Genomic DNA, 55,360 nt, shown 5'->3' with positions numbered 1-55,360 from the left:
CTCATCCGCACGTTTCGACACGGCGTCGGCCGCGTCGTTAATCGCATTAAAACGGCCGGTGACGTTAATACGTTCGAATGGTTTCAGCTCGGCCGCTTTTTCCGGCGTCAGTTCCTGCGCGGCGAATGCGTTGCCCGCGAGCAGGGATAACAAGGTTGACGCCAGAATGGTGTTCTTCAGCTTCATAAAAATGATCCTTCGCCTTACGCAAAATGAGTACGAAAACGTGCTGGACTCTTGATGTATAACAGATTAGCCGATGATTATTGCATGTTATAAACAGGCTGTCGCAGCCAATTTATGCGACAAATCACGGGAAATTGATAGCGAAATTCATCATGGCGTCATGCAAGTTTGCTAAGGGCGTTTTTTGTACTGATTATCAGTAAAGGTGGTAACGCTTAGTACCCTGACAGTTAATGCATTGTTAAATAAAGGTTTTTATTAACCGGATATTCGTCATGACACGATTCTGCTCAGCAGAATATATTTCAAACTTTTCATTTTGCAGTCGCATAGCGCGGCTTTTCTCTTTTGACGCTGAATAATCGCATGAATGTTACCGACAGAGGTTCTGATGGTAGATCGCTGTTCATATTTTCAGTAGGTTATAAATACTTTGATACAAGTGCATTTCGTTCATAAGCGCCTGAAACCCTGTTTCAGGCGCTGCGTCGTTATGCGGTCGACAAGCCATCATCAATCGATGAAAGGGATGAATATGTTAATTGGAATACCCAAAGAGCGATTGCCCAACGAGGCGCGCGTGGCGGCGACGCCGAAAACCGTAGAGCAGCTTATCAAACTGGGTTTTAGCGTCGCCGTCGAGCATGAGGCAGGCAAACGCGCCAGTTTTGATGACGAGAGTTTCGCCGCCGCAGGCGCCACCCTCTGCGACAGCCAGCAGATCTGGCAGTCCGATATCGTGCTGAAGGTCAACGCGCCCGATGACGAGGAGATCGCGCTGACCCGTGCGGGAAGCACGCTGGTGAGCTTTGTCTGGCCGGCGCAAAACGCGGCGCTGCTGGAGAAGCTGGCGGCGCGTCAGGTGACCGTAATGGCGATGGATGCCGTGCCGCGCATCTCGCGCGCCCAGTCGCTGGATGCCCTCAGTTCAATGGCCAACATCGCCGGCTATCGCGCCATCGTCGAAGCCGCCCATGAGTTCGGCCGTTTCTTTACCGGACAGATCACCGCGGCGGGAAAAGTGCCGCCGGCGAAAGTGATGGTGATCGGCGCGGGCGTCGCTGGCCTGGCGGCTATTGGCGCGGCGGGCAGCCTCGGCGCCATCGTGCGCGCCTTCGATACCCGCCCGGAAGTGAAAGAGCAGGTGCAGAGCATGGGCGCCGAATTCCTTGAGCTCGATTTCGAAGAGGAAGCGGGCAGCGGTGACGGCTATGCGAAAGTGATGTCGGAAGCCTTTATCAAGGCGGAGATGGCGCTGTTCGCCGCGCAGGCGAAAGAGGTCGACATCATCGTCACCACGGCGCTGATTCCGGGCAAACCGGCGCCGAAACTGATTACCGCCGAGATGGTGGCCAGCATGAAGCCGGGCAGCGTCATCGTCGATTTGGCGGCGCAAACCGGCGGCAACTGCGAGCTGACCGTTGCCGATCGCGTTACCGTCAGCGACAACGGCGTGAAGATCATTGGCTATACCGATCTTCCCAGCCGCCTGCCGACCCAATCCTCTCAGCTCTACGGCACCAATCTGGTGAACCTGATGAAGCTGCTGTGCAAAGAGAAGAACGGCGAAATCGCCATCGATTTCGACGACGTCGTGGTGCGCGGCGTGACCGTGATCCGCGACGGCGAGGTCACCTGGCCCGCGCCGCCGATTCAGGTCTCCGCCGCGCCGAAAGCGGCGCCTGCGGCGCAGCCGGTGGTCAAGGAGGCGGCGAAGCCGGCGCCCACCTGGCGTAAGTATCTGCTGCTGGCGCTGGCGATCGTGCTGTTCGCCTGCCTCGCCAACGTCGCTCCCGCGGCGTTCCTGTCGCACTTCACCGTGTTCGCGCTCGCCTGCGTGGTCGGCTACTACGTGGTATGGAACGTCAGCCACGCGCTGCATACGCCGCTGATGTCGGTCACCAACGCCATCTCCGGCATTATCGTGGTTGGCGCGGTGCTGCAGATGGGGCATGGCGGCTGGGTCACCTTTATTTCGTTTATTGCGGTGCTGATTGCCAGCATCAATATTTTCGGCGGTTTCACCGTCACCCAGCGCATGCTGAAAATGTTTCGTAAGGGGTAACCGATGTCTGGCGGATTAGTAACTGCAGCATACATTGTTGCCGCGATTCTGTTTATTTTCAGCCTGGCGGGGCTCTCGAAGCATGAGACCTCGAAGCAGGGCAATCTCTTCGGCATCAGCGGAATGGCGCTGGCGCTGCTGGCGACCATTTTTGGTCCCGACAGCGGCCATGTCGCCTGGATTTTGCTGGCGATGGTAATTGGCGGCGCTATCGGCATGCGTCTGGCGCAGAAGGTCGAAATGACCGAAATGCCGGAGCTGGTGGCGATCCTGCACAGCTTCGTCGGCCTGGCCGCGGTGCTGGTGGGCTTCAACAGCTTTATCGATCACGGTCCGGGCCTGCCTGCGGTGATGGAGAATATTCACCTGACCGAAGTCTTCCTCGGCATCTTTATCGGCGCCGTGACTTTTACCGGCTCGCTGGTGGCGTTCGGCAAGCTGCGCGGCAAGATCTCATCGCGTCCGCTGATGCTGCCGCATCGCCATAAGCTCAACCTGCTGGCGCTGGTGGTCTCTTTCCTGCTGCTGCTGTGGTTTGTACGCACCGAGAGCACCGGCGCGCAGGTATTCGCGCTGCTGCTGATGACGCTGATCGCGCTCGCCTTCGGCTGGCATCTGGTGGCCTCTATCGGCGGCGCAGATATGCCGGTGGTGGTGTCGATGCTTAACTCCTACTCGGGCTGGGCGGCGGCGGCGGCGGGCTTTATGCTGAGCAATGACCTGCTGATCGTGACCGGCGCGCTGGTGGGGTCGTCGGGCGCCATCCTCTCTTACATTATGTGTAAGGCGATGAACCGCTCCTTTTTCAGCGTGATCGCCGGCGGCTTCGGCACCGACAGCAGCGCGGGCGGCGAGAGCGAAGAGGCGGGCGAGCATCGCGAAATCAGCGTGGAAGAGACGGCCGAACTGCTGAAGCACTCTTCATCGGTGATCATCACCCCGGGCTACGGCATGGCGGTGGCGCAGGCGCAGTATCCGGTGGCGGAGATCACAGAGAAGCTGCGCGCGCGCGGCGTCAAGGTGCGCTTCGGCATTCACCCGGTCGCGGGACGTCTGCCAGGCCATATGAACGTGCTGCTGGCGGAGGCGAAAGTGCCTTACGACGTGGTGCTGGAGATGGATGAGATTAACGACGACTTCGCCGACACCGATACCGTGCTGGTCATCGGCGCCAACGACACCGTCAACCCGGCGGCGCAGGACGATCCGCGCAGCCCTATTGCGGGCATGCCGGTGCTGGAAGTGTGGAAGGCGCAGAACGTAATCGTGTTTAAGCGTTCGATGAATACCGGCTATGCCGGGGTGCAGAATCCGCTGTTCTTCAAAGAGAACACGCAGATGCTGTTCGGCGACGCCAAAGCGAGCGTGGAAGGAATACTGAAAGCGCTGTAACAACAAGGGCGGCCAACTGGCCGCCCTTAGCTTTATAAATGTGCCGACGCGGGTGACAAGGCCCGATCGCAAAGACGCAAAAGCGCCATCCCTGGCGGCTCGACCCGCGCAGTCCCTTGCGCGGGACGCTTTGCTCTTCGGTCCATGTCTCCCGCGTTTAACGTTTATCTACACGTTAAGGGCGGCCAGCTGGCCGCCCTTGCTCTTATTCCTCGTCATCCTCTTCATCGTCGTCATCGAGCGTAATGGGCGAGGCAAAATCGTCAGGCTTGATCGCCAGCAAATCGCAGCGCAGATGGTCGATAACCTGTTCCGCCGTATTGCCGAGAAACGCCGCCGACAGGCCGGTGCGGCCGATGGTGCCGAGCACTACAATACCGGCGCTGAGCTGGCTGGCGATATCGGGGATCACCTCTTCAGGCAGCCCCTTGGCGACGTGGGTAAACTCCTCGCGGATAGCGAATTTCTGACGCAGCGCCTTCATCGCCACCAGATGCTGGCCGCGGATTGCGTCGTTATAAACGCTGGGATCGAAATCAGGCAGTTCAATCGCGATGTTGATCGGGGTAACAGGATAGGCGCCCACCAGATGCACCTCGGTGTGGTTCACCATCTCCGCCAGCCGCGTGGTTTCGCGGATCAGCTTCTGGTTCAGCTCATCGTGGTGCGGCTCTTCGCTGGCGAGATTGACCGCCACTACCGCTTTGCCGCCTTCCGGCCAGGGCTGATCTTTTACCATCCACACCGGGCAAGGGCACTTACGCAGCAGATGCCAGTCGGTAGGCGTAAAGATCACCGCTTCCAGCCGGTCGTGCTGATGCGCCATCTTCAGCACCAGATCGTGCCCGTGCGCCAGCACTTCCTGAATAATCGCTTCATAGGGACGATTATGCCAGACCACCTTAATTTCGATCTCCACGCCTGCCTCAAGATAGGCGCGCGCCTGCTCGCGGATCCACTCGGTGCGCTGGCTGATCACGCCTTGCCGCATCGATGCGCGCTCGTCAGGGGAGAGCAGCGTGGTCATCTCATACGAGAAATCGTAAATCGGCAGATAGGCTTTGATTTTGCCGCCGATACGCTGATTAAGGTAAACCGCGCGGCGCAGCGCCGGCTGATCGTCTTGCTGGGGATCGATAGCGACCAGCATATTTTGGTAGCGGGACATAGGGAATAACTCCTTAAACCAAGGCGAACTGGTTTAAAGATAGCCTAAGTTAAGGACGGGAAGAAGCGGAAAAGTTGCTGTGGGATCAATAAACTAACAAATTTGCGGTGCCAATCAGAGTTGCAGAGGCATTGCGCGCATACCTGCAACTCTAATCATTAGGCGACCAATTAATTAAGCAGCCTGAACGCTCTGACCGGCCAGTTCGGACAGCAGGTCATGGTTTTCAATGGTGATATATTTGCCTTTCACCGCCAGCATGCCCGATTTCTGAAAACGGCCCAGCAGGCGGCTGATAGTCTCGACGGTCAGGCCGAGGTAGTTGCCGATGTCGCCGCGCGTCATCGTCAGGCGGAACTCGCGCTGCGAGAAGCCGCGCTGGCCGAAACGGCGGGAAAGATTCCAGATAAACGCGGCCAGTCGCTCTTCGGCGTTTTTCTTCGACAGCAGCAGGATCATATCCTGGTCGCCTTTGATTTCGCCGCTCATCAGACGCATCATCTGCTGGCGCAGAGCCGGCATTTTGCCTGACAAATCGTCCAGCGTTTCGAATGGGATCTCGCAGACCATCGCCGTTTCCAGCGCCTGCGCGAAGCTCGGGTGGCTGCCGCTCATAATGGCGTCGAAGCCGACCAGATCGCCCGCCAGATGGAAGCCGGTAATCTGCTCGTCGCCCTGTTCGGTGATGGTATAACTTTTAATGGTGCCGGAGCGGATAGCGTAGAGCGATTTCAAATCATCGCCCGCTTTAAACAGCGTCTGGCCTTTTTGAATCGGTTTTTTGCGCTCGATAATATTGTCGAGCTGATCCAGCTCATGTTCGTTCAGGGTGAACGGAATGCATAGCTGACTAATGCTGCAGTCCTGACAGTGGATGGCACAGCCACCTGACTGAATACGGCGAATGGTGCGTTTTTCAGTGATCATAATGTACGCTCGACGATTATTGACTGGTGTCAATTTTAACATTTTTTGTGCTGAAGGGAACTCGTCCGAGCAGTTTTAGGCTTATAAAGAGTAGGGATGTCAGGAGTGGCGCGGAACCGCGCTGTAGCAAGCCCTGCGCGTCACACTTTTGTTATCTGGCACGAAAACTTTCCACTTTTTTGATCCCGATGCGCATTTTCTAAACGTCAATCTGGCGCGATTCAGCGCTGGCACACCTTTTTTGGCGTTTGCTACTATTGCATCTGCAGAGACGGATATGATCTCTGTTCCCTAATTGATCTGGCGTGAGAGAAATTACTATGAACCTGGACGATGAAGACCTGTTTCGGGATGCCATGGGTGACGTCACTCCATTGAAAGACAGCGCCAGCACCCTGTGGCTAAAATCGCCCTCGACCAAAGCGCCGCGTCGGCCTGAGGCAGAGGCGGAAGAAGAGAACTTTCTGACGCGCGGCTACCTCGACATTATCCCCCTGGCTACGCCGCTGGAGTACAAGGCCGACGGCATTCAGCAGGGGGTGCTGGATAAGCTGCGCAAAGGGGAATACAAGATGGACGCCAGCCTTAACCTGCTGCGCCAGCCGGTAGAGACCTGCCGCCAGGCGGTATTCAGTTTTATGCAGCAGGCGCGTAAAGAGGGGTTGCGCAATTTACTGATCATTCATGGCAAAGGGCGCGACAACGAATCCCACGCCAATATCGTGCGCAGCTATCTGGCGCGCTGGCTGCGTCAGTTCGACGACGTCCAGACCTTCTGCGCTTCGCAGCCGCAGCACGGCGGCGCGGGCGCGCTTTACGTCGGCCTGCGTAAGACCGAAAAGGCGCGGCTGGACAACCGCGAGCGCCACGCGAAACGTAGCCGCTAGTCCGGCGCCTTGCGGATGGTCGCCATCAGGATCTCAGCGCTAAGGCTCAGAGAATGGCCGGTGCGGGTAATAATACCCACCGGTTCCCCGGGCCCCGATGAACTAATGGGAAGGGCGCACAGCGCGTTATGCGCCAGATCCTCCTTGATAGCGCCCGACGGCACAAACCAGACGTAGTCATAGCGAAGCGCCAGCTGACGCGCCAGCGAGGTTGATGAGGTTTCGACGCAGGTGCTCGGCAGGGTGCAGCCCTGTTCATCGAGCATCTGCTGCGCGATGCGGCGCGGCGCGGTGCCTTCAGGCGAAATCACCACAGGCCACTGCATCGCCCGGGAAAGAGTGACGTTGTCACTTAAAAGCGGGTGTTCAGGTCGCACCACCAGCTTGAGGGACTCAAGAAACAGCAGCTCGTAGGTGAGTCCGGCCATCATTTCGCTGTCCGCCATGCGGCCGATGCCAATCTCGAATTCGCCCGCGCGCAGCCCGGCGAGCAGCACGTTATTATGCAGAGTGGCGACCTGCACAGTCGCATGGGGCTGCTGCTGGTGGAAACGATCGAGGATCTGCGGCAGCATGCCCATGGCCGCGGTGGTCAGCGCGCCAAGGCGGATGACCACCGGGCGCGTCGAGACCGGCAGATTAACGCTCTGGCCCGCGTGGTTGAGCGCATCCAGCACCTTCACCGCGTGGATCAAAAACTGTTCGCCCATGGTAGTGAGCTGCGCGCCCAGTCGGCCGCGCTCAAACAGGCGAACGCCCGTCAGCTCCTCAAGCTCGTTAAGGGTTTTTGACAGCGCAGGCTGGCTCAGGCTCAGCGTTTCCGCCGCGCGTCCCAGGGTTCCCTGCTGCGCCACCGCAACAAAGGTATGAAGATGGCGCAATCGAATGCGCTGATTGAAAAGGATATTTTTTTCCATCTCTCAAACTTAATGAGTTTTACCGTCGGTCGGCAACCAATAAAGTAGGGTTTTGTTAACTTTGCTGCAAAATAAAATTAACAAAAAGCGGCCTTTTACGCGAGTTATTGATAAAGCGGCAAAATTAGCTGGGTGGTGAGCAAGGGCAGCTAATTACATCGATCCTGGTTATTCAAATTCAACAGGTTAGCGCTTTAATGTTGAATAATTCTCAATATCATATAAAAATCAGGCGTCTTATCGTTAACGATGGGCTATCATAACCGCCGTTTTTTTTACCAAAACTGATGCCTCAGGGTGAGCGCAGTGAGGAGTTCGCAGTGACCAGCGTCGAAGCCGTGGACGTTCGCCAGTTAATCAATCAGTCAGCGCTCAGCCGCTGGCAAAAGCGTCTGATCGCGCTCTGCTTTATCGTCGTTGCCCTTGACGGCATGGATATCGCGCTAATGGGCTTTATCGCGCCAACGCTGAAGGCGAGTTGGGGTGTGACCAACCATCAGCTTGGCGTGGTGATCAGCGCGGCGCTGGTCGGGCTGGCGCTCGGCGCGATGCTGGCGGGGCCGCTGGCCGATCGCTACGGTCGACGCATGATGATTATCCTCAGCGTCTTTTTCTTCGGGCTCTGGACGCTGGCCACTGCGCTGGCGAACAACATTGAGCAGATGATGCTGTTTCGCTTCCTTACCGGCCTGGGACTGGGGGCGGCGATGCCCAATGTCGGCACGCTGGTAGCGGAGTATGCGCCGGAGCGCCGCCGCGCCTTTCTTATCACCGTGGTGTTCTGCGGCTTTACCTTCGGCGCCGCCAGCGGCGGTTTCGCCGCCTCCTGGCTGCTGCCGCGCTATAGCTGGCATGCCGTGATGTTGCTGGGCGGCATTCTGCCGCTGGCAGTTCTGCCGTTTCTGGTGCGCGGCCTGCCGGAGTCGGTACGCTTTCTGATAAGCCGCCGCGCGCCGGCGACGCGCATTCACGCTATTCTTGAGCGGATGCTGCCAGGGGCCACGCGGCCCGACAGCGCGTTTCACTCTCAGGAGCCGACGCTGCCGACGCAGGGCGCAATCGCTACCGTGGTATCGCGTCGCTATCTGTTCGGCAGCCTGATGCTGTGGGGCGGCTATTTTATGGGGCTGTTCCTGGTCTATCTGATCGGCAGCTGGCTGCCGTCGCTGATAAATACGCTGGGCATGTCGGTCACCGAAGCGGCCATTATCACCGCGATGTATCAGGCGGGCGGCACCCTTGGCTCGCTGTTCGCCGGCTGGCTGATGGATCGCTTCAACGCCACGCTGGCACTGGCGGCAATCTACTTCTGCGGCGGACTGGCGATCGTTGCGCTGGGCTTTTCCCCGGCGGAAGTCGGGATAATGAGCGGCATCGCTTTTCTTAGCGGCTTCTGCTTCAACGGGGCCAACACCGGCATGAACGCGCTGTCGGCCAGCTATTATCCCACCCATGCGCGCGCCACGGGCTCCAGCTGGATGCACGGGGTCGGACGCGTTGGCGCCATCCTCAGCGCCTTTGTCGGCGCGGAGATGCTTTCGCCTGGCTGGTCATTCAGCCTGATCTTTGTACTGCTGGCGATCCCTGCGCTGCTGACCACAGTGATGCTGGTGATGAAAAATCGCTTCGGCTTTAAGCCGATCACAAATCCGTAACTTTTTCGCCTGCCGACAGCGCGTTGCTCTACAGTAGCAGCAATCTCGATCACGTCAGGAGCAGGCACCATGAATCACTTCCTCAGCGCAGACGCTATTCGTACGCGCTTCTCGCAGGCGATGTCCGCTATGTATCAGCAAGAGGTGCCGCAGTACGGCACCCTGATGACGCTGGTGCAGCGCGTCAACGAGGGCTGTTTAACCGAACGTCCCGCGCTGAAAAGCCGGCTGGCCGCGGCGGACGAGCTGGACCGCCTTAACCTGGAGCGTCACGGCGCCATTCGCGTCGGCACGGCGCAGGAGCTGTCGACGCTGCGGCAGATGTTCGCGGTGATGGGCATGGAGCCGGTCGGCTATTACGATCTCTCGCAGGCGGGCGTGCCGGTACACTCTACCGCGTTTCGGCCAGTGAGCGACGCGGCGCTGCGCCGCAATCCCTTTCGCATTTTTACCTCGCTGCTGCGGCTGGAGCTGATCGACGATCTCCCGCTGCGGGAAAAGGCGGCGGCGATTCTGGCGCAGCGTGACATTTTCACGCCGCGCTGCCGGGCGCTGATTGCACAGCACCAGCAGCAGGGCGGCCTGGATGAAGCGGACGCCGACGCCTTCGTTAAAGAGGCGCTGGAGACGTTCCGCTGGCACGCGCTGAGCACCGTCGACAGCGCCACCTATCAGGCGTTAAGCCAGCAGCACCGCCTGGTCGCCGACGTGGTCTGCTTTCCGGGATGCCATATTAATCACCTGACGCCGCGCACCCTCGATATCGACCAGGTGCAGGCGCTGATGCCGGAATACGGCATCGATCCTAAGGCGCTGATCGAGGGGCCGCCGCGGCGCGAGGTGCCGATTCTGCTGCGCCAGACCAGCTTTAAGGCGCTGGAGGAGCCGGTGGTTTTCCAGCAGGGTGAAAGCGGCACCCATACCGCACGCTTTGGCGAAATCGAACAGCGCGGCGCGGCGCTAACGCCGAAAGGCCGCGCGCTCTACGATCGTCTGCTGGCGGCAGCCGGCACTGGGGTCGACAACCACCTGCATCAGCAGCACCTGGCCGAGGTGTTTCGCGCCTTTCCCGATGATGAGCATAGCCTGCGCGAACAGGAACTCGCCTGGTTCGACTACCGGCTGAGCGAACAGGGCGAGGCGCAGCCGCCGCAGCCGGGCGAATCGCTGGCGGCCCTGATCGAACAGGGCCGCATCATTGCCGATCCCATCGTGTATGAGGATTTTCTGCCGGTCAGCGCGGCAGGCATCTTCCAGTCGAATCTGGGCGATCGGGCGCAGGGCCGTTCCGCCGGTCACGCCAGCAGGGCCGATTTTGAAGCGGCGCTGGGCGCGCCGGTGCAGGATGAAATGCGGCTTTATCAGGCGCGTCAGCAGCAATCGCTGGCCCGATGCGGTTTCCATGAGGCCTGACGGCGACGATTCAGCATAATCTGCAAATGCACTAAGGACATAGACAACATCTTAACGCCCTGTAGATAATGCCTTAACGCTTTATCAGGGAACAGGTAATGAAAAACAGACGACCTCTGCGCCTTAGCACAGCTGAAGGCGAGTTAAGAGGAAGTATGGATGATGATCTCTTTGTCTTTAAGGGTATTCCATATGCCGCCGCGCCGGTAGGCGCGCTGCGCTGGCGCGCACCACAGCCGGTTACGCCGTGGCACGAGGTGCGCGACGCGACCGAGTTCGGCGCCGCCTGCTGGCAGAACCGCGCGCTCTGCGTTGCTGCAGGCGGCGGCGATCCCGGTCCGCTCAGCGAAGACTGCCTCTATCTTAACGTCTGGACCCCCGACGTAGAACCTGCGCGGCCGCTGCCGGTGATGGTGTGGCTGCACGGCGGCGGCTTCGTTATGGGATCGGGCGGGCTGCCGCCGTATAACGGCAAGCCGCTGGCGGCGCGCGGCGCCGTAGTGGTGACGATTAATTACCGCCTCGGCCACCTCGGATTTTTTGCTCATCCTGCGCTGGACGCAGAGTATCGCGACGGCGGCGTAGTCAACAATTTCGCCTTGCTCGATCAGATCGCCGCGCTGCAGTGGGTGCAGCGCAACATTCCTGCGTTTGGCGGTAATCGTGACAACGTCACGTTGTTCGGCGAATCCTCCGGCGCGCGCAGCGTGCTTTCGCTCTGCTGCTCGCCGCTGGCGGAGGGGCTGTTTCATAAAGCCATCGTGCAAAGCGCCTATAGCCTGCCGGACAAACCACGCAAAGCGGCGCTGCAGCAGGGCGAACAGGTCGCGGCGCATTTCGGTCTGCCCAACGCCACAGCGCAACAGCTGCGGGCGCTGCCTGCCGACGCCTTCTGGCCGCTGGAGTCGCCTTTATGGCAAGGGCCGGTGCCGATTGCCGGCGATGCCGTGCTGCCCCAGCCGATGCTGAATACCTTTATGGCGGCGCGCCAGCATCGCATTCCGCTTATGGCGGGCAGCAACAGCGACGAAGCGAGCGTGCTGGAGTACTTCAATGTCGACAGCGCCGAGGTGATGCGCCAGCTGCGCGTCAACAGGCCGTTCAGCTACCGGCTGCTGAAGTGGCTTTACGATATTCACGACGATCGCCTGCTGGGACGCGCGGCGGCGCGCGATATGGCCTTCAGCGTCATGCCGTGGATCCTGATGCGCGCGCAGCATAACGTCGGCATGCCAGGGTGGCGCTACTGGTTCGACTATATCTCCGAGCAGTCGCGCGATCTCTATCCGCACGGCGCCTGGCACGGCAATGACGTGCCCTATACGCTCAATACCCTCACGGCGATGCAGCCCGCCGACAGCGAACGGCCCTATACCGCCGCCGATCGCGCCTTTGCGCAGCGCATGGCGGATTACTGGTTCGCCTTTGCGCGCGACGCGAGCGCCTTCAGCCATCGGCTGGAGGGTGAGATAAGCTGGCCCGCCTGGCATCCTGGCGAGGATGTCACGCTGGCGTTCGGCGAGGGCGGAAAAGAGGCGCTGCTGCTAAAGCGCAATTTCTTACGCGCCCGACTGAGGCTGTTTCGCCTGATGATGAAAAGCATGGTGAAGCTTTGACGGCTAATTAATAAGGCGCCGGCAAGGTTTATCCCCTCTCCTTGCCGGCGAGAATTCTGTTAAATCATAAAGTTATCACTGCATCGCGCGGACTCATTGAGCAACTTTATTGCTAACTAAAAGGCTGTACCTTCCTGAATCCCTGCCGATAACGCCTTTATGCCCGAGATTATCGGGCCCCTCTCGGTTTTCACCGTCAAGGATTTGGCTATGGGTATACTAAAAAACTTCACGATTCGCGCCGTTATGCTGTGGATTCTCGGCTTGTTTTGCCTGTTGTGGTGCGCAGTAGGCTGGTTCAGCGTCCATTCGCTCGGCGAGCTCAGCAACGGCAATGATGTCGACCGCCATCTGGTCGCGCAGATGACCACCTTAAGCAAGGGCAACGACCAGTATTTCCGCGTGATTACGCGCCTGTCGCGCGTGATGGAGATGAAAGCCGGTGGCGCGCAGCCAGCCGACGCCGACTGGAAGCCGGTACAGCAGGCGCTGGACAATATGACCCAGCAGCTGGCGCAGTTTAAGCAGATGTCGCCGGGCCCGATGGAGCCGCAGATCGTAGACCAGACCATCGCCAGCTGGCAAAAGTTGCTCGATGAGGGCGTCACGCCGCAGCTGGAGAAGGCGCGCCAGGGGTCGCTCGAGGTCTATCGTCAGCACGCCAGTACGGTGACGCCCGCGCTAAGCCGCACCTTTGGCGCCAGCGCCGAAGCCTTTAACCAGGCGGCGGCGATTAAGCTCGATCAGACCCGCGTCAACGTCGATCGCCTGACCGTGCTGACCAAAATCACGCTGATGGCCGCCGTGTTCGCCGGCCTGCTAATCCTGCTATTTACCGATCGCTATCTGGTCACCATGCTGGTTAAGCCGCTGGACCGTATCCGCGAGCATTTCGCCGTGATCGCCACGGGCGATCTCAGCCAGCCGGTCACGCCGTTCGGCCGCAACTGCGTCGGCAAACTGGTGCCGCTGTTGAGCGCCATGCAGGATAGCCTGCGCGAAGCGGTAAGCGCCATTCGCAGCGGCACCGAAAATATTTCCCGCGGCGCGGCAGAGATTTCGGCAGGCAACAACGATCTCTCTTCCCGTACCGAAGAGCAGGCGGCGGCGCTGGAGCAGACCGCCGCCAGCATGGAGCAGCTGACCGCGACGGTGAAATTCAACGCCGACAATGCCCGTCAGGCCAGCAGGCTGGCGGAAACCGCTTCGTCGACCGCCCAGCAGGGCGGCCAGCTGGTGAGCGAAGTGGTCTCTACCATGAACGGCATCTCCGGCAGCTCGAAAAAGATCGCTGAGATCACCAGCGTCATTAACGGCATCGCCTTCCAGACCAATATTCTGGCGCTGAACGCGGCGGTGGAAGCGGCGCGCGCCGGCGAGCAGGGCCGCGGTTTCGCGGTGGTCGCCAGCGAAGTTCGTAATCTGGCGCAGCGTAGCGCCGCCGCGGCGAAAGAGATCGCCGCGCTGATTGAGGATTCGGTGCAGCGCGTTGACAAGGGCGCGGCGCTGGTGGGCAACACCGGCAACACCATGCATCACATTCTCAAGTCGGTGCAGGATGTGGACGCCATCATGAAGCAGATCGCCGCCGCGTCGGAAGAGCAGAGCAAAGGCATTTCGCAGGTAGGCGTCGCCGTTACTGAAATGGACAGCGTTACGCAGCAGAACGCCTCGCTGGTGGAGGAGGTCTCCGCCGCCGCCGCCGCGCTGGCGCGTCAAACCGAATCGCTTGAGGCCTCCGTCTCCCGTTTCCGCCTCTCGTCGCAGGAGCCGCTGGCCAGCGCGCCGTCACGCAACAACCGTCCCGTCCCGTCCGCCGGCGGCACGTCGCGTCCTAAAGAGGAGTCAGGCGCCGACTGGGTCACCTTTTAAGCGCGTGACAGCCAGGCCGCCAGATCCGCGAGGTAAGGCGGCGCTTCCCTTACCGGGCGCTGCAGCAAACTGTAGGCCGCCCCGGTTTTCACCCGGCTGGCGAAGGGCGCAATCAGGCGCCCGTTCGCCAGATCGCTCTCCACCAGATTAATATCCGCCACCGTTACGCCAAACCCCTGTATCGCCGCGCTGATCGCCAGATCCATGGTGCTGAAGTGCTGATTACGCGTCATCGTCAGCCTGGTATTCTGAGCGCTGAGCCACAGCTGCCAGTCCCGGGTATCGCCGGTGGGGTGCAGAAAGGTCATTGAGGCCAGCGCCTCGGGCGCGGCGGGCGGCGCGGCGTCGCCCGCCATCACCGGCGTGATCGCCTCGTCAAACAGGTGGATCGCCCCAGGCGGCGGCGTGCCGTACAGAATAGCGGCGTCGAACCCCTCTAGCTGCGCGTGATGTTCCAGCGTGGTGGTCAGCGCGACGTGCAGCTCCGGCCGCTGCTGCTCCAGGGCCACCAGCCGCGGCACCAGCCAGCGCATGGCGCAGGTCGGCGCCTTAAGCCGGATCAACCCATGCTGGCGCATCGCCTTGTCCGTCGCGCCCGCTATCAGCTCGAAACCCTGACGCAGCTCCGGCAGCAGCGCCGCGCCCTGCGAGGTCAGGCGCAGACCGCGCGCGTGGCGCTCGAACAGGGCGAACCCCAGATAGTGTTCAAGGGTGGCGATTTTGCGGCTCACTGCACCCTGGGTAATACAGAGTTCGCCTGCCGCATGCGTCAGGTTGAGATGGCGTGCGGTCACCAGGAAAGCGTGTATGGCGTTAAGCGGCAGAGGACGCGGCATTATCACTCCAGCTATGCAATTTAGTCATGGCTATTATGACAACAATTCGCTTGTCGGCTCAAGCGCCGGGTCGTTGAATAGAAATCAACGAAATCGACATTTTTATGCAGCAGCGCAGGAGTCCGCCCGATGAAAAGCAGCGTTAACGTCACCTCGAAACTGCCCGACGTAGGCACCACGATATTCAGCGTCATCGGCCAGCTCTCCGCGCAGCATCAGGCGATTAACATGTCGCAGGGCGCGCCCAACTTTCCGTGCGATCCGGCGCTGGTGGAAGCGGTCAGCCGCGCCATGCGCGAAGGGCATAATCAGTACGCGCCGATGACCGGCTGGCCCGCGCTGAAAGAGGCGCTGGCCGCGAAGGTCGCCGCGCTCTACGGCCGGCACTACGATCCCGCGACCGAAGTGCTAATCAGCGGCAGCGCCAGCCAGGGCATCTATATGGCGATTACGGCGCTGGTGAACCCGGGCGACGAGGTGATTTTCTTCGAGCCCGCCTTCGACAGCTACGCGCCGGTGGTGCGTCTGCAGGGCGGCACGCCGGTCGGCCTGAAGCTGCAATTCCCTGACTACGCCATCGACTGGGAGGCGCTGCGCGCCGCGCTGACGCCGCGCACCCGGATGATCATTATCAACACGCCGCACAACCCGAGCGCGCAGGTGCTGACGCCAGCCGATCTGGCGCAGCTGGCCGCGCTGACGCGCGGCACCGACATCCTGGTGCTCTCCGATGAAGTCTACGAGCATATCCTGTTTGACGGCCGCGCCCACTGCGGCATGGCGACCCATCCGGAGCTGGCGCAACGCAGCGTTATCGTCTCCTCTTTCGGCAAAACCTTTCACGTGACCGGCTGGCGCGTCGGCTACTGCCTTGCCCCGGCCGAGCTGATGGAAGAGCTGGTCAAGGTGCACCAGTTTATGATGTACGCCGCCGATACGCCGATGCAGATCGGGTTCGCGCACTATCTGCAGCGCGCCGAGAACTATCTGTCGCTGTCGGCGTTCTATCAGCAGAAGCGCGATCGCCTGGTGACGCTGCTGCAGGATTCGCCCTTTAAGCTGCTGCCGTGCGCCGGTTCGTTTTTTGTTTTGGCCAGCTACGGACATTTCAGTGACGAACCCGACAGCGAGATGGTAAAACGTCTTATCGTCGAACACGGCGTGGCAACCATCCCGCTTTCGGCGTTTTATATGGACGGCACCGATAACAACGTGATTCGTCTCTCTTTTGCAAAAGACGACGCCACTCTGCAGCGCGGCGCAGAAGCGCTCTGTCGGGTGAAGGGTTAATCTCAGGGGAAAACAAAATGAAAAAAATCAATGCGATCTTTCTGGCGCTGGGCATGATGAGTTCGGCGCACGCGCTGGCGGCGGAAACGCTGCGTTACGGCCTTGAATCGCAGTATGCGCCGTTTGAGAGCCGCAATGCGCAGGGCGAGCTGGAAGGGTTCGATATCGAACTGGGCAAGGCCATTTGCGCCACCGGGAATTTTAACTGTCAATGGGTGGAGAGCAGCTTCGACGCCCTGATCCCGGCGCTGCAGGCGAAGAAGTTCGACGCCATTAACTCGGCGATGAATATCACCGAGGCGCGGGCGAAAAGCATCGACTTCACGAAGCCGATCTACCGCATTCCAAGCATGCTGATCGTGAAAGAGGGCGAGAAGCTGCAGCCGACCGCTGAGGCGCTGAAGGGCAAGAATATCGGCGTGCTGCAAGGCTCGATTCAGGAGACCTACGCCAAGAAGCACTGGGAGACTCAGGGCGTGACCGTGACCTCCTACCAGGATCAGAATCAGGTCTATAACGATATGGTCGCAGGCCGTCTGGACGGCACGCTGGTGATGTCGGCCGCCGGCCAGTCGGGCTTCCTCGATAAACCCCAGGGCAAAGGCTTTGTTTTTGCCGGCAAGGCGGTCGAGGATGACGCGATTCTCGGCTCCGGCATCGGTTTCGGCCTGCGTAAAGGCGATACGAAGCTGAAGCAGGAACTGGATGCGGCGATTACCAAAATTCAGGATGACGGCACGGTGAAAAAGCTGGCGGCGAAATATTTTCCCGGCATTGACGTCAGCGCGACGAAATAACAAAAAAAGGCGGCCGAGTGGCCGCCTTTTTTCTCGCCTGCGCAGCCTTTAGCCCTGCGCCGCCAGCAAGCAAAGTCTCTCCGCCACCTGATAGGACTTCACAAAAGATGAAATCGGCAGAAACTCGAAGCGGGAGTGAAAGTTGTGCGCGCCGGTAAAGAAGTTGGGCGTCAGCAAGCCTTTCGCCGACAGCGCCGCGCCGTCGGTGCCGCCGCGCATCGGGATCACCTTTGGCTCGATATCAAGATCCGCCAGGGCGGCAAAGATCAGATCGATCGCGCGACGATCCTCGCCCGCGGCGTTGCTGATGTTGCTGTAGATGTCGCTGATGTTGATGGCGACGCTGCCGGTCGGGTAGCGCTGCGCAATCTCCGCCGCGGCCTGCTGCAGCTCTTCTTTGCGTGCGGCAAACTGCGCCAGATCGAAATCGCGTATCGAGGCCTTCAGCGTGGCCTGGCTGGCGCCCGCCTGCATCTCATTAAACCAGATATAACCTTCGCGGCCCTCGGTATGTTCCGGCGTTTCCTTGCGGTCGAACAGGCTGATAAAGTCGTGCGCCATCAGCAGCGGATTAACCAGTACCCCTTTGGCCGACATCGGATGCGCCGGCACCCCGGTAAAGATGATTTCCGCCGACGCGCCGTTGAAGTTCTCATAGACCACTTCGCCCAGCTCGCAGCAGTCGATGGTCCAGGCGAAATCGACGTTGAAGCGTTTTTCCAGATCGAGCGCCTTCGCGCCGCGCAGGCCAATCTCTTCGTCAGGCACGAAGGCCACCACGATATCGCCGTGATCGCCCTGCAAATTCTCCATCAGCGTCATGACGACCGTCACCGCCGCTTTATTGTCCGCGCCCAGCACGCTGGTGCCGTCGCTGAAAATAATCTCTTCGCCGAGATAGGGGGCGATCTCCGGATGCTCGTCGCGGCGCAGCCAGATATCTTCGCGCGCGTTGAGCAACAGATCCTCGCCCTGCCAGGTGAGGATCTGCGGATGAATATCAGGCGACAGCCCCACATCAACAGTATCGATATGGGTGATAAACCCGATGCGCGGCGCAGCGGGCCGGTTGCCGCGCTTCACCGCCGTCACCGTGGCGCAGTCGTCGATTTCCACCTCATCCAGCCCGAGGGCGGTCAGCTCCTGCGCCAGCAGCTGCGCCATGGCGTGCTGGCTGGGCGTGCTCGGCAAGGTGTCTGATTTAGCGTCGCTCTGGCTGCTGACCGCCAGATAGCGAAAAAAACGCTGGGTTAACTGATTTGCAAGGGCTGTCATCACCGATCCTTATTTGTCTGCCAACAGCGATATCGTTATGTTACGAAAACGTGGTATCCATAAAGCGTCTTGATCATTTAGGGAATCTGACCAACGGAAGTCAATAAAAAGTGAGGAAATGATGAAAGTGAAGATAGCGATGCTGGCGTTGCTGACCGCCTTCCTGGCGCAGAATGCCGGCGCGAAAACGCTGGTTTACTGCGCCGAAGGGTCGCCGGAAAACTTCAATCCGCAGCTCTATACCTCGGGAACCAGCGTGGACGCCAGCGCGGTGCCGGTTTTTAACCGGCTGGTGGATTTTAAATATGGCACCACCGAACTGGTGCCGAGCCTGGCGGAAAGCTGGGAGATTAGCCCGGACGGCAAGGTCTATACCTTCCACCTGCGCAAAGGCGTTAAGTTTCAGAGCAATAAAGCCTTCAGGCCCAGCCGCGATTTCAACGCCGACGACGTTATCTTCTCTTTTATGCGGCAGATGGATAGCAAAAATCCCTACCACAACGTCTCTGGCGGCACCTACGCTAACTTCGACAGCCTGGAGTTAACCACGCTGATCAAGAGCATCGATCGCGTCGACGACCACACCGTCCGCTTTACCCTGAATCACGCGGAGGCGCCTTTCCTCGCCGATCTCGCCTGGTATTTCGCCTCGATTCACTCCGCTGAATACGCCGACCAGATGCTGAAGGCGGGCACGCCGGAGAAGGTCGATATGGATCCCATCGGCACCGGCCCGTTCCAGCTGGTGCAGTATCAGAAAGACTCGCGCATTCTCTATAAGGCCTTTCCTGATTACTGGGCGGGCAAGGCGAAGCTGGACCGCATCGTGTTCAGCATTACGCCGGACGCCTCGGTGCGGCTCGCCAAACTGGAGAAAGGCGAGTGTCAGATCATGCCGTTCCCGAACCCCGCCGACCTGGAGAAAATGCGCAGCAACCCGGCGATTAACCTGATGCAAAAAGCGGGGCTGAACACCGGCTTCCTCGCGTTCAACACCACTAAAGCACCGCTGGATAAGGTGGAGGTGCGGCAGGCGCTGGCGATGGCGATCAACAAGCCCGCCATCATCGACGCGATATTCAAAGGCACCGGCACCGCGGCGAAGAACATTCTGCCGCCGGGGGTCTGGAGCGAAAACAGAGACCTCAAAGATTACAGCTACGATCCCGAGAAGGCCAAAGCGCTGCTACAGCAGGCGGGCATCAAGCCCGGCACGGAAATCGCGCTCTGGGCGATGCCGGTTTCCCGTCCCTATAACCCTAACGCGCGCCGTATGGCGGAGATGATTCAGGCGGACTGGGCGAAGGTCGGCATCAAGGCCACGATTGTCACCTACGAGTGGGGCGAGTATCTCAAGCGGGTGCGCAGCGGCGAGCATCAGGCGGCGCTGATGGGATGGACCACCGCCACCGGCGATCCCGATAACTTTTTCGGGCCGCTCTACAGCTGTAAATCGACCCAGGGCGGTTCGAACTCCTCGAAGTGGTGCTATCAGCCGTTTGAAAAGCTGATCGCCCAGGCGCGCGCCGAACCGGATCAGGGCAAGCGCACCGCGCTCTACCTGCAGGCGCAGCAGATCATGCATGATCAGATGCCCGCGGTGATGATTGCTCACTCGACCATCTTCGAGCCGGTACGTAAGGAGGTGAGCGGCTACGATATCGACCCGTTCGGCAAGCACATCTTCTATCCAGTCGATATCAAAAAGTAATCAGGCCAGTCCGGCGGCGATCGCACTGATACGCTGCTGGAGAAAGGCGAGAAAGGGCGACAGCGCCGCGTTGCGCTGTCGGCCCGACACGCGCTGCAGCTGCAGCGTGCGCTGGCTGAGCTGGTCGACGCCCATCTCGCGCAGCACCAGATGCTGGGCGTGCGCTGCGTTGATCAGGGTAAAAGCGCTGCTGATGGTGATCGCCTCAGGGGTATTGAGCAGAAACTGATAGAGCGTGGCGAAATAGTCGCAGGTCAGCACCGGCTCAATCACGCAGCCGCGCATCTGGCAGGCGAGATCGAACAGCTGCCGCACCGTGGTGTTCTGCTCCGGCAGCGCCATGGGATAGTGGCTGAGCGCCTCCAGCGTTACCGGCTGCTGCGCCAGCGGATGATCCTTCTGCATCGCCAGCAGCACCGGCGCGGGCCAGGAGCCTGTGACTTCCACGCCGCGCTCTGGGTGAAGGCTAAACTGCAGCGCCACGTCGCACTCCCCGGCGCGCACGCGCTCCGCTACGCTCTGCGCGCTCTCGACCTTAAGCGCAAAATAGACGCCGGGATTCAGCGCGCGAAACTCCGCCAGCAGGCCAGGCAGCAGGCTGAACGCCATGCCGTCAGTGCAGGCGACGCGAATGAGGGTGCGGCGTATCGCCTTCAGCCCCTTAATCTCCGCCAGCGCATACTCCATATCCAGCTGGTTTTGCCGTACCTGACGGGCAAAAATTTCTCCCGCCTCATTGAGCACCATGCCGCGCGCGTGTCGATCGAACAGCGGCGCGCCCACATGCGCCTCCAGCCGCTGGATCTGCCGGCTGATGGCGGAGACCGCCACAAAGAGCTGCTCGCTGGCGGCGCTCAGCGAACCGCTGTTGGCCACGGCGAGGAAATAACGGATTTCACTGCTCAGCATCGCTCCACCTCTGCACCCCAGCGGTGCATGCTTCTTTATCGGGCATTGTAGCTTTGCTTTTAAAGCAAGGCTATGTCGATAAATTGATAATTGTGGCAACGCCAGCCTTTTGGCAAAGATAGAGCGACAACACAATAAAAAAGGCGGGGCAAACATGACGGAACAACAGGCGATTCAACAGGCGATGCGCTACTTCGACAGCGGAGAATTCCAGCGGCTTCTGGCGCGTCGCGTGGCGTGCGCCACCGAAAGTCAGCGGGCGGATCGCGACGGCGAGCTCAATCACTATTTGCAGCAGGAGATTGCGCCGCAGCTGGCGGCGCTTGGCTTCACGCTGCACTTTATCGACAATCCTGCAGCGGGGAATCCTCCCTTCCTGGTGGCGACGCGTATTGAAGAGGCGACGCTGCCGACGCTGCTGCTTTATGGCCACGGCGACGTGGTGTTCGGCGACGATGAAAACTGGCGCGACGGCCTGACGCCCTGGCAGCTGACCGAAGAGGGCGATCGCTGGTATGGCCGCGGCAGCGCCGACAATAAAGGCCAGCACTGCGTCAATCTGGCGGCGCTGGAGCAGGTTCACCAGGCGCGCGGCGGCCGTCTCGGCTTTAACTGCAAGATTCTGTTCGAGATGGGTGAAGAGATCAGCTCGCCGGGTCTGGCCGAGCTATGCCGCCAGCAGCAGGCGCTGCTGCGCGCCGACCTCTTTATCGCCTCCGACGGCCCGCGCGTCAGCGCGCCGCGACCGACGCTGTTTCTCGGCTCGCGCGGCGCGGCCAATTTTCGCCTCACCATCCGCGCGCGCGACAACGCCTATCACTCCGGCAACTGGGGCGGGCTGCTAAGCAATCCCGGCATCCAGCTGGCGAACGCCATCGCCTCGCTGGTCAACGCGCGCGGCGTGCTGCAGGTCGAGGCGCTGAAGCCGGACTCGCTGAGCGCGGCCGTACGCGCCATTCTCAGCGATATTGAGGTAGGCGGCATGCCGGGCGATCCGGCGCTGGACGCCGGCTGGGGCGAACCGGGCCTGACGGCGGCGGAACGTTTGTACGGCTGGAACACGCTGGAGGTGCTGGCCTTCGAGACCGGCAACCCGGCGCGCCCCATGAACGCGATCCCCGGTGAGGCGACCGCGGTGTGCCAGCTGCGCTTTGTGGTGGGCACCGACTGGGAAAACCTGGTGGCGCACGTCGACGCGCATCTGCGTGCACACGGATTCGACGCTGTGCAGGTCGAGTTTTTGCGCGGCTCGCCCGCCACGCGTCTCGATCCGCAAAGCCCGCTGGTCGCCTGGGCGCTGGAGAACCTGGCCGTCAGCAGCTGCAAAAAACCGGCGCTCCTGCCTAACCTGGGCGGTTCGCTGCCGAACGAGGTCTTTTCGGAGATCCTCGGCCTGCCGACCCTGTGGGTGCCGCACTCCTATCCCGCCTGCGGCCAGCACGGCGTCAACGAGCATATGCTGAAGTCCGTCGCGCGCGAAGGCCTGCAGATCATGACGCGGCTGTTCTGGCAGCTGGGCGAAGAGGGCGAGGCGCTGCTGGCGCGGCAGCAGGCTTACCAGGAGGCGAGCGTATGAGCACGCTGACGCAAGCAGAAATGCAGGATCAGACGAAGCCGAGCCTGCACAAAACCCTGTTCGCCACCTGTATCGGCAACGCGCTGGAGTGGTTCGATATTGCGGTCTACGGCTTCTTCGCCAGCTATATCGCCCACGCCTTTTTCCCCACCAGCGACGCTTCCGTGTCGCTGCTGCTGACCTTCGGCAGCTTTGGCGTCTCTTTCCTCATCCGTCCGCTCGGCGCGGTGGTGCTGGGCAACTACGCCGACCGTCACGGCCGCAAAAAGGCGCTGCTGCTCTCTATCAATCTGATGATGCTGGGCGGGGCGATAATCACCTTTATGCCGGAGTACGGCACCATCGGGCTGGCGGCGCCGCTGCTGATCATGCTGGCGCGCCTGATTCAGGGCTTTTCGGCGGGCGGCGAGTTCGGCAGCTCGACGGCGTTTCTGGTGGAGCATTTTCCCGAGCGCAAAGCCTTTATCGCCAGCTGGCAGTTCGCGACGCAGGGCGCCAGCACGCTGATGGCCTCCGCCTTCGGCCTCGGGCTGACGCAGATCCTCAGCGAGGCGCAAATTCAGTCCTGGGGCTGGCGCATTCCTTTCGCCTTCGGTCTGCTGATCGGGCCGCTAGGGATCTATATCCGCCGCCACGTTCATGAACCGGCCAGCTTTACGCAGCAGGAGAAAAGCGCGGCGCCGTTGAAGCAGCTGTTTGGTGGTCAGAAAGAGCTGATGCTGCTGGCGGTCGGGCTGATGGTGATCTCAACGGCGGTCAACTACATGCTGAACTATGTGCCGACCTATGCCACCAAAACGCTGCATCTGCCGGGCAGCGTCGCCTTTAGCGCCACGCTGCTGGCGGGGGCGATCCTCACTCTGGTGACGCCGCTGATGGGGCTGTGGGCCGAGCGCGTAGGGCGCGTGCCGCTGATGTGGGGGTCGCTGCTGCTGCTGCTGGTGACCATCTATCCCGCCTTCCGCTATATGGTGAATCACACTTCGGCGCTGTCGCTGATGCTGCTGGTGGGCTGGATGGCGCTGCTGAAATCGATCTACTTTTCCACCGTGCCGTCGGTGATGGCGGATCTCTTTCCCGCAGGCACGCGCGCCAGCGGCATGGCGATCAGCTATAACGTCGCGGTGACGATATTCGGCGGCTTCGCGCCGCTGATCTGCACGCTGCTGATAAACGCCACCGGCAGCAGTCTCGCGCCGGGCTACTACCTGATGGCGGTATCGCTGCTGAGCGCTGCTGCGCTGCTGCGCAGCCGGTCGCGCGTAGTGTGAAAACAGGCGGCAACAACCTGACGGACGTACTCGGTCTCGCGTCAAGGATGGCGGTCAGGCTGCCCGACGAGGGCAGCCTGGCGAACCGCTGCGGTTTTAGGTTAGCCGATGAAGCTGGGTCAGGATATAAGTATGGAATTCTGCGTGGGTCAGGAAGGTTTTACCCAGGCGCGCCTTGAGTTCTGCGCCCATCGTGCCCAGGGTTGTGCGATTACCAGAGGTTTGCTGCTTATTCACCTTGCGTAGATGATAATCAAGCTCATAGTCTTCAGAAAAATTGACGTATTCATGATCGCTTAAAGCCATTTTGATCTCCTTTTCAAAATAAACGCTGGGGTAATACCCCTCGTGAATATGGGGGTTTATTTTGATGGCGACAATCTTTTTTATCTGTTCTGCTTCACAAAATGGCGTCTTACCCGAACGAGCAAGCCGCCCGGTGGGCGGCTTATCGTCACAGCGAAAACTGCAGATAGGCGACGTGCGTCTGCAAATACTCTTCCAGCCCGTGTCGACCGTCGGCGCCGCCGATGCCCGATTTGCGCCAGCCTGCATGGAACCCCTGCATCGCCTCAAAATTCTCGCGGTTAACGTAGGTTTCGCCGAACTTCAGCTTACGCAGCGCCACCATGGTGGTATTCAGATCCCGCGTATAGAGAGAGGAGGTGAGGCCGTACTCGCAGTCGTTTGCCAGCGCAATGGCCTCGTCCAGCGTTTTGAAGGTCATCACCGGCAGCACCGGCCCAAAGATCTCCTCGCGCATAATCTCCATATCCTGACGGACGTCGGCGATGATCGTCGGCTGAAAAAAGAAGCCCTTTTCACCGGCGCGCTTGCCGCCCAGCACCACCTTGCCGCCCGCCGCCACGGCGTCCGCGACTTTCTTCTCGACGCGCGCCAGCGCGGCGGCGTTAATCAGCGGCCCCATATCCAGATCGCGCTGCTCCGCCGGATTGCCGAAGGTTACCCCTTTGAACGCCTCGGTTAACGCAGTCATAAAGCGATCGTAAACGCCCTCCTGCACATAGACGCGCTCCGCGCAGTTGCAGACCTGGCCGCTGTTGATCACCCGGGAGCTGACGATCGCCTTAACCGCCAGCTCGACGTCGGCATCGTCCATCACGATCGCGGGCGCTTTGCCGCCCAGCTCCAGCGACACTTTAGTCACGTTCTTCGCCGCCGCCGTCATGGTGGCGACGCCTGCGCCGACGCTGCCGGTCAGGCTGACCAGGCCAACCTTCGCGTTTGCGGCCAGCTCCTGTCCAATCTCCGGGCCGTAGCCATAGACAACGTTAATCACGCCCGGCGGCAGGCCAATGTGATGCACGATCTCGGCAAAAATGCCGGCATTAAGCGGCGTCAGCTCGCTGGGCTTAATCACGATGGTATTGCCGGTGATCAGCGCGGGCGCGGCTTTGCGGGCGATTAAGAAGAAAGGGAAGTTCCACGGCAAAATGCCGGTGGTGACGCCGATCGCCTTCTTAAAGACGAAAATATTTTCATTGGGCCGATCGCTGTTGACGATCTCGCCTTCATAGCGGCGCGCCCATTCGGCCATATATTCCAGATAATCTGCGGTGAACAGCACTTCGGTCTGCGCCAGCCCCTGGGTTTTGCCGCCTTCGGCGACGATGGTGGCGGTGAGTTCCGGCTCGCGATCGCGAATAGCGGCCGCCAGCTTGCGCAGCCAGCCGCCGCGCTCCACGGCCGGCAGCGCTTCCCATGACGGCTGCGCCGCTTCGGCGGCGTCAATCGCGCGGCTGGCGTCCTGCGCGCAGCCTTCAGGTATGCGAGCCAGCAGCGCTTCGGTGGCGGGATTGATCACCTCGATCCAGTTGTCTCCGCTGTGCGCGACAAACTCGCCGTTAATATAATGTTTGAGTTCTGTTGTCATCTGCCGAATCTCCGATGTCTGGTACGTTAATAAGATGTTCTATAAATGCAGCGTGAAACAAAACGGAAGGGGACACCTTAGTCTGATTGCCACAGGCGGCGCGGCGCTGGCAAACAGACGCAGATTGGAACGATGAGGGCGGCAAAAGGTTGTATTCAGCGGCGATGGCCCGCACATCTTCTCTACGTTGCGCAAAACGGAATTTGGGCCAACACTTTAAGGAGGCATAAGGAGGACGTTATGGCTAGCGGATGGGCGTCAGACGGCGCCGTTCAGGAACAGATCGAAAGTACGGTTAACGATGAGATTGCGCGCGTGCGCGGCACCATGAGCAAGGGCGAAAGCGCGAAGTTTTGCGACGAGTGCGGCGAGCCGATCCCGCAGGCGCGCCGCGAGGCAGTGCCGGGCGTTCGCTTCTGCCTGGCGTGTCAGCAGGAGCATGATAAAGAGCTGAAGGGCAGCGCGCTCTTCAACCGCCGCGGCAGTAAAGACAGTCAGCTGCGATAGCTCAGGAACCTGGCATGGCGAGTCCGCTGCCGATAAACCATGCCAGAAAGCCGACGCCAGCGACGATAATCGCGATCGGAAACAGAATACCCACTCTCATAGAAACCTCGTTATCTCCACGTCAGGCGACCTGCATCACCGCGCGGTGCGTTTTCAGCATGCTAAATAGTTGAAACTGGGTGGCGTCGCTGACGTCGCGCAGCACTTCGCCTTTTTTATAGGTAATGCTGTGCACCTGGCCCAGCTGACGCCACACCACCAGCGCAGAAGCGATCAGCGCGCAGTTCTCTTCCGCCTGCTGGCACTCCAGCGTGGCGTACTGCGCCTCTTCCAGTCCATTAATAAAAATCTTAAGCGCGCTGGCGGGCAGGATGGCGCGTAGATCGTCCAGCATCACGCGACTCACCGTCCGCGTTAAGAACAGCGTTAACCATTTACCCGTCATCTCAATTCCGGCTGTCGAAGATTTTCTACGTTTTATACGGCGTTAAGCGTCATTAGTGAAGCGATCTTTCTGTTGCTGCCAGGGACGAGACAAAAGCGGCAGCCAGCTGATAAATGTGCTGCGCGGCACAGCAATTTGCAAAAAAATCCTGAATAATAAGAGACTTAAAGGATTGGCTCGCTGTCAGCCCGACAAAGTCGAAACTGTGATCCGCGTAGGGAATAACTGGCGGATATTGCCATTTCGGCTTTGCAATCGGCAGCCATCCAAAGGCTGAGGCGTTCAGGCGCGCCGTAGACTGCCTGCTAATCAGGAACCGGGTTTCCTGTAGGCCTCAACCTTATGCAAGGAATAACAATGAACAGTGCCATTATTGCAGGTATCTTCTGGCATCTCGTCGGAGCTGCCAGCGCCGCGTGTTTCTACGCGCCGTTCAAACAGGTGAAAAAGTGGTCATGGGAAACGATGTGGTCGATCGGCGGCTTTATGTCCTGGCTGATCCTGCCGTGGGCGGTAAGCGCCGTGCTGCTGCCGAACTTCTGGGCTTATTACGGCAGCTTTAGCGCCTCACAGCTGCTGCCGGTGTTTCTGTTCGGCGCAATGTGGGGCATCGGCAATATCAACTACGGCCTGACGATGCGCTATCTCGGCATGTCGATGGGGATCGGCATCGCTATCGGCATTACGCTGGTGGTCGGCACCCTGATGACGCCGCTGATCCAGGGACGCTTCGGCGAGCTGTTCGCCTCAACCGGCGGCCGTCTAACGCTGCTCGGCGTCGCCATAGCGCTGGTGGGCGTCGCCATCGTTTCGCGCGCCGGCCTGCTGAAGGAGCGCGCGCTGGGGATCAATGCCGAGGAGTTCAACCTCAAGAAAGGGCTGGTGCTGGCGGTGATGTGCGGCATCTTTTCAGCGGGCATGTCGTTCGCGATGGATGCGGCTAAACCGATGCATGAAGCGGCGGCGCAGCTGGGCATCGATCCGCTCTACGTCGCGCTGCCAAGCTATGTGGTGATCATGGGCGGCGGGGCGCTGGTCAATCTGGCGTTCTGCTTTATCCGCCTGGCGATAAAGCCGGAACTGTCGCTACGGCGGGATCTCTCCGTGGCGAAGCCGCTGCTGATCGCCAATATCGCCTTTGCGGTGCTGGGCGGCACCATGTGGTATCTGCAGTTTTTCTTCTACGCCTGGGGCCACGCCAGCATTCCGCCGCAGTATGACTACGTCAGCTGGATGCTCCATATGAGCCTCTACGTGCTGTGCGGCGGGCTGGTGGGGCTGCTGATGAAAGAGTGGAAATCGGCCGGGCGCCGTCCGGTCGGCGTGCTCTCCATCGGCTGCGTGGTGATTATTATCGCCGCCAATATCGTTGGGCTTGGAATGGCCGCGTAAGACTGCAGGAAGAAAAACAAGCAGGTCCTGGTTTGAAAATAACCTACCCCGCGGGTAAGAAGGCCCGAGGAGCAAAGCGTCCCACGACAGGGGGGCGCAGACGAGCCGGCAAGGATGCCGCTTTTTGCGCTTTTGCGACTGGGCCACATCACCCGCGCCAGCAGGCTTTTGGCGCGGCCCGAGAGATGAACGGCTGCTGCTTTTTCAGAACGGCGCTCTGTCCTGCGCCGAACTTCCCGTCCGCTGCGGCACGAACCGCTGGCGCCAGGCGCTGGGGGTCAAGCCGGTGTCGCGCGTAAACACCACTGAAAAATAGTTGCTGTCGTCGAAACCGCAGCGCGCCGCCACTTCGCCGATCAGGCAGTCCTGAGTGCGCAGCAGATGCTTCGCCTGACAGAGCTGTAGCTGACGCAGGTAATGGCCGACCGTCATGCCGGTCTGCTGACGAAACAGCTGCTTCAGCGCGCGTTCGTTCAGCGAATTCTGCTGACAAAACGCCGCCAGGTCGAAGGGGCGTGCTACCGCGCCCTGCAGCGCCGACATCAGCAGATCGAGCTGTTCGCCTTCCGGCAGCGCCCAGGGGCGATCCGCCGCATAGCCGTGACGACGCAAGATCAACGCCAGCTGCAAAAAGAGCGCTTCCGTCAGCTGAATAGAGAGGGGATCGCTCTTGCGGCTCTCGCGCTCCAGCTGGCTGATTACCCCGCGCGCCAGCGCCATGCCGCGCGTGGTCAGCCGCCAGCAGCCCGGCGCGTCGATGCCCTGCGGCGGCAAAAGTTGTGTCCAGTCGAGGGCCAGACCGAAGCGATCGCGACAGTAAAGAATATTATCAAGCACCAGATCGTTGACGCTGTCGTAGCTGTGGCAATCCTGGTCGCGGATATAGAAGACGTCGCCACAGGTAATCAGCCAGGGGCGATCGTTGAGGATATGCAGGCCGTTGCCGCGCCAGACGATGACAATTTCGCTGAACTCATGCCGGTGAGGAGGAAAAGAGGGTTGCGGCATACGTTCAGCCACCGTAACCGGCAGGCCTGGGGCGGCAAAATAGTCGTCCCGACTCAGTATCAGCGTCATTGCTCGCTCCTTTTACATCATCTGCTGGCGCTCCGCTCGCGGGGCACAGCCAAATTCACGCCGAAACAGGGTGGAGAAATGGTTGCTGTCGCCGAAGCCGCACTGAAAGGCGATATCGGTAATGCGCAGATCGCTGTGGCGCAGCAGATGGCGCGCCTGCAGCAGACGCAGACGGTTCAGATAGCGCTGCGGCGTGCTGCCGGTCTGTTGCTTCATCTGACGGTGCAGCGTGCGCAGCGACAGCGCAAAGCGGTCGGCCAGCGGCTCCCACAAAATTTCTTCACTGTAGTGATCGTTAAGCCAGTCGAGCAGGCGGTGAAGGCGCGCTTCCTGATCCTGCGCCTGTTCGTTGCGGCACGCTTCGCGCAGTAAAACCAGCAGCTGTAAAAAGAGCTGCTCCTGCCGCGCCTGCTTCTCCAGCGACCAGCCATCATCCTGCCGCATCTTCGCCACTACATCCAGCGCCTGCGTCATGACTTTATTATTTATCCGCCAGTGCGAAGCGTAGCTGCCGTCTTGATCGTTGGGCAGCAGCGCCTGCAGTCCCGAGAGAAAGCGAAACGCGCCCGGGCTGCGGTAAAGCACGTTGGTCAGGCAGAGATTCTCGGTCTGTTCGTACAGATGGCGATCGTGATCGCGCACGAAGCAGACGCAGCCGGCGCACAGCGTTTGCGGTTGTCCGTTGAACACATGAATCCCCGAGCCCTGTTCCACCAGCACGATTTCATGAAAATCGTGGTGATGTTCAGGAAACGCCTGCTGCGGCACCCGTGGTTCGATAGCGATGGCGTAGTCGCCCTGAGGAAAGAAGTCGGCGCTGTGTAAAATCGTCATTGGAGCCTCGGTCGTTTAACAAAAGCGTAACCGAGTCTACTCAGCGCTCGCGCGGTTGACCTTGAATTTTCTACCGCGAAGCGCAGGAAATTTGCCTTTTTTTCAAGATATTCCCACCAGCTAAAAGAATTGCGGCGAAGCTCACATCCGTCGCCCTTGCGCCTCTGTGATCTCTCTCACGAACTTCTTTGCAAACCTGCCAGCGGCGTTGCGGCGCTGGCAGTACGGGGAAGGTGACGTGCGCGCAAGGTTCCTACTCTGTCAGCATCATATCTAAGGAAGAACGGGCCATGAGTAAGCGATATATCGTTGCGGTTGATTTGGGCGCATCCAGCGGACGCGTGATGCTCGCCCGGTGGGACGCCGCATCACAGCAAATCGATCTGCGCGAAGTGCGTCGTTTCGCCAGCCGTCGCGAACGTCGCGCCGGCTATGACTGCTGGGATCTCGATCATCTGGAGCGCGAAATCCGCGCCGGGCTGGCGCAGCTGGACGAGGAGAACATCGTGCCGGACAGCATCGGCATCGACACCTGGGGCGTCGATATGGTGCTGCTGGATAAAGCGGGCAACCGCGTCGGCGAAGCGGTGAGCTATCGCGACAAACGCACCCACGGCGTGATGGAGCAGGCGCTGCGCGAGCTGGGCAAAGAGGCGATCTACGCCCGCACCGGCATCCAGTTTCTGCCGTTCAATACCCTTTATCAGTTCCGCGCCCTGAGCCAGCAGCAGCCGGACTGGAAAGAGAAGGTCGCCCACGCGCTGATGATCCCCGACTATCTGCACTATCGCCTGACGGGCAAGCTTAACTGGGAGTACACCAACGCCACCACCACGCAGCTGCTGAATATCGCAAGCGGCGAATGGGACGCCGAACTGCTTGACTGGGCAGGCGCGTCGCCCGCCTGGTTCGGCAAACCCACGGCGCCGGGCAATGTTATCGGCTGCTGGCAGAACGCCCGCGGCGACGAGATTCCGGTCATCGCGGTCACTACGCACGACACCGCCAGCGCGGTGCTCGCCACGCCGCTGACCCAGGACAACGCGGCCTATCTCAGTTCCGGCACCTGGTCGCTGATGGGATTCGAAAGCCTGCTGCCTTACGCCTCCGCGGACGCGCTTAAGGCGAATATCACCAACGAGGGCGGCGCCGAAGGCTATCGCGTGCTGAAAAACATTATGGGGCTCTGGCTGCTGCAGCGGGTCTGCGACGAGCTGCAAATCGACGATCTCTGCGCGCTGATCGCGGAGACGGCGCAAGAGCCGGCCTGTCGCGCGCTGATCAATCCCAACGACGCGCGCTTCATTAATCCCGACAGCATGGTCAACGAAATTCAGAATGCCTGCGCCGAACAGCATATGGTGGTGCCGCAGTCCGCCGCTGCGCTGGCGCGCTGTATTTTCGACAGCCTCGCGCTGCTCTACCGTCAGGTCATCGACGAGCTGGCCACGCTGCGCGGCGGCGCGTTTCGCCAGCTGCACGTAGTGGGCGGCGGCAGCCAGAATCAGTTTCTCAACCAGCTCTGCGCCGACGCCTGCGAAATCCCGGTGCTGGCCGGGCCGGTGGAAGCCTCGACGCTGGGCAACGTCGGCTGCCAGCTTATCGCCTTAGGCGAACTGACCGACGTGGCGGATTTCCGCCGCTGCGTAGAAAACAACTTCCCTCTGAAGACATTTGAACCGCTGACCAACAGCGCCTTTCGCGCCTGTCAGGCACGCTTTTCGGCGCTGAGTCAGCCTGCTAAGGAACTCGCATATGACAAAGCTGATTGAGCAAGCATTTGAACTGGCTAGACAACGTTATGCCGATATCGGCGTGGATGTCGATCGGGCGATGGCGCGTCTGGATAGCGTCCCCGTCTCCATGCACTGCTGGCAGGGCGACGACGTGCGCGGCTTTGAGAATCCGCAGGGGGCGTTGACCGGCGGCATTCAGGCGACCGGCAATTATCCCGGCAAAGCGCGCAATGCCGCTGAGCTGCGCGCCGACCTGGAAAAAGCGATGTCGCTGATCCCGGGTCCCAAGCGCCTGAACCTGCACGCCATCTATCTGGAAAGCGAGTCGCCGGTGGATCGCGACGCCATTGAGCCGAAGCATTTCGCCAACTGGGTGGAGTGGGCCAGGCAGCAGAAGCTGGGGCTCGATTTCAACCCGAGCTGCTTTTCGCATCCGCTGAGCGCCGACGGATTCACCCTGTCGCACGCCGACAAGGCGATCCGTCAGTTCTGGATCGATCACTGCAAGGCGAGCCGCCGCGTGTCGGCTTACTTCGGCGAGCAGCTCGGCACGCCGTCGGTGATGAATATCTGGGTGCCGGACGGCATGAAAGATCTCACCGTGGATCGGCTGGCGCCGCGTCAGCGGCTGCTGAGCGCGCTGGATGAGGTGATCGCCGAGAAGCTCAGCCCGCAGCACCATATCGACGCGGTCGAGAGCAAGCTGTTCGGCATCGGCGCAGAAAGCTACACCGTCGGCTCCAACGAGTTCTTTATGGGCTACGCCACCAGCCGTCAGACCGCGCTGACGCTGGACGCAGGCCACTTCCATCCGACCGAGGTGATCTCCGACAAGATCTCCACCGCCTTGCTCTATGTGCCGCGCCTGCTGCTGCACGTCAGCCGTCCGGTGCGCTGGGACAGCGACCATGTGGTGCTGCTCGACGATGAAACCCAGGCGATCGCTAGCGAAATCGTGCGCCACCAGCTGTTCGACAAGGTGCATATCGGCCTCGACTTCTTCGACGCCTCTATTAACCGCATCGCCGCCTGGGTCATCGGCACGCGCAACACCAAAAAAGCGCTGCTGCGCGCGCTGCTGGAGCCGACCGAGCGCCTGCGCCAGAGCGAAACCGCCGGTGACTACACCGCGCGTCTGGCGCTGCTGGAAGAGCAAAAATCGCTGCCGTGGCAGGCGGTATGGGAAGCATGGTGCCTGCGCCACGACGTGCCCGCCGACGCCAGCTGGTTAAGCGATGTGCGTCACTACGAAAAACAAATTCTGAATCAACGTTAAGGGTTCACTATGCAAAGCATTCTTTCATCCTGGTTTGTACAGGGAATGGTTAAAGCCACCAGCGATATGTGGCTGAAGGGCTGGGACGAACGTAACGGCGGCAACGTGTCGCTGCGCCTGCTGGAAGAGGAAGTAAAGCCTTTCGCTGGCGACTTTTACGCCGAGCCGCGCTGCGTTGAGCTGACGAAACCAGCGCCTGCGCTGGCTGACTGCTGGTTCCTCGTCACCGGGTCGGGCAAGTTTTTCCGCAACGTACAGCTCGACCCCGCCGACAGCCTGGCGCTGCTGAAGGTCGACGAGCAAGGTCTCTCTTATAAAATTCACTGGGGGCTGAGCAACGGCGGGTTGCCTACCTCCGAGCTGGCGGCGCACTTCCAGTCTCACAGCGTGCGCAAAGCGGTCTCCGGCGGCGCGGATCGCGTGATCATGCACTGTCACGCGACCCATTTTATGTCGCTGAGCTATGTGGTGGATCTCGATTCGGCACGCTTTACCCGCCTGCTGTGGGAAGGCAGCACCGAGTGTCTGGTGGTGTTCCCGGACGGCGTCGGCATTCTGCCGTGGATGGTGCCGGGTACCGATGAAATCGGTCAGGCGACAGCCGATCAGATGGCGTCTCACAGCATCGTGATGTGGCCGTTCCACGGCATCTTCGGCGCCGGACCGACGCTGGATGAAACCTTCGGCCTGATCGACACCGCGGAGAAATCCTCAGAGGTGATCGTGAAGGTGCTGTCTATGGGCGGCATTCGCCAGAGCATCACGACCGAACAGCTGGTGGCGCTGGGCAAACGCTTCAACGTCAAGCCCTGGCAGGCAGCACTCGACGCGGGTCCGGCCAATGCTTCGTAAAGCCTTTGTCATGCAGGTGAATACCGATTGCCATCAGGAGTATGAGCGTCGCCATTCGCCCATCTGGCCGGAGCTGGCGGAAACGCTCAAGGCGCATGGCGCGCGCAACTACGCTATCTGGCTGGACGCCGAACGACACCTGCTGTTCGCCAGCGTGGAGATCGAGTCGGAAGAGCGCTGGAACGCGGTGGCGCAGACGGAAGTGTGTCAGCGCTGGTGGGCGTCGATGAAGGATCTTATGCCGAGCAATCCCGACAACAGTCCGGTGAGCCAGGCGCTGAAGCCGGTCTTCTTCCTCGAGTGACGTTACCAACGAGCAGGGCGGGAAAATTCCCGCCCTGATTACTTCATAGCGCAAAATATTCAGCGCTGCTTCATGCACTCACCGGTTAGCGCCGGCCACATCGCCATCAGGGTGTCGATGATATTATCGAGATCCGCTTTCGGCGCGCCTTCGCGCGCGCGCACTGACATGCCCTGCAGCATACAGGCGAGATAGCGCGCCAGAGAGAGAATATCGACCTGCGCCGGAATATCGCCGCGCTGCTGACGGGCGGTGAGAAAATCCAGCAGCGTCTGCTGCTGCGCGTCGTGCTGCTGGCGCAGCATATGGGCGATCTCGCTCGATGACGAAGAGAGCGCGGTAGAGGTACAGATAAAGAAGCAGCCCGCCGGCGTATCGCAGTTGGTAAAGCAGGCCGCCGTAGCGCGGAACCAGCCCTCAATCGCTTCAGCAACCGACTTGCTCTCATCCTGCAGCGCGGCGTTGCGTTCAGCGCTAAAGCGCTCGATATAGCGTTCCATCGCCGCGCGGAACAGGCCTTCTTTATTCTCGAACTCGGCGTAGAGCGTCGGCGCTTTTGCGCCGGTGGCGGCGACCAGGTCGGAGAGAGAAGTGCCCTCATAACCATGGGTCCAGAACAGCGTCAGGGCTTTGTCCAGCGCCGCGTCCCGGTCGAAGGTTTTGGGCCGGCCGCGACATTTTTTCACGGCCTCGTCATGTTGCTGGCTCATAAATCCTCACGTCTGAAAAACACTCCATTAAATTACCGATCATTAAGAAAATATGCAAGCCAGCCTGCGCGCCCGTAAAAGTGGGTTGGCATTTTGTGCGTTGCCGCCCGGTTTTCCCCCATATGGTTAAGTGAAAAAGGGCGCTGCAGCCCATACTCACGCCTCTTCCGCATTAAAATAACGATCGATAAAAAATGATTGACGCAGAGTCGCTATATGCTCTACCATTTATTTAACGATCGTTAATTAATTTAACGACACCTTATACAAACCCGAATATGAGAGCCGATATTATGAAAACCACCAAACTGACCCTGGCCGCACTGGCCCTTAGCGCCCTGACTTTTGGCGCATTCGCCGCAGACCAGGTCGCCAGCGATCCGCTGCACCAGACGCCGGTAGGCACCATCTCCGCGCAGGGCGGCCCTAACCTGGATTCCCTGGAAGCGCAGCTGAACGCGAAAGCGGATGCCGCAGGCGCGAAATCTTTCCGCATCACCTCGACTTCCGGTCAGAACAACCTGCACGGCACCGCAGTGATTTATCAGTAAGTCAGCGGCGTCGGAGAGAAGGAGAGAGAGGATGAAAAGCGTGAAGTATGTCGTTATGGCGGCGCTGCTCAGCACGGCATCAGTGGCCAGCGCGGCGGCGCAGCAGCTTGAGGCTGCGCCTTATTACCAGACAGAGGCCGCAGCGGTTAACGTCAGCGGCAGCGGCAGCCTGATTTCTCTGGAGCAGCAGCTGTCGGGAAAGCAGGACAGCGTGCGCGTAAAGCCTTTTCCCATCGCTTCGACCTCTGGCGCGAGCAGGCTGTCTGGCACAGCCGCCAGCCTTAATTAAGAAAAAGGGCGTCGGAACACGGTTCTGACGCCCTTTTTTTATCCGTTGCTGCGCAACTGCGGATATTTGCGGAAGATAGCGATACACCAGAACAGCGCGACGAGCCCCAGCAGCCCGCCAATATTACCCACGTCCCCCATGCTCAGATGCTCGCTGACCTGATTGCCCAGCAGCGCACCCGCGCCGATGCCGATATTATAGATACCGGACATCAGCGACATCGCGACGTCGGTGGCATCCGGCGCCAGCGACAGCACGCGCACCTGCATGGCCAGGCCGATCATCATCATCGCCATACCCCACAGAATACAGAGCGTCGTAATTGCGGCCGGACGAACGGCGGCGAAAATCAGCAGCCCCATGCAGAGGGTGATAATCGCTATCGCGGCGATCAGCAGCGCAGAGGGGAACTTATTGCCCAGCGAGCTAAAGAGCAGGCTGCCCAGGATTCCGGCGGAACCGAACAGCAGCAGCAGCAGCGTGGTAAAGTTCTCATCCGCATTCGCCACGAACTGCATAAACGGCTCGATATAGCTGTAGGCGGTGTAGTGTGCGGTCACCACCAGCGTCACCAGCAGATACATGCTCACCAGCGCCGGTCGGCGAAACAGCATCGGCACGCTGCTCAGCGAGCCGGTGTGTTCGCTCGGCAGACGCGGCAGAATACGCGCCAGCAGCACCATCAGCACCAGCGCCGAGGCGCCAATCATGCCGAAGGTGGTGCGCCAGCCCAGATATTGTCCCACCACGCGGCCAATCGGCACGCCCAGCACCATTGCCAGCGCGGTGCCGGTTGCCAGCATGCTTAACGCCTGGGTCTTTTTACCGGCGGGCGCGACGCGAATCGCCAGCGAGGCGGTGATCGACCAGAACACCGCATGCGCCAGCGCGATGCCGATGCGCGACAGCACCAGCGAGGCGAAGCTCCAGGCGAAGGTCGACAGCACATGGCTCACGATAAAGATCAGGAACAGCGCCGACAGCAGGATGCGCCGCTCGATATTGCGCGTCAGCAGCATCAGCGGCAGCGAAAGCAGCGCCACGACCCAGGCGTAAATCGTGAGCATAATGCCTACGTCGGCGCTTTTCATGCTGAAGCTGGCGCCGATATCGGAAAGCAGGCCGACAGGCACAAATTCGGTGGTGTTGAAAACAAAGGCGGCGATAGCCAGCAGCACCACGCGTAGCCAGGCCGTTTTACGGGATACAGTAGTTGATTGCATGAAAATAAAAATCAGTCAGAGCAGCAGCAAAAAGATGCGGTTTCACATCCACGAAAGTGACTTGCGTCACAATTATTGACCATTGTGAGGGAATTGCACGGGAAGAGGAACGGGGAAGCGCCTTTTTATTCCTGAAAGTTTTTTATCGCCCGGCCCGCGGGCGATAAACAAGGGGTATCAGCGCGGCGTTTTGCCCGGCATCATGCGTTTCAACGTATTGTCCTTGAGAAAATAGTGATGAAACAGCGCGCCCACGACATGCAGGCCTATCAGCCAGTATCCTAGCGGCGCCAGCGTTTCATGCCAGTCGATCAGGCTGTCGGCAAGATCGAAGCTGGGCTCGCTCGCCACCGGCATCGGTATGCCGAACAGCCACCAGTCGCGTCCGCGCAGATAGCGCGAGGTGAGGCCCAAAATCGGCAGGGTGATAAACAGCGCATAGATCAGCGTATGCACCAGATGCGCCAGGCCGGTTTGCCAGCGGGCGATGGGCGGCGTGATGGGCGGCGTGCGATGGCGCGTGCGCAAAAACAGACGCGCCAGCATCAGCAGCAGGACGGTAAAGCCTGCGCTGAAGTGGGTGATAATCATCGCGTAGCCCTGCCATGAGCCGCGCTGGGCAAAGCCGCGCAGCTCGATAGTGGCGTAAGCCAGCGCCACCAGCAGAAAGGTCAGCCAGTGAAGGGCAATTTGTGAAGCGGCATATTTTTCGCGCATAGGTTGCTCAGGCATCAGGAAGAAGAGCTCTACCTTACTGGAAAGAGAGAAGAAATCTTAACAAACTGGCGCAACGGCGCAACGCTTTGCTGGCCTACGCGGCGAGGCCAGCATAATCAGAGTCAGGCGATATGCTTTAGTGCCACGCTATTCTGAGTCTTCAGGTTTTTTTTTAGCGGCAGCGGACAGCACGCTTCGCAGCCCAGCGCGCCGGGATAATACTTGCGCGCCTGCTGAATGGCGGCATTAGCGGTATAAAAAGTGCCGAGAAACAGGCGGGATTCAAGCGGGGGAAGATAGTGGCAGCCTGCGGCGTGCACCACATGGTTATCGTTATAGCCAGAAATTTTAGAAACGTAGTAGTAATGGCCCATTGGGACATCCTCATTGCTGTAAAAAAAAGTACATTTATTGTTGGAGTGAGAGGGATTATAGCGAGGATTGGCGACTTTGTTTTTTATGGCCCTAATTAGTCGGCAGATTCAGGGGCAACAGGTGAAAAAGGACGCAGCTGCGTCCTTTTTATTGCGCGCCGTGCGGCGTCAGAGCTGTTTTTGCTGCAAACGCCAGCCTACCAGCAGGGCGAGCAGCAGCAGCGCGGAGATGAAGAGGGTAATGCCAGGCCAACCATAGCTGTGCCAGAACAGGCCGCCAAGCGTACCGGCTACGCTGGAGCCAACATAGTAGCTGAAGAGGTAGAGCGACGATGCCTGGCCTTTGGCGCGGCGCGCGCGCGGGCCTATCCAGCCGCTGGCGACCGCATGGGCGGCAAAGAAGCCGGCGGTAAACAGCATCATTCCGAGGAAAATCCACCATACCGCGCTCAGTGCGGTCAGCAACAGGCCCGCCAGCATCAGCGCCGTAGCACCGAGCAGCACCGGACCGCGTCCCAGTTTCATCGTCAGCGCGCCCGCCTTCGGCGAACTCCAGGAGCCGGTCAGATAGACCACAGAGAGCAGCCCGACGACCGCCTGGCTGAGATGGTAAGGCGCGCCCAGCAGACGGTAGCCGATATAGTTGAACAGCGTGACGAAGGCACCCATCAGCAGAAAGCCTTCGGCAAACAGCAGCGGCAGTCCGGCGTCGCGCCAGTGCAGGCGAAAGTTAATCATCAGGCTGCGCGGCTTCAGCGACGCCGGACGAAAATGGCGTGATGCAGGCAGGATGCGCCAGAACATCAGCGCGGAAGCGAGGGCGCAGCAGCCAATCGCCGCGATGGCGACGCGCCAGGAAAAGAAGTCGGTCAGCACGCCGCTCAGCAAGCGGCCGCTCATGCCGCCGATGGAGTTGCCGCTGATATAGAGCCCCATAGAAAATGCGACAACGCTGGGATGGATCTCTTCGCTGAGATAGGTCATGCCCACGGCGGCCACGCCGCTGAGCGAAAGGCCGGTGAGGGCGCGCATCAGCAAGATGCTCTGCCAGCTGTTCATGGCAGCGGAAATCAGCGTGCAAATTGCCGCCAGCATCAGCGCCGTCACCATCACGTTCTTGCGACCCACGGCGTCGGAAAGCGGGCCGGTCACCAGCAGCCCTAGCGCCATCAGCCCGGTGGCGATCGAGAGTGAGATACTGCTCTCGGCGGGCGATACGCCGAACTGCGCCGACAGCACCGGCAGAATAGGCTGCACGCAGTAGAGCAGCGCGAAGGTAGCCAGACCGGCGGAAAAGAGCGCCAGGGTGACGCGCATAAACTGCGGCGTGCCGCGTTTGATCCATACGGATGATGCCGCGGAAGAGACCGCCGTCGAATCGGCTGACTCGCCGTCGTCGAGCGTAACCGCCTGAGAAGAGCGACGCACATTAATTCCTTAGCTGAAAAGAGTAGATCTACTCTAGGAAAGCGCTAATAGGTTGTCTAATATATTAATAATCTCAATTGATATGTTTAAAATATGAATATTGAACTGCGCCACCTGCGCTATTTTCTCGCGGTCGCCGAGGAGCTCCATTTTGGCCGCGCCGCACAGCGCCTCAACATTTCTCAGCCGCCGCTCAGCCAGCAGATCATGCAGCTGGAGCAGGAGATCGACGCCAAACTCTTTACCCGCACCAACCGCAGCGTCCAGCTCACGCCGGCCGGGCAGCAGTTTCTCAGCGACGCGCGGGCGATTTTGCAGCAGGTCGAGCAGGCGGCCAGCCGCGCGGCGCGGCTGGAGCGGGGCGAAGAGGGCGAGCTGCGCATCGGCTTTACCTCTTCCGCGCCCTTTACCGGTCTGGTCTCAGACGCGCTCTATCAGTTTCGCCAGCGCTGGCCGCAGGTGCATATCCAGATGCAGGAGATCAACACCCGGCAGCAGCTTGCGCCGCTGCATGAGGGGCGACTCGATCTGGGGGTGATGCGCAACACCGCGCTGCCGTCTGACTTGCGTCATCAGCTGCTGCTGCGCGAACCGCTGCGCGCGGTGGTGCACTGGGCGCACCCGCTGGCGGACGCGGAAACCATCTCTGTCAGCGCCCTGGCGAACGAACCTTTCGTTTTTTTCGATCCGCAGGGCGGCACGGCGCTGCATGGAGAAATCCTCAGCCTGCTGCGCCGCTATCAGATTACGCCCTACATCATGCAGGAGGTGGGCGAGGCGATGACCATCCTCGGGCTGGTGGCCACCGGCCTTGGCGTATCGATTTTGCCCGCGTCCTTCGCCCGCGCGCGCCTGGCGGATGTGGTCTGGCTACCGCTTAAAGAAGAGGATGCGCTGTCGGAGGTGTGGCTGGTCTGGTCGGGCGAGCGCGAGCCGTCGATGCAGATGCGCAATATGATGCGGCTTCTTTCGCCCGCAGCGCAAAAATAAGGGCCAGACTTTAAGCAAAGCCCGGTTTTTATGTGCTGTAAATCACATTTCAAATCAAATGTTTGACGCTCAGGCGCAATCTGCCTCACCATAGTCACTGTTTATTTAGAAGCGCGAAAATAACCGGGAGCACAGGGCGTGAAGCTGGATAGTCAGCCTGGCCATATTGACCAGATCAAACAGACTAATGCAGGCGTTGTTTACCGCCTGATCGATCTCTACGGTCCGATTTCGCGTATCGAACTTTCCCGGCTGGCGCAGCTGGCGCCCGCCAGCATCACCAAAATCGTACGTGAAATGCTCGACGCTCATCTGGTGCAGGAGACGGAATTCCAGGAGCCGGGCTCGCGCGGCAGACCAGCCATCGGCCTGATCCTCGACACGCTCGCCTGGCACTATCTCGCGGTGCGCCTGCATCACGGCTCGCTGACCCTGACGCTGCGCGATCTCAGCAGCCGCGCGCTGGTAGAGGAGTCTTCGCCGCTGCCTGACGAAGCGCAGCAGCCGCTGCTGACCTCGCTGATCGATCGTGTCGACGCCTTTTTTATGCGCCACCAGCGCAAGCTTGAACGGCTCACGGCGATTGCCATTACCTTACCCGGGCTGATTAACGCCGCCTCGGGCGTCGTGCACCGGCTGCCGGGCTATGAGGCGAGCGAGATACCGCTGGGCGATACGCTGGCGCAGCGCACCGGCGTGCCGGTTTTCGTACAGCACGACATCTCCGCCTGGACGCTGGCGGAGTCGCTGTTCGGCGCGTCGCGCGGCGCGCAGGACGTGATCCAGATTGTGATCGACGACACCGTCGGCGCGGGCGTGATCAGCGGCGGCCAGCTGCTGCACAAAAGCGGGCGCGCGCTGGTGGAGATTGGGCATACCCAGATCGATCCCTATGGGCAGCAGTGCTATTGCGGCAACCACGGCTGTCTGGAGACGGTCGCCAGTACCGGCAGCCTGCTGGCGCTGGCGGCGCAGCGCCTGGCCGCGCAGCCCGACAGCGTGCTGCACCAGCAGCCGTTAACGCTGGAGACGCTCTGTATGGCGGCTCAGCAGGGCGATCGGCTGGCGCGCGACGCCATCGCAGGCGTCGGGCATCATGTCGGACGGATGCTGGCGATGATGGTCAATATCTTCAACCCGCAGCATATTCTGATCGGCTCGCCGCTAAACGAGGCCGCTGAAGTCCTGTTTCCCGCCGTCAGCAGCACCATCCGCCAGCAGGCGCTGCCCGCCTACAGCGAAGCGATTCAGCTTGCGCCTACGGAATTCCGCGAGCCGGGCACCCTCGGCGCGGCGGCCCTGATCAAAGACGCCCTCTACAGCGGCTATCTGCTGGTGAAGCTGTTACAAGGTTAAGCGCGACTGAACTTTGCGCTAACGCAAGCCGCCTGCTGCCCGCACTCCTTACAATAGGTTTTGCTTTTTTGTAAAACAAAATCGTTACGTTGAGGAGGAGTGGGGTGAAAAATCTGTTCATTACCGGTACCGACACCGCTGTAGGGAAGACCGTCGTTTCGCGCGCGCTTCTGCAGTATCTCGCCCACGCAGGCCTGAGCGCAGTCGGTTTCAAACCGGTTGCCCGGAACGCCGTGCGCAGCGCGGAGGGCCTGCGCAGTAAAGATGCGCTGGTTTTGCAGAGCAGTTCAACAGTTACCCTGCCATACGACGCAATCAACCCGTTGATTTACGAAGAAGACGAAGTCAGCATTCGGCCACGCAGGCCCATGGACTATCCGCTGCTGAGTCAAAGCCTGCAGCGACTGGAGCAGCAGGCCGACTGCGTCGTAGTCGAAGGCACCGGCGGCTGGCGCAGCCTGATGAATGATGCGAAGCCGCTTTCTGGCTGGGTGGTGCAGCACCAGATTCCCGTGGTGCTGGTGGTAGGCATCAAGCAGGGCTGCCTCAGCCATGCGCTGTTGACCGCCGAGGCGATCGCGCGTGACGGGCTGCCGCTGGCGGGCTGGGTCGCAAACCGCATCAACCCCGGTCTGGCGCACTATGCCGAATTGATCGACGTGCTGCGCGACAGCATCGACGCGCCGCTGTTGGGGGAATTGCCCTATCTGCCGCGCGCCGAACAGCGCGACTTAGCCGGTTATCTCGATCTCACTCCGGTGGGCCTCGCCGCGCTGCCCGATTCAGGTGCAAAGATCGCCTGACAGTGAAACATTATGCTGCAAAGACGCTGCGGCTGAATCGATGGTTTCAGGATCCAGCGCAGCGCTTTCTTTTTTTAACTGCTTCATGATCAACAGGTTACCTCTTTAGCTTTTCGCTGCCCGCGCGCGTGGCGTGATAAATGCATTAACAGCGTTAATCACAATACTGCCGGAGCACGATTATGTCGCATTCAGAAGAGAAAACATTGCTGTACGGGCTGGACGAGCGCATCAGGCCTGCACCCGCGTTTTTCGCCGCGCTGCAGCATCTGCTGGCCAGCGTCGTCGGCATTATCACGCCGCCGCTGATCATCGGCTCGGTGCTGGGACTGCAGGCCTACATTCCCTATCTGATTAGCATGTCGCTGCTGGTTTCCGGTATGGGCACCTTTCTTCAGGCGCGGCGCGTGGCGGGGATCGGCGCGGGCATGATCTGCCTGCAGGGCACCAGCTTCGCCTTCCTCGGCGTCATCCTTTCCGGCGGAATGATGGTTAAAAGCCGCGGTGGTTCGCCAGAGGATATTATGGCGATGATCTTCGGCTGCACGCTGGTGGCTGCGCTGATCCCATTACTGATTAGCCGCTGCGTCGCGCAGCTGCGCCGCGTGCTGACGCCGGTGGTGACCGGAACGGTGATCACGCTGATCGGCATCAGCCTGATTAAGGTGAGCATCACCGACTGGGCGGGCGGGCATAACGCTGCGAATTTCGGCGCGCCCGGCAACCTGGCGCTCGGCGCCCTGACGCTGCTGGTGATTATCGCGCTGAACCGGATGCGCAACCGCTGGGCGCGGCTGATCGCGGTGATCGCCGGCATCGCCGTTGGCTGCCTCGCCGCGGCGCTAAGCGGCACGCTGGCGCTGAAGCCGCTGCCGGAGACGGGCTGGCTGGCGCTGCCGGGCTTTTTCCGTTTCGGCTTCGCCTTCGACTGGACCATTTTTTTGCCGATCGCGCTGGTGTCGGTCATTTCGGTCATTGAGGCGGTGGGCGACCTGACCGCCAACTGTATGCTGTCGCAGCAGCCGATCAGCGGCCCGCAGTTTCAGCGTCGTCTGCAGGGCGGCATCTGCGCCGACGGCGTCAGCTGCGTGCTGGCGGCGGTTTTCTCCGCTTTTCCCAACACCACCTTTGCGCAGAATAACGGCGTGATTCAGATGACCGGCGTGGCGAGCCGCTATGTCGGCATGGTGATGGGAGTGATGCTGGCGCTGCTCGGGCTGTTTCCCGCCGTGGGCGCGCTAATGCAGCAGATCCCGCCGCCGGTGCTGGGCGGAGCGACGCTGGTCATGTTCGGCAGCGTGGTGGCCGCCGGGATCCGCGTGATGACCCAAACCCCGCTGGGACGTCGCGAGATGCTGATTGTGGCGGTCTCTTTTGGTCTGGGGCTGGGCGTCGAAGCGGTGCCGGAAGCGCTGAAGCAGTTCCCGCCGCTGGTGAGTCAGATTTTTGGCCATGCGGTAACCACCGGCGGCGTGCTGGCGATCCTGCTGAATCTGGTGCTGCCCAGCGAGCCGCGCGCTGTCGCCTTGCCGCAGGGCGAAGCGGTGGAAAAAGGGCTGTAGAAAAGCGTACGGCCCCGGCGCAATAAGGTATGCGTCGGGGCCGCTTGCCTCCGCAGGCGGTGGCGAGAAAGTTACGGATTAAGGCGGCGGCGCGTGCGGCCGGAGCTGAGGTAGTCGGCGATATAATCCTGCGAAATCTCCCCGCTGTAGCGGCCATCTTCATCGACGATCGGCATCCAGACGGTGTTGTGCTCATAGAGCTTAGAGAGCACCACGCGCAGATTCTCCTCCGCCTTGCCGGTAACCCGGAAGGTATGCAGCAACGACTCGCAGTTGCCGCTGGCGTGGCGCGCTTCGCGTCGCTTAACGAAGCCGAGCGGTTTGCCGTCGTTATCGACGACGGTCACCGAACGCATATCGTTTTCATCCATCAGGGCGAACGCCTCTGCCAGCGGCGTGGCGCGCTTAACGGTGATGGTGGGCTGCTGATCGGTGACGTCGCCCGCCTGCACCAGCAGCAGGCGCTTCAGCGTGCGGTCCTGGCCAACAAACGAGCCGACGAAATCATTTTTCGGGCTGGCCAGCAGCTCATCCGGGCTGGCGCACTGCACGATCTTTCCCTGACCGAATACCGCGATCCGGTCGCCGAGCTTGAGCGCTTCGTCGATATCGTGGCTTACCAGCATGACGGTTTTTTTCAGCTGACGCTGCATATCGAGAAACTCGTTCTGGATCGCCTCGCGGTTGATCGGGTCGACGGCGCCGAACGGCTCATCCATCAGCAGCACCGGCGGATCCGCCGCCAGCGCGCGGATCACGCCAATACGCTGCTGCTGGCCGCCCGACATTTCACGCGGGTAGCGGTGGAGAAATTTGGCGGGATCGAGCGCCACCATGCTCATCAGCTCGGTGGCCCGTTCGCGGCAGCGTTTCTTGTCCCAGCCCAGCATGCGCGGCACCACGGTGATATTCTCCTCAATAGTCATATTGGGGAACAGGCCGATCTGCTGGATCACATAGCCGATATTACGGCGCAGGGTAACGGTATCCTGGGCGCTGGTATCCTCGCCGTTAATGAAAATCTTGCCGCTGGTGCTGGGGATAAGACGATTAATCATCTTTAGCGTAGTGGTCTTGCCGCAGCCCGACGGGCCCAGCAGCACGCACATTTCGCCCTGTGGCACATGCAGGCTGACGTTATCGACGGCGGTTACGCCGGCGCCGTTTTTCTGGGTAAAGGTTTTCGTCAGGTTTTCCAGTTTTATCATTATCGAATCCCCTTAGGAGTCAACGCCGACTGCAGACGGTGCAGCAGCCAGTCGAGAATAATGGCCAGCAGGCAGATCATCAGCGCGCCAGCGATGAGCATACGAATATCGCTGCCGCTGATACCGTCGAGCAGCAGCAGGCCAAGGCCGCCTGCGCCAATCACGGCGGCGATCGCCATCACGCCGACATTCATCACCACGGCGGTGCGAATGCCGCCGAAAATCACCGGCAGCGCCATGGGGATCTCCACCCAGCGCAGCCGCTGCCAGAAGGTCATGCCGATACCGCGTCCCGCCTCGCGCAGGCCGTCCGGCAGATTTTCCAGCGCGGTATGGGTGTTGCGCACAATCGGTAGCAGCGAATAAAGGAATACTGCGGTAATGGCGGGCAGCGCGCCGATACCCTGACCGATCAGCGAAAAGAGCGGGATCATCAGTCCGAATAGGGCAATAGTCGGAATGGTCAGCACCACGGTGGCGATGCCCAGCACCGGCGCGGCCAGCCATCTGACGCGCACGATCAGCACGCCCAGCGGCACGCCGGCGACAATGGCGCAGCCGACCGCCACCAGCACCAGCCAGGTATGCTGCCAGGTTAGCGCCAGCAGGCTGCTCCAGTTGTTGATAATGTAGTGAAAGGTATCCATATGGCCGCCTTACAGCATGTTTTTAGCGTTGAGAAAGTCGCGCGCAACCTGCTCGGGCGACTGATGATCGATGTCGACGCGCTTGTTCAGTTCGGTAATCGCCTCGCTGGTCAGCAGCGGCGAAAGCTGGTTCAGCGCTTCCGCAAGGCCGGGATGGCTGTCGAGCACATCTTTGCGCACCACTGGCGTGACGTTGTAACTGGGGAAAAAGTGTTTGTCATCCTCCAGCACCTTGAGATCGAAACCCTTGACGCGGCCGTCGGTGGTATAGACCAGGCCCGCATCGACAAACCCGTCGCGCACCGCGTTGTAGACCAGGCCGGGATCCATTTGCCGAATCTGCGGCCGGTCGAGTGTGAGGTTGTAGGTGGTCTGCAGCGGTTTCATGCCGTCGGAGCGGCCCGAGAATTCCAGGTCCAGCCCCAGCCGCCAGTTATGGTCAGGGTCGTGCTGGCGCACCTGTTCGATTTTCGCCACCAGCTGCGACATGCTGCTGATGCCTTCTTTCTCAGCGCGCGCGCGCTGCATGGCGAACGCATAGGTATTGTTCATCGGAGCCGGATCGAGCCAGACCAGCCCCAGCTTGCCGTCCAGGGCTTTCACGGTCTGGTACGCCTCGTCAGAGGACATCGGCTTCTTAATATGGTTGAAGATGATCAGCGAGGTGCCGGTATATTCCCAGGTCATATCCACCTGTTTATTGAGCATGGCGTTACGGCCGATGGTGGTGGCGATATTGCGTTTGGGGATCACCTGAAAGCCTTTCTTCTGCAGCCACATCACCGTCATGGCGGAAAGGACATGCTGTTCGGTAAAGCTTTTGGTGGCCATCACCAGCGGTGCGTCGGCCTGCGCCGACTGGCTGAATGCCAGCGTCGCGGCGAGGGCCACTGCGGTGCGTCTGAACCAGCGCGTCAGCGTCGTCATATCAGTCTCCCGTTTAAGCCGCGTGCGGGCTGAGAAAGCGGCCCAGCGCCGCCAGCAGCATGTCGAGCAGCAGCGCGAACAGCGCCGTGGCGACCGCGCCAAGGATCAGCGTGGGAAAATCGTTAAGGTAGATGCCGGGGAAAATCAGTTCGCCATAGCTGCTGGCGCCGATCAGGAACGCGAGCGGCGCGGTGCCGACGTTAATGGCGGTGGCGATACGAATGCCGGCCAGCATTACCGGACAGGCGTTGGGCAGCTCAACCTGAAGCAGGCGCTGGAATTTGGTCATGCCGATACCGTTCGCCGCCTCAATCAGAGAGGACGGCACCGCGCTCAGTCCGGAATAGGTGTTGCGCACAATCGGCAGCAGCGAGGCGAGGAAGAGCGCGAACAGCGCCGGTTTTTCGCCGATCCCCAGAACTACCATCGCCAGCGCCAGCACCGCCAGGGGCGGCAGCGTATTGCCGACGTTGAAGATCTGCATCGCATACTCGGCCCAGCGGCGGGCAAAAGGGCGACTCAGCAGGATGCCGCTGGGAATGCCGACCAGCAGTGCGAACAGCATCGACCAGAAAACCAGATAGAGATGCTGCTGACCGAGGTAGATCAGGTCGACGCGGCGCGCGCGCAGCGTATCGATTCCCAGGCCCCACACCAGCAGCGCCAGCACACACACGACGGCCAGTAGCGCGACGCCGGCGCGTCTGACCAGTGAACCATTTTGCATTCTCGATCTCCCTGTTGTTTGTTGTGCAGGGCGGATTGATCGCCGCCCCGTTTTTTCAGGTATGGATAAAAAGCTATTAAGCCTATAGCAGCGTAAAAAGGGCGACGCTACTTTTTATCGGCAAAATCAGACAGATAGAAACGGCTTAAACAGCGGGTAGAGCCGCGCGGCATCTGGTTTCGGCAGTAAATTAACTATTTTTAGCGGATTTTGACGGGTTGAGGTGACGCCGTCACACATAAGGCGCACGTCGGGCACAGCGGCGACGCGAATTTAGGCTAGCCTTGCTGAATAACAAAAGGGAGATGTATGACTGAGAGCGCACACCTGCAGGTCAGCCACCGCGGCTGGATCCTCTTCGCCTGTATGCTGGCGATGTTTATGGCCGCAATCGAGGTGACCATCGTCGCCACGGCGATGCCGACCATCATTGCCGACCTGGGCGGTTTTTCACAGTTCGGCTGGGTTTTCTCTGTTTATCTGCTGACGCAGGCGGTGAGCGTGCCGCTCTATGGCCGTCTGGCGGATATGTGGGGACGGCGCAGGATGTTTTTCATCGGCACCTCGCTGTTTCTGATCGGCTCGGTGCTCTGCGGCTTCGCGCACAGCATGCTGTGGCTTATCCTGTTCCGCGCCTTTCAGGGGCTGGGCGCCGGCGCGATTATGCCGCTCAGTTCTACCATCGTGGCCGATATCTATTCGCCTCGCGAGCGCGCCAGCGTGCAGGGCTGGCTCTCCAGCGTCTGGGGCGTGGCGGCGATCGTCGGTCCGCTGACCGGCGCCTGGCTGGTGCAGCACTTTAGCTGGTCGCTGATTTTCTGGGTCAATCTGCCGATTGGGCTGATCAGCATGGCGATGCTGGCGCGCTTTCTGCCGGCCCACTGCGTCGACGAGAAGCCGCGGCCGCTGAACGTTGCGGGCAGCCTCTGGCTGACGATCTGCGTCAGCGCGCTGCTGATGGCGCTGCTGCAGGCGGAGTGGCTCGGCTACTGGCTAATCGCCTTTCTGATTCTGGCGCTGTTCGCCGGCTGGCAGCTGAAAAGGCATGAGCTGCGCGCCGATGCGCCGCTGTTTCCGCTGGAGATCTGGCGAAGCCGCCTGATTATCGCCGGCAACGCCGGCAATCTGATTATCGGCGCGGCGATGATGGGGATCAGCGCCTTTCTGCCTACCTGGATTCAGGGGATAACCGGCGGCACGCCCCTGCAGGCGGGCAGCGCGCTGGCGATGATGTCGATCGGCTGGCCGCTCGCCAGCACGCTGAGCGGGCGGCTGATGCTGCGCACCTCTTACCGTTTTACCGCCCAGCTCGGCGCGCTGCTGCTGGTGGCGGGCAGCGCTTTGCTGCTGCTGCTGCGCGCCGAGAGCGCAATCTGGCAGGCGGGCGCGACCGCCTTCGTTATCGGTACCGGCATGGGGATGACCAGCACGACTTTTCTGGTGTCGGTGCAAAACCATGCGCACTACGATATTCGCGGCATCTGCACCGCGTCGATCATGTTCAGCCGCATGATGGGCTCGGCTATCGGCACCGCGCTGATGGGCGCCGTGCTGAACCTGAACCTGGCGCAGCGACTGCCGCACGCCGCCGATCCGGTGCAGCAGATTATGTCGGCGCCGTCGCGCGAGGCGCTCTCCAGCGAGACGCTGCACCATATGGTGCAGGCGATCGCCGCCTCGCTGCACTGGGTATTCGTGGTGGCGCTGGTCATCGCGCTGTTTGCGCTGGGCGTGGCGTGGATGATGCCGCGACAGCGGCCGGAACAGGCGGAATAGAAAAGGGCGACGCCGTCGCCCTTATTGCGTGCCGACGCGGATGGGATGGCCGGCTTCGTCAGCAGAGTAAGCCTACTGCGCGGGCGCGTCCTGCGAGCTGCCTGCGCTGTCTGGCACGCTGCCTTCGTCACCGCGTCCCACGCGCTTATAAACAATTTTCTGCGTGTCGTTTTCGCAATGGCCCACTACCTGGCCGCCCGCCTGGTCGACCTGATCGTTAGGCACGATATCCAGCGAAAACCCCGATTCCGGGACGCCGTTCTGAATGATTTTCTGAGTGATGTCCGCTTTAACGGACTCGCAGGAGGCGTGCGCCAGCATCGGCAGCGCCAGTAAAGTTGCGATTAACATTCCGGTCTGTTTCTTCATCGTCTTCTCCTTTTGCGTAGTGAACCTTACTGACTATAGCAGTCCGTAGAAAAAATCAGGGCGCGACCGGTCGGCCGGTGCGGCGATCGAGACAGCGCAGGGTATTGGCTTCCCAGTAAGCGTTAACGTTATAGCTCTTTTCGCAGGCGTCGCGGGTATCGAAGGCGCGATCCGCTTTATCGAACTCTTTCTCTACGCGGGTGTTCACCTTATGGCGCAGGTGTTGCGTGTCATTCCATTGCTCTTTGCTCTGGCGCGCCGCTTCATTACTGGCGGCGTTGTTGCCGTCTTCAATAATCAGGCGGCTGGTATTGGCGCTGGCCTGCACGGCGGTCAGCATCGCGCTGCCGGCCAGCAGCGCGGCGAACAGGGGCGGAAACAATTTTTTCATCGTCTTATCCTTCGGTTAATGCCTGGCGCGCAGGGATGGTTCAGGGTTGCGGCAGATAGGGCTTAGTATATCATCGCGCTTTATTTGCTCACCAGCGGTGGGCGATTTGTTTATCGTTGCGAGAGGATCCCATGCTGATCAAAACCGCGCTGCTTTTTTTTCTCACCGCCATCGCAGAGATTGCCGGCTGCTTTTTACCCTGGCTCTGGCTAAAGAAGAACGGCTCCGTCTGGCTGTTGTTGCCTGCCGCGCTGAGTCTGACGCTCTTTGTCTGGCTGCTCACGCTGCATCCGGCGGCGAGCGGGCGAGTCTATGCGGCCTACGGCGGCGTTTACGTGCTGACCGCGCTGCTGTGGCTACGCGTGGTGGACGGCGTGAAGCTCAGCGCATGGGACTGGAGCGGGGCGCTGGTGGCGTTTTGCGGCATGCTGATAATCGTGGCGGGCTGGGGGCGCGCCTGAGAAAAGGCCAGCCCGGCGGCTGGCCTGGCCGTGTCAGGGCTTGTGTACTTTCAGGCCGGCCTGCGTCTGGCTCACCGGCATCATCTCCAGGGTGTTGATATTGACGTGCTTCGGCAGCGTCGCAACCCAGTAAACCGCCTCGGTGACATCTTCCGCCGTCAGCGCCGTCGCGCCTTCGTAAACCTTATCCGCTTTTTCATCGTCGCCTTTAAAGCGCACGTTAGAGAACTCGGTGCCGCCGACCAGGCCAGGTTCGATATCGGTTACGCGCAGCGCGGTGCCGTGCAGGTCGGTACGCAGATTGAGGCTGAACTGGCGCACGAAGGCTTTGGTGGCGCCGTAGACGTTGCCGCCCGCGTAAGGCCAGTTGCCGGCGACGGAGCCGATATTAATAATGTGGCCGACGTCGCGCTCCACCATATCCGGCAGCAGGGCGCGGGTCATAAAGACCAGCCCTTTGGTATTGGTATCGATCATATTTTCCCAGTCTTCGACGCTGGCGCGATGCGCCGGCTCGATGCCGAGCGCCAGCCCGGCGTTATTGACCAGCACGTCGATATTGCGCCACTCGGCGGGCAGCGAGGCGACCGCTTCCTCGATCGCGGCGCGGTTGCGCACGTCAAGCTGTAGAGGATAGAGGTTCTCGCCCAGCTCCTCTTTCAGCGCCTGCAGGCGCTCGGCGCGGCGGCCGCTGGCAATCACTTTGTGACCTGTTTCAATGAATCGGCGGGTGATACTTTGACCAAAACCGGCCGTCGCGCCGGTAACAAAAATAATCATCTCACTGTTCCTTAACACGTTTTTCAGTTGACCTTTTTTCACCATACCACTTCAGCGGCGCTGCTGCGCGACAAAAGCGCCCGCGGGCTGTAAAGGAATTTTTCACGCGTTCCTCTGCGCTATTGTGGCGCGCGCTGCACCAAAGACGGGCAGAGCCGCGCGCGTCATCCGCGGCATGTTTTCAGCGCAGTTTGCCTGCCAGGAAGGCAACCGGTTGCGCATACGATACCGTTTCTGTCGCCGGGGCAAAAATGCTTTTTTCACATAACATATTGAACAGCAACTGGTTCTGGCATGCAGGTTGCAATTCAAGGTCGATCTTATGACTGTTAACCACGTCCGTGCGTGGAAGAAAGGAAAGCGTATGTCATCAACCCTTATGGCGATTCGCGCCAGCTTTTTTGACTTTACCGACGTTGCGCGGCAACCCGAGGAGATAATGGCGCAGGCGCGCTATATCGACGATGGCGTGCTGCTGCTGGAGGCGGGGCGCATCGTCGGGCTGCATGCCTGGGAGACGCTGCCGCATGCGCCAGACGATCTTATCGATCTGCGCGGCCGCCTGATTGTGCCGGGCTTTGTCGACACCCATATTCACTATCCGCAGACCGAGATGATAGGCGCCTGGGGCGAGCAGCTGCTTCAGTGGCTCAGCCAGTATACCTTTCCGGTGGAAAGCCAGTATCACTGCGCCGATCACGCCGCCGCCATGTCCGCCTTTTTTCTGCAGCAGCTGCTGGCAAACGGCACCACCAGCGCGCTGGTGTTCGGCACCGTGCATCCGCAGTCGGTAGAGGCGCTGTTCAGCGCCGCCGATGCGCTCGCTATGCGGCTGATCGCCGGCAAGGTGATGATGGATCGCCACGCGCCGGACGCGCTGCTGGAGACGCCGGAGCAGAGCTATGCCGACACGCGGGCGCTGATTGAGCGCTGGCACGGGCGCGGTCGGCTCAGCTATGCGCTGACGCCGCGCTTTGCGCCCACCTCGACGCCGGCGCTGCTCGAAAAGGTGCGTCAGCTGCGTCAGGAATATCCCGACGTCTGGCTGCATACTCACCTGAGCGAAAACCCGCAGGAGGTCGCCTGGGTAAAATCACTCTTTCCGCAGCATGACGGCTATCTCGACGTTTATCATCGCTATCAGCTCACCGGACGGCGCAGCCTGTTCGCGCACTGTCTGCATCTGGAGGATCGTGAGTGGCAGTGCCTGCATGATACCGATTCCGCCATCGCCTTTTGCCCGACCTCAAACCTGTTTCTCGGCAGCGGGCTGTTCAACCTCAAGCGCAGCTGGCAGCAGGGCGTCAGGATTGGCATCGGCACCGACGTTGGCGCGGGCACCACCTTCAATATGCTGCAGACGCTCGGCGAGGCCTATAAGGTCGGGCAGCTGCAGCAGTATCGGCTCAGCGCGGCAGAGGCGTTCTATCACGCCACGCTTGGCGGCGCGCACGCGCTCGATCTGCACCCGCACATCGGCAACTTCGCGCCGGGAAAAGAGGCGGATTTCGTGGTGCTGGATCTGGCCGTCTCGCCGCTGCAGCGGCTGCGCGTCGGCAACAGTAAAGATATCTGGGAGCAGCTGTTCGTGCTGATGACGCTGGGCGACGATCGCAACATCGCCGAGACCTGGGTGAACGGACGCGCGGTATGGCGGCGCGACGAGGCGAAAGCGTAGAGCGAGTTGTTGCGGGCGCGGCAACCTGCCAGGATGAATCTTTGCACGGTAATCAGGAGCGAGGCATGAACGTCAGACAAAATCCGTTTTTTCAGGTAAGCACGCTGCCCTGGCAGGCGCCGCCGTTTGATCAGATTCAGGAAGCGGACTTTCTGCCCGCGCTGCTGGCGGGTATCGAGGAGAAGCGTAAAGAGGTGGAGGCGATTGCGCAAAATCCTGAGCCGCCCACCTTCGCCAACACTTATGAGGCGCTGGAGCGCAGCGGACGGCTGCTTGAACGCGTCAACCTGGTTTTCGGCGCCATGACCTCAGCGAATACCAGCGATTATCTGCAGCGGGTCGATGAAGAGATCGCGCCGCAGCTGACCGCGCTCAATGATGACATCGTCCTGAACGGCGCGCTGTTCGCCCGCCTTGACGCTGTCTATCAGCAGCGCGAGACGCTGGCGCTCGATCCTGAATCGCTGCGGCTGGTGGAGGTGACCTGGCAGCACTATCAGCTGTCGGGCGCCAGCCTGGAGGAAGAGGCCAAACAGAGGCTCAAGGCGCTCAATCAGCAGGCGGCGCGCCTCAGCACGCGCTTTACCAATAAGCTGCTGGCCGCGACCAAAGCGGGCGGGCTGGTGGTGCAGCACGCCGAAGCGCTGGAGGGCCTGAGCCCGGCCGGTTTAGCGGTGGCGCAGGCGGCGGCGCAGGCGCGCGGGCTGGAGAACGCCTGGCTGCTGGTGCTGCAGAATACCACCCAGCAGCCGGCGCTGCAGGCATTGCGTTCGCGCGCGACGCGCCAGGCGCTGTTCGCCGCCTCGGTTGGCCGCAGCGAGAAGGGCGACGAAAACGATACCCGCGCGCTGGTGCTGGAGCTGGCGCAGGTACGGGCGCAGCAGGCGCGGCTGCTCGGCTTCGCCAGCTTCGCCGAATGGCAGCTGCAGGATCAGATGGCGAAAACCCCTGACGCGGCGTTCGCCTTTATGCGCCATATCGTTCCGGCCGCGCGGGCGCGCGCCGAACGCGAAGCGGCCGCCATCCAGCAGACCATCGACCAGCAGCAGGGCGATTTTACCCTGGCTGCCTGGGACTGGAGCTTCTATGCCGAGCAGGTGCGCAAAGCGCAGTACGATCTCGATGAAAGCGAGATCCGCCCCTATTTCGAACTCAACACCGTGCTGGAGAAAGGGGTGTTCTGGGCGGCTAACCAGCTTTACGGCATCCGCGTCAGCGAGCGTCACGATATGCCGGTCTACCATCCCGACGTGCGCGTCTATGAGATCTTTGATGTCGACGACGCGCCGCTGGCGCTGTTCTACACCGACTACTTCAAGCGCGATAATAAAGGCGGCGGCGCGTGGATGAGCAACCTTGTCAACCAGTCGAAGCTGCTGGCAACGCGTCCGGTGATCTACAACGTCTGCAACTATACTCGTCCGCCGGAAGGCGAACCGGCGCTGCTCAGCTGGGAAGAGGTCATTACGCTGTTCCATGAGTTCGGTCATACGCTGCACGGGCTGTTCGCCACCCAGCGCTATCCGAGCCTTTCAGGCACCGCCACGCCGCGCGACTTCGTCGAGTTTCCCTCGCAGTTCAACGAGCACTGGGCGAGCGAGCCGCTGGTGTTCCTTAACTATGCGCGTCACTATCGGAGCGGCGAGGCGATGCCGGAGGCGCTGCACCAGAAGATCGTGCGCGCCAGCCGCTTCAACAAAGGCTACGACATGAGCGAGCTGCTGGCCGCCGCGCTGCTGGATCTGCACTGGCACAGTATCAACGCTGGCGAGACGCCGCAGTCTGTAGAGGGCTTTGAGCAGCAGGCGCTGCAGAGCGACAACATGGCGCTGACGGCCGTGCCGCCGCGCTATCGCTCCAGCTACTTCCAGCATATCTGGGGCGGCGGCTACGCGGCCGGCTATTACGCCTATATCTGGACGCAGATGCTGGCGGACGACGGCTATCAGTGGTTTGTGGAGAATGGCGGGCTGTCGCGCGAGAACGGCGACCGCTTCCGCCAGATGATCCTGTCGCGCGGCAACAGCAGCGATTTGAAACAGCTCTATGAGAACTGGCGCGGCGGCGAACCCCAGCTTGAGCCGATGCTGAAAAATCGCGGCCTGGCCGACTAAACCTCAGCGGGCGCAATGCCCGCATTTTTTATCCCAGCGGACCGCCCTCGATGGTTTCGCACATGCCCGCCAGCACGCGTTCGCCGGTTTCCTGACGCAGTTCCTGATACCAGGCTGCGGTCGCCGCGGGATCTTTGCCGTGGGTCACGTCGCAGCGCTTGCGCGCTTTCAGCACCAGATCGCGGGTGCGGTCCACGCG

General features: G+C 60.6%; 54 protein-coding genes (2 of these 54 only partly in view). 28 read left to right on the top strand and 26 right to left on the bottom strand.

The window, feature by feature from the left end:
- A protein-coding gene (ydgH, locus tag HA46_RS02825) for a DUF1471 family protein YdgH (protein ID WP_084882113.1) crosses the window boundary here: on the bottom strand, nucleotides 1-186 show its 5' end (the start). The gene continues 768 nt to the left of window position 1, outside the view; the window shows 186 of its 954 coding nt (coding positions 1-186); the start codon lies at nucleotides 184-186; its stop codon lies off the left edge, out of view.
- Between the two features lie 535 nt (nucleotides 187-721).
- Between ydgH and pntA the strand changes: the two genes are divergently transcribed.
- Both pntA and pntB read left to right on the top strand, forming a co-directional pair.
- Entirely contained in the window at nucleotides 722-2,251 is a 1,530-nt protein-coding gene (gene pntA / locus HA46_RS02820; RefSeq protein WP_084882123.1) for a Re/Si-specific NAD(P)(+) transhydrogenase subunit alpha, read from the top strand.
- 3 nt (nucleotides 2,252-2,254) lie between these two features.
- A complete protein-coding gene (gene pntB, locus HA46_RS02815) occupies nucleotides 2,255-3,643 on the top strand; it encodes a Re/Si-specific NAD(P)(+) transhydrogenase subunit beta (protein WP_084882112.1) in 1,389 nt (462 codons plus the stop codon).
- A gap of 205 nt (nucleotides 3,644-3,848) precedes the next feature.
- Here the strand turns inward: pntB and uspE are convergent, their stop codons facing one another.
- Together uspE and HA46_RS02805 are read right to left on the bottom strand one after the other, a co-directional pair.
- Nucleotides 3,849-4,811: a universal stress protein UspE gene (gene uspE / locus HA46_RS02810; RefSeq protein WP_033790113.1), complete on the bottom strand. Its 963-nt coding sequence runs from the start codon at nucleotides 4,809-4,811 to the stop codon at nucleotides 3,849-3,851.
- 174 nt (nucleotides 4,812-4,985) lie between these two features.
- The gene (locus tag HA46_RS02805; protein WP_033747095.1) at nucleotides 4,986-5,738 is read right to left on the bottom strand and encodes a fumarate/nitrate reduction transcriptional regulator Fnr; all 753 of its coding nucleotides are present in this window, start codon (nucleotides 5,736-5,738) and stop codon (nucleotides 4,986-4,988) included.
- A 320-nt stretch (nucleotides 5,739-6,058) separates the two neighbouring features.
- Here HA46_RS02805 and smrA point away from each other — a divergent pair, with 320 nt between their 5' ends.
- Complete coding sequence (smrA, locus tag HA46_RS02800) at nucleotides 6,059-6,625, top strand: DNA endonuclease SmrA (RefSeq protein WP_033790112.1); 567 nt, start codon at nucleotides 6,059-6,061, stop codon at nucleotides 6,623-6,625.
- Here the strand turns inward: smrA and HA46_RS02795 are convergent.
- Nucleotides 6,622-7,542, bottom strand: coding sequence for a LysR substrate-binding domain-containing protein (locus HA46_RS02795; protein ID WP_033790110.1), 921 nt, complete (start codon nucleotides 7,540-7,542; stop codon nucleotides 6,622-6,624). The two genes, smrA and HA46_RS02795, sit on opposite strands and share 4 nt — an antisense overlap.
- A 320-nt stretch (nucleotides 7,543-7,862) precedes the next feature.
- Between HA46_RS02795 and HA46_RS02790 the strand changes: the two genes are divergently transcribed.
- From HA46_RS02790 to HA46_RS02775, 4 genes are all read left to right on the top strand, one after another.
- A complete protein-coding gene (locus HA46_RS02790) occupies nucleotides 7,863-9,197 on the top strand; it encodes an MFS transporter (RefSeq protein WP_084882111.1) in 1,335 nt (444 codons plus the stop codon).
- A 69-nt stretch (nucleotides 9,198-9,266) separates the two neighbouring features.
- The gene (gene hglS / locus HA46_RS02785) at nucleotides 9,267-10,610 is read left to right on the top strand and encodes a 2-oxoadipate dioxygenase/decarboxylase HglS (RefSeq protein ID WP_033790107.1); all 1,344 of its coding nucleotides are present in this window, start codon (nucleotides 9,267-9,269) and stop codon (nucleotides 10,608-10,610) included.
- Between the two features lie 98 nt (nucleotides 10,611-10,708).
- Nucleotides 10,709-12,226: a carboxylesterase/lipase family protein gene (locus tag HA46_RS02780; RefSeq protein ID WP_033790106.1), complete on the top strand. Its 1,518-nt coding sequence runs from the start codon at nucleotides 10,709-10,711 to the stop codon at nucleotides 12,224-12,226.
- Nucleotides 12,227-12,436: 210 nt separating this feature from the next.
- Nucleotides 12,437-14,098, top strand: coding sequence for a methyl-accepting chemotaxis protein (locus HA46_RS02775; RefSeq protein ID WP_084882110.1), 1,662 nt, complete (start codon nucleotides 12,437-12,439; stop codon nucleotides 14,096-14,098).
- Here the strand turns inward: HA46_RS02775 and HA46_RS02770 are convergent.
- Nucleotides 14,095-14,934, bottom strand: a complete 840-nt coding sequence (locus tag HA46_RS02770) for a LysR substrate-binding domain-containing protein (protein WP_033790102.1) — start codon at nucleotides 14,932-14,934, stop codon at nucleotides 14,095-14,097. The two genes, HA46_RS02775 and HA46_RS02770, sit on opposite strands and share 4 nt — an antisense overlap.
- A 129-nt stretch (nucleotides 14,935-15,063) precedes the next feature.
- On the opposite strand from HA46_RS02770, the gene HA46_RS02765 reads away from it, so the two are divergent.
- Entirely contained in the window at nucleotides 15,064-16,224 is a 1,161-nt protein-coding gene (locus HA46_RS02765; protein ID WP_084882109.1) for a methionine aminotransferase, read from the top strand.
- A 17-nt stretch (nucleotides 16,225-16,241) separates the two neighbouring features.
- Nucleotides 16,242-17,021, top strand: a complete 780-nt coding sequence (locus HA46_RS02760; RefSeq protein ID WP_084882108.1) for a transporter substrate-binding domain-containing protein — start codon at nucleotides 16,242-16,244, stop codon at nucleotides 17,019-17,021.
- A gap of 48 nt (nucleotides 17,022-17,069) precedes the next feature.
- Here the strand turns inward: HA46_RS02760 and pepT are convergent, their stop codons facing one another.
- A complete protein-coding gene (gene pepT, locus HA46_RS02755; RefSeq protein ID WP_084882107.1) occupies nucleotides 17,070-18,296 on the bottom strand; it encodes a peptidase T in 1,227 nt (408 codons plus the stop codon).
- Between the two features lie 121 nt (nucleotides 18,297-18,417).
- Here pepT and HA46_RS02750 point away from each other — a divergent pair, with 121 nt between their 5' ends.
- Nucleotides 18,418-20,007 (top strand): ABC transporter substrate-binding protein, encoded by a 1,590-nt coding sequence (locus tag HA46_RS02750; protein ID WP_084882106.1) that lies wholly within the window; start codon nucleotides 18,418-18,420, stop codon nucleotides 20,005-20,007.
- Here HA46_RS02750 and HA46_RS02745 read toward each other — a convergent pair whose 3' ends face one another.
- Nucleotides 20,008-20,916, bottom strand: coding sequence for a LysR family transcriptional regulator (locus HA46_RS02745; protein WP_084882105.1), 909 nt, complete (start codon nucleotides 20,914-20,916; stop codon nucleotides 20,008-20,010).
- 154 nt (nucleotides 20,917-21,070) lie between these two features.
- Here HA46_RS02745 and HA46_RS02740 point away from each other — a divergent pair, with 154 nt between their 5' ends.
- Both HA46_RS02740 and HA46_RS02735 read left to right on the top strand, forming a co-directional pair.
- Nucleotides 21,071-22,492: a M20 family metallopeptidase gene (locus HA46_RS02740; protein WP_084882104.1), complete on the top strand. Its 1,422-nt coding sequence runs from the start codon at nucleotides 21,071-21,073 to the stop codon at nucleotides 22,490-22,492.
- The gene (locus HA46_RS02735) at nucleotides 22,489-23,763 is read left to right on the top strand and encodes an MFS transporter (RefSeq protein WP_033790093.1); all 1,275 of its coding nucleotides are present in this window, start codon (nucleotides 22,489-22,491) and stop codon (nucleotides 23,761-23,763) included. The genes HA46_RS02740 and HA46_RS02735 overlap by 4 nt, the downstream gene beginning before the upstream one ends.
- Before the next feature lie 96 nt (nucleotides 23,764-23,859).
- On the opposite strand, the gene HA46_RS02730 is transcribed toward HA46_RS02735, so the two are convergent.
- A complete protein-coding gene (locus HA46_RS02730; protein WP_033790092.1) occupies nucleotides 23,860-24,069 on the bottom strand; it encodes a hypothetical protein in 210 nt (69 codons plus the stop codon).
- A 148-nt stretch (nucleotides 24,070-24,217) separates the two neighbouring features.
- Nucleotides 24,218-25,657 carry an aldehyde dehydrogenase gene (gene aldA, locus HA46_RS02725; protein ID WP_084882103.1) on the bottom strand — a complete coding sequence of 480 codons (1,440 nt, stop codon included), beginning with the start codon at nucleotides 25,655-25,657 and terminating at the stop codon, nucleotides 24,218-24,220.
- Between the two features lie 240 nt (nucleotides 25,658-25,897).
- Between aldA and HA46_RS02720 the strand changes: the two genes are divergently transcribed.
- Entirely contained in the window at nucleotides 25,898-26,164 is a 267-nt protein-coding gene (locus tag HA46_RS02720) for a DksA/TraR family C4-type zinc finger protein (protein WP_033790090.1), read from the top strand.
- A 1-nt stretch (nucleotide 26,165) separates the two neighbouring features.
- Here the strand turns inward: HA46_RS02720 and HA46_RS20680 are convergent, their stop codons facing one another.
- Nucleotides 26,166-26,264, bottom strand: coding sequence for a YoaK family small membrane protein (locus tag HA46_RS20680; protein WP_143806249.1), 99 nt, complete (start codon nucleotides 26,262-26,264; stop codon nucleotides 26,166-26,168).
- Nucleotides 26,265-26,285: 21 nt separating this feature from the next.
- The gene (locus tag HA46_RS02715) at nucleotides 26,286-26,609 is read right to left on the bottom strand and encodes a hypothetical protein (protein WP_084882102.1); all 324 of its coding nucleotides are present in this window, start codon (nucleotides 26,607-26,609) and stop codon (nucleotides 26,286-26,288) included.
- A gap of 357 nt (nucleotides 26,610-26,966) precedes the next feature.
- Here HA46_RS02715 and rhaT point away from each other — a divergent pair, with 357 nt between their 5' ends.
- A complete protein-coding gene (gene rhaT, locus HA46_RS02710) occupies nucleotides 26,967-28,001 on the top strand; it encodes an L-rhamnose/proton symporter RhaT (RefSeq protein ID WP_033790088.1) in 1,035 nt (344 codons plus the stop codon).
- A gap of 204 nt (nucleotides 28,002-28,205) precedes the next feature.
- Here rhaT and rhaR read toward each other — a convergent pair whose 3' ends face one another.
- Both rhaR and rhaS read right to left on the bottom strand, forming a co-directional pair.
- Entirely contained in the window at nucleotides 28,206-29,078 is an 873-nt protein-coding gene (gene rhaR, locus HA46_RS02705) for an HTH-type transcriptional activator RhaR (protein ID WP_084882101.1), read from the bottom strand.
- A gap of 12 nt (nucleotides 29,079-29,090) precedes the next feature.
- A complete protein-coding gene (gene rhaS, locus HA46_RS02700) occupies nucleotides 29,091-29,912 on the bottom strand; it encodes an HTH-type transcriptional activator RhaS (RefSeq protein ID WP_033790086.1) in 822 nt (273 codons plus the stop codon).
- 290 nt (nucleotides 29,913-30,202) lie between these two features.
- Here rhaS and rhaB point away from each other — a divergent pair, with 290 nt between their 5' ends.
- Genes rhaB through rhaM form a run of 4 tightly spaced genes read left to right on the top strand, consistent with a single transcriptional unit; the run spans nucleotide 30,203 to nucleotide 34,080 of the window.
- Complete coding sequence (rhaB, locus tag HA46_RS02695) at nucleotides 30,203-31,684, top strand: rhamnulokinase (RefSeq protein WP_084882100.1); 1,482 nt, start codon at nucleotides 30,203-30,205, stop codon at nucleotides 31,682-31,684.
- Nucleotides 31,668-32,924, top strand: a complete 1,257-nt coding sequence (locus HA46_RS02690) for an L-rhamnose isomerase (protein WP_084882099.1) — start codon at nucleotides 31,668-31,670, stop codon at nucleotides 32,922-32,924. The genes rhaB and HA46_RS02690 overlap by 17 nt, the downstream gene beginning before the upstream one ends.
- Before the next feature lie 9 nt (nucleotides 32,925-32,933).
- Nucleotides 32,934-33,776: a rhamnulose-1-phosphate aldolase gene (gene rhaD / locus HA46_RS02685; RefSeq protein ID WP_033790082.1), complete on the top strand. Its 843-nt coding sequence runs from the start codon at nucleotides 32,934-32,936 to the stop codon at nucleotides 33,774-33,776.
- Nucleotides 33,766-34,080 carry an L-rhamnose mutarotase gene (gene rhaM / locus HA46_RS02680; RefSeq protein ID WP_084882098.1) on the top strand — a complete coding sequence of 105 codons (315 nt, stop codon included), beginning with the start codon at nucleotides 33,766-33,768 and terminating at the stop codon, nucleotides 34,078-34,080. The genes rhaD and rhaM overlap by 11 nt, the downstream gene beginning before the upstream one ends.
- A gap of 59 nt (nucleotides 34,081-34,139) precedes the next feature.
- Here rhaM and HA46_RS02675 read toward each other — a convergent pair whose 3' ends face one another.
- Nucleotides 34,140-34,790 (bottom strand): TetR/AcrR family transcriptional regulator, encoded by a 651-nt coding sequence (locus HA46_RS02675; protein ID WP_033790078.1) that lies wholly within the window; start codon nucleotides 34,788-34,790, stop codon nucleotides 34,140-34,142.
- A gap of 293 nt (nucleotides 34,791-35,083) precedes the next feature.
- Here HA46_RS02675 and bhsA point away from each other — a divergent pair, with 293 nt between their 5' ends.
- Together bhsA and HA46_RS02665 are read left to right on the top strand one after the other, a co-directional pair.
- The gene (bhsA, locus tag HA46_RS02670) at nucleotides 35,084-35,341 is read left to right on the top strand and encodes a multiple stress resistance protein BhsA (protein WP_084882097.1); all 258 of its coding nucleotides are present in this window, start codon (nucleotides 35,084-35,086) and stop codon (nucleotides 35,339-35,341) included.
- 31 nt (nucleotides 35,342-35,372) lie between these two features.
- Nucleotides 35,373-35,630 (top strand): hypothetical protein, encoded by a 258-nt coding sequence (locus tag HA46_RS02665; protein WP_033790074.1) that lies wholly within the window; start codon nucleotides 35,373-35,375, stop codon nucleotides 35,628-35,630.
- A gap of 38 nt (nucleotides 35,631-35,668) precedes the next feature.
- Here HA46_RS02665 and HA46_RS02660 read toward each other — a convergent pair whose 3' ends face one another.
- The 4 genes from HA46_RS02660 to HA46_RS02645 all read right to left on the bottom strand — a co-directional run bounded on the left by HA46_RS02660 (nucleotide 35,669) and on the right by HA46_RS02645 (nucleotide 39,372).
- Entirely contained in the window at nucleotides 35,669-36,853 is a 1,185-nt protein-coding gene (locus tag HA46_RS02660) for a sugar transporter (protein ID WP_033790072.1), read from the bottom strand.
- A gap of 177 nt (nucleotides 36,854-37,030) precedes the next feature.
- The gene (gene cybB / locus HA46_RS02655) at nucleotides 37,031-37,570 is read right to left on the bottom strand and encodes a cytochrome b561 (protein ID WP_084882096.1); all 540 of its coding nucleotides are present in this window, start codon (nucleotides 37,568-37,570) and stop codon (nucleotides 37,031-37,033) included.
- 122 nt (nucleotides 37,571-37,692) lie between these two features.
- Nucleotides 37,693-37,944 (bottom strand): hypothetical protein, encoded by a 252-nt coding sequence (locus HA46_RS02650; protein ID WP_033790068.1) that lies wholly within the window; start codon nucleotides 37,942-37,944, stop codon nucleotides 37,693-37,695.
- A 168-nt stretch (nucleotides 37,945-38,112) separates the two neighbouring features.
- Complete coding sequence (locus tag HA46_RS02645) at nucleotides 38,113-39,372, bottom strand: MFS transporter (RefSeq protein WP_084882095.1); 1,260 nt, start codon at nucleotides 39,370-39,372, stop codon at nucleotides 38,113-38,115.
- A 93-nt stretch (nucleotides 39,373-39,465) separates the two neighbouring features.
- On the opposite strand from HA46_RS02645, the gene HA46_RS02640 reads away from it, so the two are divergent.
- From HA46_RS02640 to HA46_RS02625, 4 genes are all read left to right on the top strand, one after another.
- Entirely contained in the window at nucleotides 39,466-40,362 is an 897-nt protein-coding gene (locus HA46_RS02640; RefSeq protein WP_084882094.1) for a LysR family transcriptional regulator, read from the top strand.
- A gap of 138 nt (nucleotides 40,363-40,500) precedes the next feature.
- Nucleotides 40,501-41,718: a sugar metabolism global transcriptional regulator Mlc gene (mlc, locus tag HA46_RS02635; RefSeq protein WP_033790063.1), complete on the top strand. Its 1,218-nt coding sequence runs from the start codon at nucleotides 40,501-40,503 to the stop codon at nucleotides 41,716-41,718.
- 104 nt (nucleotides 41,719-41,822) lie between these two features.
- Nucleotides 41,823-42,521, top strand: a complete 699-nt coding sequence (bioD, locus tag HA46_RS02630; protein ID WP_084882093.1) for a dethiobiotin synthase — start codon at nucleotides 41,823-41,825, stop codon at nucleotides 42,519-42,521.
- Nucleotides 42,522-42,703: 182 nt separating this feature from the next.
- Nucleotides 42,704-44,083 (top strand): nucleobase:cation symporter-2 family protein, encoded by a 1,380-nt coding sequence (locus HA46_RS02625; RefSeq protein ID WP_084882092.1) that lies wholly within the window; start codon nucleotides 42,704-42,706, stop codon nucleotides 44,081-44,083.
- Between the two features lie 71 nt (nucleotides 44,084-44,154).
- Here the strand turns inward: HA46_RS02625 and osmV are convergent, their stop codons facing one another.
- From osmV to osmY, 4 genes are read right to left on the bottom strand one after another with little or no spacing between them, the layout of a single operon-like run.
- A complete protein-coding gene (osmV, locus tag HA46_RS02620) occupies nucleotides 44,155-45,291 on the bottom strand; it encodes an osmoprotectant ABC transporter ATP-binding protein OsmV (protein ID WP_084882091.1) in 1,137 nt (378 codons plus the stop codon).
- Nucleotides 45,291-45,938 carry an osmoprotectant ABC transporter permease OsmW gene (osmW, locus tag HA46_RS02615; RefSeq protein ID WP_033747177.1) on the bottom strand — a complete coding sequence of 216 codons (648 nt, stop codon included), beginning with the start codon at nucleotides 45,936-45,938 and terminating at the stop codon, nucleotides 45,291-45,293. Before osmW ends, osmV begins: the two co-directional genes overlap by 1 nt.
- 9 nt (nucleotides 45,939-45,947) lie before the next feature.
- Nucleotides 45,948-46,865, bottom strand: coding sequence for a glycine betaine ABC transporter substrate-binding protein (locus HA46_RS02610; protein ID WP_084882090.1), 918 nt, complete (start codon nucleotides 46,863-46,865; stop codon nucleotides 45,948-45,950).
- 13 nt (nucleotides 46,866-46,878) lie between these two features.
- Nucleotides 46,879-47,592 carry an osmoprotectant ABC transporter permease OsmY gene (osmY, locus tag HA46_RS02605; protein WP_084882089.1) on the bottom strand — a complete coding sequence of 238 codons (714 nt, stop codon included), beginning with the start codon at nucleotides 47,590-47,592 and terminating at the stop codon, nucleotides 46,879-46,881.
- A gap of 309 nt (nucleotides 47,593-47,901) precedes the next feature.
- On the opposite strand from osmY, the gene HA46_RS02600 reads away from it, so the two are divergent.
- Nucleotides 47,902-49,368, top strand: coding sequence for an MDR family MFS transporter (locus HA46_RS02600; protein ID WP_033790056.1), 1,467 nt, complete (start codon nucleotides 47,902-47,904; stop codon nucleotides 49,366-49,368).
- Between the two features lie 72 nt (nucleotides 49,369-49,440).
- Here HA46_RS02600 and HA46_RS02595 read toward each other — a convergent pair whose 3' ends face one another.
- Both HA46_RS02595 and HA46_RS02590 read right to left on the bottom strand, forming a co-directional pair.
- Nucleotides 49,441-49,737: a DUF1161 domain-containing protein gene (locus HA46_RS02595; protein ID WP_033790055.1), complete on the bottom strand. Its 297-nt coding sequence runs from the start codon at nucleotides 49,735-49,737 to the stop codon at nucleotides 49,441-49,443.
- 55 nt (nucleotides 49,738-49,792) lie between these two features.
- A complete protein-coding gene (locus tag HA46_RS02590) occupies nucleotides 49,793-50,128 on the bottom strand; it encodes a DUF1283 family protein (RefSeq protein WP_033790054.1) in 336 nt (111 codons plus the stop codon).
- Nucleotides 50,129-50,259: 131 nt separating this feature from the next.
- Here HA46_RS02590 and HA46_RS02585 point away from each other — a divergent pair, with 131 nt between their 5' ends.
- A complete protein-coding gene (locus HA46_RS02585; RefSeq protein WP_084882088.1) occupies nucleotides 50,260-50,589 on the top strand; it encodes a YnfA family protein in 330 nt (109 codons plus the stop codon).
- A 33-nt stretch (nucleotides 50,590-50,622) separates the two neighbouring features.
- Here HA46_RS02585 and ydfG read toward each other — a convergent pair whose 3' ends face one another.
- Entirely contained in the window at nucleotides 50,623-51,369 is a 747-nt protein-coding gene (ydfG, locus tag HA46_RS02580; protein WP_033790053.1) for a bifunctional NADP-dependent 3-hydroxy acid dehydrogenase/3-hydroxypropionate dehydrogenase YdfG, read from the bottom strand.
- Nucleotides 51,370-51,733: 364 nt separating this feature from the next.
- Here ydfG and guaD point away from each other — a divergent pair, with 364 nt between their 5' ends.
- Entirely contained in the window at nucleotides 51,734-53,047 is a 1,314-nt protein-coding gene (gene guaD, locus HA46_RS02575) for a guanine deaminase (RefSeq protein ID WP_084882087.1), read from the top strand.
- Between the two features lie 65 nt (nucleotides 53,048-53,112).
- Nucleotides 53,113-55,161 carry a peptidyl-dipeptidase Dcp gene (gene dcp / locus HA46_RS02570; RefSeq protein ID WP_084882086.1) on the top strand — a complete coding sequence of 683 codons (2,049 nt, stop codon included), beginning with the start codon at nucleotides 53,113-53,115 and terminating at the stop codon, nucleotides 55,159-55,161.
- Nucleotides 55,162-55,189: 28 nt separating this feature from the next.
- Here dcp and hpxO read toward each other — a convergent pair whose 3' ends face one another.
- Nucleotides 55,190-55,360, bottom strand: partial view of an FAD-dependent urate hydroxylase HpxO gene (hpxO, locus tag HA46_RS02565; RefSeq protein ID WP_033790047.1) — the final stretch only. It continues 987 nt past the right edge of the window; only the last 171 of its 1,158 coding nucleotides appear in the window; its start codon lies off the right edge, out of view — the gene reads right to left on this strand; its stop codon occupies nucleotides 55,190-55,192.

Origin of the sequence: Pantoea septica, assembly GCF_002095575.1 — a bacterium.
In the GTDB taxonomy this organism is placed as follows: Bacteria; Pseudomonadota; Gammaproteobacteria; order Enterobacterales; family Enterobacteriaceae; genus Pantoea; species Pantoea septica.
The sequence above is the reverse complement of the archived record's forward strand: the minus strand, read 5'-3'. Positions and strand labels throughout refer to the sequence as shown.

What these genes read in the sequence shown, in the direction of transcription:
- pntA (WP_084882123.1), top strand. Translation starts at nt 722, where the DNA reads ATGTTAATTGGAATACCCAAAGAGCGATTGCCCAACGAGGCGCGCGTG.
- pntB (WP_084882112.1), top strand. Translation starts at nt 2,255, where the DNA reads ATGTCTGGCGGATTAGTAACTGCAGCATACATTGTTGCCGCGATTCTG.
- uspE (WP_033790113.1), bottom strand. Translation starts at nt 4,811, where the DNA reads ATGTCCCGCTACCAAAATATGCTGGTCGCTATCGATCCCCAGCAAGAC.
- HA46_RS02805 (WP_033747095.1), bottom strand. Translation starts at nt 5,738, where the DNA reads ATGATCACTGAAAAACGCACCATTCGCCGTATTCAGTCAGGTGGCTGT.
- smrA (WP_033790112.1), top strand. Translation starts at nt 6,059, where the DNA reads ATGAACCTGGACGATGAAGACCTGTTTCGGGATGCCATGGGTGACGTC.
- HA46_RS02795 (WP_033790110.1), bottom strand. Translation starts at nt 7,542, where the DNA reads ATGGAAAAAAATATCCTTTTCAATCAGCGCATTCGATTGCGCCATCTT.
- hglS (WP_033790107.1), top strand. Translation starts at nt 9,267, where the DNA reads ATGAATCACTTCCTCAGCGCAGACGCTATTCGTACGCGCTTCTCGCAG.
- HA46_RS02780 (WP_033790106.1), top strand. Translation starts at nt 10,709, where the DNA reads ATGAAAAACAGACGACCTCTGCGCCTTAGCACAGCTGAAGGCGAGTTA.
- HA46_RS02775 (WP_084882110.1), top strand. Translation starts at nt 12,437, where the DNA reads ATGGGTATACTAAAAAACTTCACGATTCGCGCCGTTATGCTGTGGATT.
- HA46_RS02770 (WP_033790102.1), bottom strand. Translation starts at nt 14,934, where the DNA reads ATGCCGCGTCCTCTGCCGCTTAACGCCATACACGCTTTCCTGGTGACC.
- HA46_RS02765 (WP_084882109.1), top strand. Translation starts at nt 15,064, where the DNA reads ATGAAAAGCAGCGTTAACGTCACCTCGAAACTGCCCGACGTAGGCACC.
- HA46_RS02760 (WP_084882108.1), top strand. Translation starts at nt 16,242, where the DNA reads ATGAAAAAAATCAATGCGATCTTTCTGGCGCTGGGCATGATGAGTTCG.
- pepT (WP_084882107.1), bottom strand. Translation starts at nt 18,296, where the DNA reads ATGACAGCCCTTGCAAATCAGTTAACCCAGCGTTTTTTTCGCTATCTG.
- HA46_RS02750 (WP_084882106.1), top strand. Translation starts at nt 18,418, where the DNA reads ATGAAAGTGAAGATAGCGATGCTGGCGTTGCTGACCGCCTTCCTGGCG.
- HA46_RS02745 (WP_084882105.1), bottom strand. Translation starts at nt 20,916, where the DNA reads ATGCTGAGCAGTGAAATCCGTTATTTCCTCGCCGTGGCCAACAGCGGT.
- HA46_RS02740 (WP_084882104.1), top strand. Translation starts at nt 21,071, where the DNA reads ATGACGGAACAACAGGCGATTCAACAGGCGATGCGCTACTTCGACAGC.
- HA46_RS02735 (WP_033790093.1), top strand. Translation starts at nt 22,489, where the DNA reads ATGAGCACGCTGACGCAAGCAGAAATGCAGGATCAGACGAAGCCGAGC.
- HA46_RS02730 (WP_033790092.1), bottom strand. Translation starts at nt 24,069, where the DNA reads ATGGCTTTAAGCGATCATGAATACGTCAATTTTTCTGAAGACTATGAG.
- aldA (WP_084882103.1), bottom strand. Translation starts at nt 25,657, where the DNA reads ATGACAACAGAACTCAAACATTATATTAACGGCGAGTTTGTCGCGCAC.
- HA46_RS02720 (WP_033790090.1), top strand. Translation starts at nt 25,898, where the DNA reads ATGGCTAGCGGATGGGCGTCAGACGGCGCCGTTCAGGAACAGATCGAA.
- HA46_RS20680 (WP_143806249.1), bottom strand. Translation starts at nt 26,264, where the DNA reads ATGAGAGTGGGTATTCTGTTTCCGATCGCGATTATCGTCGCTGGCGTC.
- HA46_RS02715 (WP_084882102.1), bottom strand. Translation starts at nt 26,609, where the DNA reads ATGACGGGTAAATGGTTAACGCTGTTCTTAACGCGGACGGTGAGTCGC.
- rhaT (WP_033790088.1), top strand. Translation starts at nt 26,967, where the DNA reads ATGAACAGTGCCATTATTGCAGGTATCTTCTGGCATCTCGTCGGAGCT.
- rhaR (WP_084882101.1), bottom strand. Translation starts at nt 29,078, where the DNA reads ATGACGCTGATACTGAGTCGGGACGACTATTTTGCCGCCCCAGGCCTG.
- rhaS (WP_033790086.1), bottom strand. Translation starts at nt 29,912, where the DNA reads ATGACGATTTTACACAGCGCCGACTTCTTTCCTCAGGGCGACTACGCC.
- rhaB (WP_084882100.1), top strand. Translation starts at nt 30,203, where the DNA reads ATGAGTAAGCGATATATCGTTGCGGTTGATTTGGGCGCATCCAGCGGA.
- HA46_RS02690 (WP_084882099.1), top strand. Translation starts at nt 31,668, where the DNA reads ATGACAAAGCTGATTGAGCAAGCATTTGAACTGGCTAGACAACGTTAT.
- rhaD (WP_033790082.1), top strand. Translation starts at nt 32,934, where the DNA reads ATGCAAAGCATTCTTTCATCCTGGTTTGTACAGGGAATGGTTAAAGCC.
- rhaM (WP_084882098.1), top strand. Translation starts at nt 33,766, where the DNA reads ATGCTTCGTAAAGCCTTTGTCATGCAGGTGAATACCGATTGCCATCAG.
- HA46_RS02675 (WP_033790078.1), bottom strand. Translation starts at nt 34,790, where the DNA reads ATGAGCCAGCAACATGACGAGGCCGTGAAAAAATGTCGCGGCCGGCCC.
- bhsA (WP_084882097.1), top strand. Translation starts at nt 35,084, where the DNA reads ATGAAAACCACCAAACTGACCCTGGCCGCACTGGCCCTTAGCGCCCTG.
- HA46_RS02665 (WP_033790074.1), top strand. Translation starts at nt 35,373, where the DNA reads ATGAAAAGCGTGAAGTATGTCGTTATGGCGGCGCTGCTCAGCACGGCA.
- HA46_RS02660 (WP_033790072.1), bottom strand. Translation starts at nt 36,853, where the DNA reads ATGCAATCAACTACTGTATCCCGTAAAACGGCCTGGCTACGCGTGGTG.
- cybB (WP_084882096.1), bottom strand. Translation starts at nt 37,570, where the DNA reads ATGCGCGAAAAATATGCCGCTTCACAAATTGCCCTTCACTGGCTGACC.
- HA46_RS02650 (WP_033790068.1), bottom strand. Translation starts at nt 37,944, where the DNA reads ATGGGCCATTACTACTACGTTTCTAAAATTTCTGGCTATAACGATAAC.
- HA46_RS02640 (WP_084882094.1), top strand. Translation starts at nt 39,466, where the DNA reads ATGAATATTGAACTGCGCCACCTGCGCTATTTTCTCGCGGTCGCCGAG.
- HA46_RS02625 (WP_084882092.1), top strand. Translation starts at nt 42,704, where the DNA reads ATGTCGCATTCAGAAGAGAAAACATTGCTGTACGGGCTGGACGAGCGC.
- osmV (WP_084882091.1), bottom strand. Translation starts at nt 45,291, where the DNA reads ATGATAAAACTGGAAAACCTGACGAAAACCTTTACCCAGAAAAACGGC.
- osmW (WP_033747177.1), bottom strand. Translation starts at nt 45,938, where the DNA reads ATGGATACCTTTCACTACATTATCAACAACTGGAGCAGCCTGCTGGCG.
- HA46_RS02610 (WP_084882090.1), bottom strand. Translation starts at nt 46,865, where the DNA reads ATGACGACGCTGACGCGCTGGTTCAGACGCACCGCAGTGGCCCTCGCC.
- osmY (WP_084882089.1), bottom strand. Translation starts at nt 47,592, where the DNA reads ATGCAAAATGGTTCACTGGTCAGACGCGCCGGCGTCGCGCTACTGGCC.
- HA46_RS02600 (WP_033790056.1), top strand. Translation starts at nt 47,902, where the DNA reads ATGACTGAGAGCGCACACCTGCAGGTCAGCCACCGCGGCTGGATCCTC.
- HA46_RS02595 (WP_033790055.1), bottom strand. Translation starts at nt 49,737, where the DNA reads ATGAAGAAACAGACCGGAATGTTAATCGCAACTTTACTGGCGCTGCCG.
- HA46_RS02590 (WP_033790054.1), bottom strand. Translation starts at nt 50,128, where the DNA reads ATGAAAAAATTGTTTCCGCCCCTGTTCGCCGCGCTGCTGGCCGGCAGC.
- HA46_RS02585 (WP_084882088.1), top strand. Translation starts at nt 50,260, where the DNA reads ATGCTGATCAAAACCGCGCTGCTTTTTTTTCTCACCGCCATCGCAGAG.
- ydfG (WP_033790053.1), bottom strand. Translation starts at nt 51,369, where the DNA reads ATGATTATTTTTGTTACCGGCGCGACGGCCGGTTTTGGTCAAAGTATC.
- guaD (WP_084882087.1), top strand. Translation starts at nt 51,734, where the DNA reads ATGTCATCAACCCTTATGGCGATTCGCGCCAGCTTTTTTGACTTTACC.
- dcp (WP_084882086.1), top strand. Translation starts at nt 53,113, where the DNA reads ATGAACGTCAGACAAAATCCGTTTTTTCAGGTAAGCACGCTGCCCTGG.